Source organism: Methylobacterium sp. Leaf87, assembly GCF_001422775.1.
Lineage (GTDB): Bacteria > Pseudomonadota > Alphaproteobacteria > Rhizobiales > Beijerinckiaceae > Methylobacterium.
In genome coordinates, this window is the sequence record NZ_LMMI01000018.1 from 1 (window position 1) to 48749 (window position 48749).

35 protein-coding genes, 1 other RNA gene and 1 pseudogene are annotated in these 48749 nt (G+C 67.4%); 27 read left to right on the forward strand and 10 right to left on the reverse strand.

Annotated elements, in window-relative coordinates; translation table 11 throughout:
• The first annotated feature begins 224 nt into the window (after positions 1-224).
• The 3 genes from ASF22_RS11540 to ASF22_RS11550 are packed head-to-tail and all read left to right on the forward strand — an operon-like array spanning position 225 to position 5277.
• Entirely contained in the window at positions 225-923 is a 699-nt protein-coding gene (locus ASF22_RS11540) for a response regulator transcription factor (RefSeq protein ID WP_056264368.1), read from the forward strand.
• Positions 923-2380 carry a HAMP domain-containing sensor histidine kinase gene (locus ASF22_RS11545; protein WP_056264286.1) on the forward strand — a complete coding sequence of 486 codons (1458 nt, stop codon included), beginning with the start codon at positions 923-925 and terminating at the stop codon, positions 2378-2380. Before ASF22_RS11540 ends, ASF22_RS11545 begins: the two co-directional genes overlap by 1 nt.
• Positions 2377-5277: a bifunctional [glutamine synthetase] adenylyltransferase/[glutamine synthetase]-adenylyl-L-tyrosine phosphorylase gene (locus ASF22_RS11550; protein ID WP_056264289.1), complete on the forward strand. Its 2901-nt coding sequence runs from the start codon at positions 2377-2379 to the stop codon at positions 5275-5277. Before ASF22_RS11545 ends, ASF22_RS11550 begins: the two co-directional genes overlap by 4 nt.
• A 54-nt stretch (positions 5278-5331) precedes the next feature.
• On the opposite strand, the gene ASF22_RS11555 is transcribed toward ASF22_RS11550, so the two are convergent.
• Positions 5332-7707 (reverse strand): PAS domain-containing sensor histidine kinase, encoded by a 2376-nt coding sequence (locus ASF22_RS11555; RefSeq protein ID WP_056264291.1) that lies wholly within the window; start codon positions 7705-7707, stop codon positions 5332-5334.
• Positions 7708-7900: 193 nt separating this feature from the next.
• Entirely contained in the window at positions 7901-10534 is a 2634-nt protein-coding gene (gene pepN / locus ASF22_RS11560; RefSeq protein WP_056264294.1) for an aminopeptidase N, read from the reverse strand.
• Between the two features lie 165 nt (positions 10535-10699).
• On the opposite strand from pepN, the gene ASF22_RS11565 reads away from it, so the two are divergent.
• Entirely contained in the window at positions 10700-11140 is a 441-nt protein-coding gene (locus ASF22_RS11565; protein ID WP_056174190.1) for a VOC family protein, read from the forward strand.
• Positions 11141-11184: 44 nt separating this feature from the next.
• On the opposite strand, the gene ASF22_RS24525 is transcribed toward ASF22_RS11565, so the two are convergent.
• Positions 11185-11361 carry a hypothetical protein gene (locus tag ASF22_RS24525; RefSeq protein WP_200918899.1) on the reverse strand — a complete coding sequence of 59 codons (177 nt, stop codon included), beginning with the start codon at positions 11359-11361 and terminating at the stop codon, positions 11185-11187.
• Positions 11362-11546: 185 nt separating this feature from the next.
• Here ASF22_RS24525 and rnpB point away from each other — a divergent pair.
• The 15 genes from rnpB to ASF22_RS11640 all read left to right on the forward strand — a co-directional run bounded on the left by rnpB (position 11547) and on the right by ASF22_RS11640 (position 31390).
• Positions 11547-11949, forward strand: an RNA gene (gene rnpB, locus ASF22_RS11720) — RNase P RNA component class A.
• Positions 11950-12327: 378 nt separating this feature from the next.
• Positions 12328-13371 carry a 16S rRNA (cytosine(1402)-N(4))-methyltransferase RsmH gene (rsmH, locus tag ASF22_RS11575; protein ID WP_056264301.1) on the forward strand — a complete coding sequence of 348 codons (1044 nt, stop codon included), beginning with the start codon at positions 12328-12330 and terminating at the stop codon, positions 13369-13371.
• Positions 13368-13799: a hypothetical protein gene (locus ASF22_RS11580; RefSeq protein WP_056174196.1), complete on the forward strand. Its 432-nt coding sequence runs from the start codon at positions 13368-13370 to the stop codon at positions 13797-13799. Before rsmH ends, ASF22_RS11580 begins: the two co-directional genes overlap by 4 nt.
• Positions 13800-13852: 53 nt before the next feature.
• On the forward strand, positions 13853-15676 hold the full coding sequence (locus ASF22_RS11585) for a penicillin-binding protein 2 (RefSeq protein WP_244472939.1): 1824 nt from the start codon (positions 13853-13855) through the stop codon (positions 15674-15676).
• Positions 15673-17142, forward strand: a complete 1470-nt coding sequence (locus ASF22_RS11590; RefSeq protein ID WP_056264305.1) for a UDP-N-acetylmuramoyl-L-alanyl-D-glutamate--2,6-diaminopimelate ligase — start codon at positions 15673-15675, stop codon at positions 17140-17142. Before ASF22_RS11585 ends, ASF22_RS11590 begins: the two co-directional genes overlap by 4 nt.
• Positions 17143-17150: 8 nt before the next feature.
• Positions 17151-18611 carry a UDP-N-acetylmuramoylalanyl-D-glutamyl-2,6-diaminopimelate--D-alanyl-D-alanine ligase gene (locus ASF22_RS11595; protein WP_056264371.1) on the forward strand — a complete coding sequence of 487 codons (1461 nt, stop codon included), beginning with the start codon at positions 17151-17153 and terminating at the stop codon, positions 18609-18611.
• An 83-nt stretch (positions 18612-18694) separates the two neighbouring features.
• Positions 18695-19780, forward strand: coding sequence for a phospho-N-acetylmuramoyl-pentapeptide-transferase (mraY, locus tag ASF22_RS11600; protein WP_056094024.1), 1086 nt, complete (start codon positions 18695-18697; stop codon positions 19778-19780).
• The gene (gene murD, locus ASF22_RS11605; protein WP_056264307.1) at positions 19780-21141 is read left to right on the forward strand and encodes a UDP-N-acetylmuramoyl-L-alanine--D-glutamate ligase; all 1362 of its coding nucleotides are present in this window, start codon (positions 19780-19782) and stop codon (positions 21139-21141) included. The genes mraY and murD overlap by 1 nt, the downstream gene beginning before the upstream one ends.
• A gap of 107 nt (positions 21142-21248) precedes the next feature.
• A complete protein-coding gene (locus ASF22_RS11610) occupies positions 21249-22352 on the forward strand; it encodes an acyltransferase (RefSeq protein ID WP_056264310.1) in 1104 nt (367 codons plus the stop codon).
• 116 nt (positions 22353-22468) lie between these two features.
• Entirely contained in the window at positions 22469-23752 is a 1284-nt protein-coding gene (locus tag ASF22_RS11615) for an O-antigen ligase family protein (protein ID WP_082483653.1), read from the forward strand.
• Between the two features lie 334 nt (positions 23753-24086).
• The gene (locus ASF22_RS11620; protein WP_056174203.1) at positions 24087-26234 is read left to right on the forward strand and encodes a sodium-translocating pyrophosphatase; all 2148 of its coding nucleotides are present in this window, start codon (positions 24087-24089) and stop codon (positions 26232-26234) included.
• A 346-nt stretch (positions 26235-26580) separates the two neighbouring features.
• A complete protein-coding gene (locus tag ASF22_RS11625) occupies positions 26581-26910 on the forward strand; it encodes a CsbD family protein (RefSeq protein ID WP_056264314.1) in 330 nt (109 codons plus the stop codon).
• 42 nt (positions 26911-26952) lie between these two features.
• On the forward strand, positions 26953-27870 hold the full coding sequence (locus ASF22_RS11630) for a hypothetical protein (RefSeq protein ID WP_056264318.1): 918 nt from the start codon (positions 26953-26955) through the stop codon (positions 27868-27870).
• Between the two features lie 480 nt (positions 27871-28350).
• Complete coding sequence (locus ASF22_RS23010; RefSeq protein WP_348271142.1) at positions 28351-28680, forward strand: N-acetyltransferase; 330 nt, start codon at positions 28351-28353, stop codon at positions 28678-28680.
• Positions 28681-28960: 280 nt separating this feature from the next.
• Entirely contained in the window at positions 28961-31390 is a 2430-nt protein-coding gene (locus ASF22_RS11640; protein WP_056264325.1) for a hybrid sensor histidine kinase/response regulator, read from the forward strand.
• Between the two features lie 4 nt (positions 31391-31394).
• Here the strand turns inward: ASF22_RS11640 and ASF22_RS11645 are convergent, their stop codons facing one another.
• Both ASF22_RS11645 and ASF22_RS11650 read right to left on the reverse strand, forming a co-directional pair.
• Entirely contained in the window at positions 31395-32864 is a 1470-nt protein-coding gene (locus ASF22_RS11645) for a PAS domain-containing protein (RefSeq protein WP_056264332.1), read from the reverse strand.
• Between the two features lie 180 nt (positions 32865-33044).
• Positions 33045-33941, reverse strand: coding sequence for a type 1 glutamine amidotransferase (locus ASF22_RS11650; protein ID WP_056264334.1), 897 nt, complete (start codon positions 33939-33941; stop codon positions 33045-33047).
• A gap of 151 nt (positions 33942-34092) precedes the next feature.
• Here ASF22_RS11650 and ASF22_RS11655 point away from each other — a divergent pair, with 151 nt between their 5' ends.
• Positions 34093-35055, forward strand: coding sequence for a TIGR03885 family FMN-dependent LLM class oxidoreductase (locus ASF22_RS11655; RefSeq protein ID WP_056264337.1), 963 nt, complete (start codon positions 34093-34095; stop codon positions 35053-35055).
• A gap of 39 nt (positions 35056-35094) precedes the next feature.
• A complete protein-coding gene (locus tag ASF22_RS11660) occupies positions 35095-36897 on the forward strand; it encodes a glycoside hydrolase family 15 protein (protein ID WP_244474267.1) in 1803 nt (600 codons plus the stop codon).
• A 138-nt stretch (positions 36898-37035) separates the two neighbouring features.
• Here the strand turns inward: ASF22_RS11660 and ASF22_RS11665 are convergent, their stop codons facing one another.
• From ASF22_RS11665 to ASF22_RS11675, 3 genes are all read right to left on the reverse strand, one after another.
• Entirely contained in the window at positions 37036-37410 is a 375-nt protein-coding gene (locus ASF22_RS11665) for a response regulator (protein WP_056264343.1), read from the reverse strand.
• A 64-nt stretch (positions 37411-37474) separates the two neighbouring features.
• Positions 37475-40663: a PAS domain S-box protein gene (locus ASF22_RS11670; RefSeq protein ID WP_210166653.1), complete on the reverse strand. Its 3189-nt coding sequence runs from the start codon at positions 40661-40663 to the stop codon at positions 37475-37477.
• Between the two features lie 136 nt (positions 40664-40799).
• The gene (locus ASF22_RS11675; protein WP_056264349.1) at positions 40800-40997 is read right to left on the reverse strand and encodes a type II toxin-antitoxin system ParD family antitoxin; all 198 of its coding nucleotides are present in this window, start codon (positions 40995-40997) and stop codon (positions 40800-40802) included.
• Between the two features lie 211 nt (positions 40998-41208).
• Here ASF22_RS11675 and umuD point away from each other — a divergent pair, with 211 nt between their 5' ends.
• Positions 41209-41637 carry a translesion error-prone DNA polymerase V autoproteolytic subunit gene (gene umuD, locus ASF22_RS11680; protein ID WP_056264351.1) on the forward strand — a complete coding sequence of 143 codons (429 nt, stop codon included), beginning with the start codon at positions 41209-41211 and terminating at the stop codon, positions 41635-41637.
• Positions 41634-42923 (forward strand): Y-family DNA polymerase, encoded by a 1290-nt coding sequence (locus ASF22_RS11685; protein ID WP_056264378.1) that lies wholly within the window; start codon positions 41634-41636, stop codon positions 42921-42923. Before umuD ends, ASF22_RS11685 begins: the two co-directional genes overlap by 4 nt.
• Before the next feature lie 37 nt (positions 42924-42960).
• Here the strand turns inward: ASF22_RS11685 and ASF22_RS11690 are convergent, their stop codons facing one another.
• Positions 42961-43674 (reverse strand): DNA-binding protein, encoded by a 714-nt coding sequence (locus ASF22_RS11690; protein WP_162239547.1) that lies wholly within the window; start codon positions 43672-43674, stop codon positions 42961-42963.
• Positions 43675-44243: 569 nt separating this feature from the next.
• Here ASF22_RS11690 and ASF22_RS11695 point away from each other — a divergent pair.
• The 4 genes from ASF22_RS11695 to ASF22_RS11710 all read left to right on the forward strand — a co-directional run bounded on the left by ASF22_RS11695 (position 44244) and on the right by ASF22_RS11710 (position 48330).
• On the forward strand, positions 44244-45911 hold the full coding sequence (locus tag ASF22_RS11695; RefSeq protein WP_056264356.1) for an ATP-binding protein: 1668 nt from the start codon (positions 44244-44246) through the stop codon (positions 45909-45911).
• Between the two features lie 200 nt (positions 45912-46111).
• Positions 46112-46663, forward strand: coding sequence for a metallophosphoesterase (locus tag ASF22_RS11700; protein ID WP_056264359.1), 552 nt, complete (start codon positions 46112-46114; stop codon positions 46661-46663).
• Positions 46660-47469, forward strand: coding sequence for a metallophosphoesterase (locus ASF22_RS11705; RefSeq protein ID WP_056264362.1), 810 nt, complete (start codon positions 46660-46662; stop codon positions 47467-47469). The genes ASF22_RS11700 and ASF22_RS11705 overlap by 4 nt, the downstream gene beginning before the upstream one ends.
• Positions 47470-47712: 243 nt before the next feature.
• Entirely contained in the window at positions 47713-48330 is a 618-nt protein-coding gene (locus ASF22_RS11710; protein ID WP_056264364.1) for a toll/interleukin-1 receptor domain-containing protein, read from the forward strand.
• 67 nt (positions 48331-48397) lie between these two features.
• On the opposite strand, the pseudogene ASF22_RS11715 reads toward ASF22_RS11710, so the two are convergent.
• A pseudogene (locus tag ASF22_RS11715) lies at positions 48398-48749 on the reverse strand (hypothetical protein); the annotation flags it as partial.

Consider the following 48749-nt stretch of genomic DNA (forward strand, 5'->3'; position numbering starts at 1 on the left):
CGCCGCCAGACCTGCACAGCACATCACATCCCCTCCAGACGATCACACCGAACAGGCCGCCCCACAAAAGGGCGGCCTGTTCGCGTTCGCGGGGCGGTCGATGACCAACTCGTTATGCAGGCGCCAAAATCCGCTCATGGGTGCCATCCTCTCCTCAATCGAAGAGGGGAGGGGGCATGGGATACGCTTCACCGTCGCATCGCGAGACCGTATCGTTCGACGTCATGCGACTGCTCATCATCGAGGACGACCGCGAGGCAGCGTCCTATCTTGCCAAAGCCTTTCGGGAAGCCGGTCACATGCCGGATCTTGCCCATGACGGCCTTGACGGCTACGCCCTTGCCCGCGAGGGCGATTACGATATGCTCATCGTCGATCGGATGCTTCCAAAGCTCGACGGTCTGTCCCTGATCCGGTCCCTGCGCGAACAAGCCGTGACCACGCCGGTGCTGATTCTCTCGGCCCTCGGTCAGGTCGACGATCGGGTGAAGGGCCTGCGGGCCGGCGGCGACGATTACCTTCCCAAGCCCTACGCATTCTCCGAACTGCTCGCCCGCGCCGAGATCCTGGCACGTCGTCGATCGGCGCCGGCCGGAGCCGTCGAGGTCACTCATTACCGGGTCGGCGAACTCGAACTCGATCGCCTGTCGCATCGCGTCGCCCGCGCCGGTCAGGAAATTATCCTACAACCGCGTGAATTCCGGCTGCTCGAGTACCTCATGCGCCATGCCGGTCAGGTGGTGACCCGGACGATGCTGCTCGAACATGTCTGGGACTATCACTTCGATCCGCAGACCAACGTCATCGATGTTCACATCTCGCGCCTGCGCGCCAAAATCGACAAGGATTTCGACCGGCCCATCCTCCACACCGTACGCGGCGCCGGCTACGTCGTGCGTGCCGACGAGGCACGCGGCGCCTGATGGCGGATGACGTGGCACGGTCCGGGCGTTCGGCCGGGCGGCGCGACCATGGCCGGCTCCAGAACCTATTCCGGACCACGGCCTTCAAGCTGTCCTTCGCCTACCTGCTCATCTTCACCACTTTCGCCTTTCTGGCTCTCGGCTACGTCGCCTGGAACGCCAGCCGGGTTCTCGACGATCAGATGGTGTCGACCATCGAAGCCGAGATCAGCGGCCTTTCCGAGCAGTATAAGTCCGGTGGATTGCGGCGCTTGATCTCGGTGGTCGAGCGCCGCGCCGGCGAGCCGGGGGCTTCCCTCTACCTCGTGACGACGCCCGCCGGGGAGCATGTGGCCGGTAACGTCGGTGCCTTGCCGGCTGGTCTCCTCGCCGAACCCGGGCAGACCGAAGCGGCCTACGCCCGTGGTGGCTCATCCAGCCTCGATCACCGCGCGATCATGCGGATCTTCACCCTGCCGGGGGGCTTTCGCTTGGTCGTCGGTCGCGATGTCGAGGAGCGTGACCGCCTGCGCTCGGTCATCGGCGGCACCTTCGGAACCTCGCTTCTGCTGGTGATCCTTCTCGGTGTCGTCGGTGGCTGGTTCGTGGCGAGCCGCGTGCTGAAGCGCGTCGACGCCATGACGGAGACCACCCGGCGGATCATGGCCGGCGACCTCGGCGGTCGCTTGGCGGTGGCCGGCAACGGTGATGAACTCGACCGTCTGGCTCGCAACCTCAACGAAATGCTCGAGCGGATCGGCGAGCTGATGCGGGGCCTCCGCGAGGTCTCCGACAACATCGCCCACGATCTCAAGACGCCCTTGACCCGCCTACGCAACCGCGCCGACGAGGCGCTGCGTTCGCCCGCGAGCGCCGCGGACCTGCGTCTCGCCATGGAGGGCGTGATCGAGGACAGTGACGGCCTGATCAGGGTTTTCAACGCCCTGCTGATGATCGCCCGCCTCGAGGGCGTTTCCGCCCACGAACTCATGGCCGAGTTCGACGTCGGCACGACGGCCCGCGAAGTTGGGGAACTCTACGAGGCCGTGGCCGCCGAAGAGGGCCTGTCCCTCGACATCGTCACGACGGGGGACTTGCGGCTCATGGGCAGCCGCGAACTCATCGGGCAAGCCCTCGCGAATCTCATCGACAATGCGGTCAAGTATGGAGCGATGAAGGAATCGGTTCCGAACCGGGATGGCGGGTGCATCCGCATCTCCGCGGAGCGCATCGGCTGTGCGATTCGCGTTGTCGTCGCCGACCGAGGGCCAGGCATCCCGGCGGAGGCGCGCGGCCGCGTCCTCGATCGCTTCGTCCGCCTGGAGGATGCGCGGTCCCGGCCCGGATTCGGCCTCGGGCTCAGCCTCGTCGCTGCCATCGTGCGCCTGCATCAAGGGACGCTGGTGCTCAACGACAATGCCCCCGGCCTCGCCGTCGTGGTAACGCTTCCGGCCCTCGCCGTGGGAGACCCCGCATGACCGAGCCTGGCAGCCTCCATCATCGCTTGCGACGGGCGCCGCCCTTGATCGACCCGGAGGCCGCCGCCGGGCGCCTCGCCGATATCGAGGACGCGTTTCCGGCCGGATTCCTCGACGTGCCCCTGCGGGCCCTCGTCCTCGCGCTCGCCGAACAATCCCCGTTCCTGTGGCAGGCCGTGGCGCGTGACCCGATCCGGTTCGCCGATCTGGTGTCGCGGGCGCCCGAGGCCGCGAATGCCGATCTCGTCGCCCGCCAGCGCGCCGCCGGTGACGGCGGCGACCTCGCCGCCATCGCCCGCGCCCTGCGGGTGAACCGCACCGAGCACGCCCTCCTCGTGGCATTGGCCGATCTCGGCGGGCTCTGGCCCCTCGCCACGGTGACGGCGGCGTTGTCCGACTTCGCCGACGCGTCGGTCTTGGCCGCCACCGATGCGCTCCTCGCTGAGGCGGCGGCCGCCGGGCGCTTCCTGCCCATCGATCCGGGCGACCTCCAGGCCGGGTCCGGCCTCGTCATCCTGGCGCTCGGCAAGCACGGCGCGGGCGAGCTGAACTACTCGAGCGACATCGACCTCGTGGTGTTTTTCGATCCCGCCGTCGCCCCTCTCAAGGGAGGGCTCGCGCCGACGTCGTTCTTCACCAAGCTGGCACAGGGCATCGCCAAGCTCCTGCAGGAGCGCACGGCCGATGGCTATGTGCACCGCGTCGATTACCGCCTGCGCCCCGATCCGGGCTCGACGCCGACGGCCGTATCCCTCAACGCGGCGTACCTCTACTACGAGAACCTCGGTCAGAACTGGGAGCGGGCGGCCTACATCAAGGCCCGGCCCATTGCCGGCGACCTCGCCCTGGGCCAGCGCTTCCTCGACGACCTGCGCCCATTCGTATGGCGGAAATACTTCGACTTCGCCTCCATCGCCGACGTCCACGCCATGAAGCGGCAGATCCACGCCGTGCGCGGGTACGACACCCTCGCGGTGGCCGGGCACGACATCAAGCTCGGGCGGGGCGGCATCCGCGAGATCGAGTTCTTCGTCCAGACTCAGCAACTCGTCTTCGGCGGACGCCGGCCTGCCTTGCGCGGGCGGCGTACGGTAGAGATGCTTGCTACCCTCACCGACGAGGGCTGGATCGACGCCACCGCCCGCGACGAGCTCGCGGAGGCCTATGAGTTCCTGCGTACCGTCGAGCACCGCATCCAAATGGTGCGTGACGAGCAGACTCAACGCCTGCCGTCGGAGCCCGGCGAACTCGAAAGCTTCGCGCGCTTTGCCGGGTTCGCGACGCTCGCGGGCTTCGAAGCGTCGCTGCTGCATCATGCCCGCCGGGTCCAGGCCCATTACGCCTTGCTGTTCGAGGCCGAACCGGACCTGTCGTCGGCGGTGGGCGACCTCGTGTTCAGCGGAACGGGTGACGATCCCGCTACCCTCGCGACTCTGCGCGCCCTCGGGTTCCGCGAGCCCGAACGCGCCGTCGAAACCGTACGCGGCTGGCATTTCGGGCGGCGGCCGGCCGTGCGTACCGCCCGGGCCCGCGAAGTCCTGACCGAGCTCGTGCCGGCGCTGATGCAGGCGCTCGGTGGAACGACCGATCCGGATCTGGCCCTCGATACCCTGGACCGGGCCTTCGCCCGTATGCCTGCGGCGCTCGAACTCCTCACCATCCTACGCTCCAACGAACGCTTGCGCCTCCTGTTCGCCGATCTCCTCGGTACCGCACCGCGCTTGGCCGAGACCGTCTCGTTCAGTCCGCATGTGCTCGATGCCGTGCTGGAGCGGGATTTCTCGGCGCCACCGCCTGAGCCTGGCGGCATCGCCGCGCATTTTCGGACCTTGCTCGGGCAGCCGAGCGACCACGAGGATTTCCTCGATCGCAGCCGAGATGCGGCGCGGCACCTGCGCTTCCTCACCGGCGCGCGTCTCCTCTCCGGCATTCTCGCGCCGGTGGAGGCGGGACGGGCCTACACCGCCATCGCCGACACGGTGGTGGGGACTGCGTTCGACCGGGTGTCGCAAGCCTTCTTCGCCGAGCACGGGGCGGTACCAGGGGGACGCCTCGCCGTGTTGGGGCTTGGGCGCCTCGGGTCGTGTCAGCTCACGGCGGAATCCGACCTCGACCTCGTCGTGGTCTATGACTTCGACTCCGAGTCCCGCATGAGCGCCGGGCCGCGCCCCCTCGATGCGGCGGTCGCCTACAATCGGCTGACGCAACGCCTCGTCGCCGCGCTCACCGTGCCGACCCGGCGCGGACATCTCTACGAGGTCGACCTTCGTCTGCGGCCCGGTGGCGGGCAGGGGCCGGTGGCGGTGCAGCTGCGCAGCATCCGGGGCTACTACGATACCGAAGCTGAGCTTTGGGAGCACATGGCCCTGACCCGTGCCAGGATGATCGCGGGTGATGCCGAACTCGGCGCAGAGTTGATCGCGATGATCCGATCCATGGTGACACGGCCGCGGGATCCGTCCGAAGTCTTTGGCGACGTGCGATCCATGCGGCGGCTCGTGGCCGAGGAGAAAGGTGATGCGGGGCCCCTCGATCTCAAGCTCGCCCCGGGTGGCCTGCTCGACCTCGACTTCCTGGCCCAGGCCCTCGTCCTTGCGCACGGCAGCCGGTTTCCGGATCTCGCCGGCCCCGCTGCAGGCGATGTGCTGGCGCTGGCAGCGGGGCATGGCCTTCTAAAGCAGACCGAGGCCGAGCGCCTGCGGACCGCCTACCGCCAGTTCGACGATGTCCTGCATTGGCAGAGGCTGATGGTGGCGGGCGACCCGGCCCAGGGTTCCGGGGTCGCCCTGACGCGCCTGGCCGTGGCGCTGGGCATGCCGGACGCCGCTCATCTGAAGGTTCAGCTCGACGAGCGGCGCGCCGATGTGCGCAACCTCTTCGATCGGCTTCTCGCCTGACGCAGAGGCCCGAGGCGTAGCCGCGATCGTCGAACGACGCGCGCCCTCAATGGGTCAGCTCGCGGCCGGCTCCATCCAGCCCCGGCGCGGCGTCGCCCCCGCAGCGTCCCGCAAGGATGCGACCGTTTCCTGCGAAGCTTCGAAGGCCACATCGCGTAGGCGCTCGGGCGTCGGCATGGGCAGGCGCACGAACACGATGGTGCCGAGACCCTCCTGGGAGCGCAGGCGAAGGGAACCCCCGTGCAACTCGGCCATGGACCGGGCGATGGCGAGGCCGAGGCCCGAGCCCTTGTAGGTGCGGGTCAGGTTCGTCTCGACCTGCTGGAACGGAGCGCCGAGGCGGCGCAGGGCTGCCTTGGGGATGCCGATGCCCGTATCCTCGATGAAGATGTTCACGGCATCCCCCATCGGCCGGGCCTTCACGACGATCCGCCCATCGCCTTCCGGCGTGAACTTCACCGCGTTCTGAACGAGGTTGAGCAGGATCTGGTGCAGGGCGCGCTCGTCGGCCAGCACCGAGAGGCCCTCGACCAGGTCGACATGGATGCTGAGGGATTTCGCCCGCGCCGGCTCGGCCACGAGCTTCAGGGCCGCCTCGATGGCTCCCGGCAAGCCGATCTCGCGGCGTACCAGTTTCACCCGGTGCGATTCGATGCGCGACATGTTCAGGATGTCGTCGATGACCGACAGGAGGTAATCTCCACTCGCACGGATGTCCTGGCAGTAATCCGTGTAACGCGACGAGCCGAGGGCTCCGTACACCCCGGTTTCCATGAGTTCGGCGAAGCCCATGATCGCGTTGAGCGGTGTGCGAAGCTCGTGGCTCATATTGGCGAGGAACTCGGATTTCGCCTGGTTGGCCGTCTCGGCCTGGGCCTTTTGATCGAGGTAGCGCTCTGCGAGGTCGGCGAGTTGCTGAGTCTGGAGTTCGAGGGTGCGGCGCGACCGCTTGAGGTCCTTCACGGTCGCGATGAGTTCGCGCTCGGAGGCCACGAGTTGTTCCTGGTGGCGCTTCAGACTGGTGATGTCCGTACCGACGGAGACGTAGCCGCCATCCTTGGTGCGGCGTTCGCTGATCTGGAGCCAACGGCCGTCCGTGAGTTCGGCCTCGAAGGTACGGGCGGTTGCGCCCGAATGCTCGAGTTCGCGCATCTCGCGACGGATCGGCGGAAGCACACCGCGGCCCATGATCTCGGCGTAGCGCCGCCCCGGAACAGCATCCTCGTGACTCAGGGCATGGAGATCGCGGAACTTCGAATTGCACAGGACGAGACGGTTGCCGGTGTCCCAGAGGACGAACGCCTCGGAAATGGCCTCGACGGCGTCGCGCAGGCGCATATCCGCGGTGGCGTTCAGTTCGGCCAGGTTGCGTTGCTCGGTGACGTCGAGGGCGATGCCGACGAGATGGCGACCGCCGGCCACCGTGTCCGGTACGATCTCGGCCCGCATCCGCATCCAAGTCCAGACGCCCGAGGCGGACCGGATCCGGAACTCGTGGTCGACGGTGGACTGGCTCGCGGCGAGGTGGCGCGCCAAGCTGTACAGGTCACCGTCATCGGGATGGACCAGGGCGTTGACGTCGCCGAAGGACAGGAACTCGCGCTCGCGGCGATAACCCAGCAAGGCGTACATCGAGTCCGACCAGTAGATCCGCCCACGGGGGATGTCCCAGTCCCATAATCCGCACCGGCCGCGTCCGAGCGCCGTATCGAGGCGCTGCTTGATCTGCTCGCACACTCGATCGACCGCATAGGCCCGCCGAGTCTGCAGGACGTATGCAATACCGGTCCCGACGATGACCAGGGCCGCCGCCCCAAGCAGGATCACGTGGTTGCGCATCCTGGCGTTCCAGGCCGCGGTCACAGCTGCGATGGGTTGCAGGACGGCGACCTGACCGCGTCCGTTCGGCAGACTGCGAAGCGCAGCGAGGGCCGGGGCGCGGTCGGCGAGATCCAACGTCATCACCCCCGCCCGCTCCCCGAGGGTCGTGAGCGCCTGCATCTCTCCGAGGTGCTCCGTGAGAGTACGGCTTCCGGCCCAGGGGGGGGCGGACGCGACGATGCTGTCGTCGGTGCCGACGATGAGGATCTGTCGGCCGAGCGGCAGAAGATGCGGCGGCAGAAGTGCTGCGAGACGACCCTTCATCGCGGCCTCGTCCGTGTCGCCCTGGCCGAGGGACGCCGCGACAAGCCGGGTCAGTGCGTCGATCTCAGTGACCGCACGCCCGAGAGTATCCTGGCGCTGTGCATTGAGATGGAGGCATTCCACCGTCGCCAGGCAAGCGAGGAAAGCCGCCAGCAGGGCCGGAAGGGCGACACGCAGCCAGGTTTCCGCCCGCACGAACCGGATGTGCGTCGTGGTCTGTGGGCGATGGATGCCGAGGATCGTATCCGCACGCGCGGAGAGGGAAGCGGAATCCGCCTCCAGCATGATATGTCTCCGCAGCTATGGTGAAACGTCTGGGAAGCGTGACCGTGTCGCGCTTCGAATCGCATTCATAACACCATTTTCACGGCCGAGTTGTCCACGCTTTTTTATGCTTCTGTTAATCCTGACAGGAGACCCATCTGCGTGCAGAGAAGCTTGGTAAGTACTGGAATACCTGTTTCTCTACAACGGCTTGTCAGTTGTCAAGCATCCGCCCGACGATGTCGGAAACATCGCGGGACAGGTTGGCAAGTGAGCCGATTGCCGCAAGCGAGCGTTCCGCCTTGGCGTGGCGTTCCGGTTCCAGCATTCGCCAGGAGCCGAAGCCTGTGAGCAGCTTCGCCGCGATCTGCGGATTGGTCGCATCGAGGGTTTCGACCACCTCGGCCAGGAACGCATAGCCGGCCCCGTCCGGCCGGTTGAACTGGGTCGGATTGCCGACGCTGAAGCTGCCGACGAGGGAGCGCACCCGGTTGGGATTGGTCATGGCGAAAGCCGGGTGCGCCTGCAGGCGGCGGATCCGTTCCAGCGTGGTGTCCTCGGGGATCATCGCCTGGATCGCGAACCACTTGTCGAGCACCAGGGGCTCGTTCCGGTAGCGCTCGGCGAAAGCCGCGAATGCGGCCTCCCGAGCCGAGCCTGGGATCAGCGCCAGCACGGAGAGGGCGGCGAGGCGGTCGGTCATGGTCGTCGCGGCCTCGATCTGGGCCTGCGCGAGGCTGATTCCGGACTGCGGGTCGGCGACCGCGATGAGGTCGAGGGCGACGTTGCGCAGGGCCCGGCGTCCGGCTGAGACCGCATCCGGTGAGAACGGCGTACCGGCCGGGTCAGCGAGCGCGTCGCGCAGGCTTGTCAGGTGCGGGTACAGGCCCTGCCCGAGCTGCAGCCGCAGGGCCGTCCGCGCCCGGTGGATCGCATCCGGGTCGATGGCTTCGCCGATTGCGTTGGCGATGTCGCCCTCGCTCGGCACGGTGAGCACGAGGGCCGCATAGGCCGGATCGGTCAGGGCTTCCCCGTCGAGGAAGGCGGCGAGGGCCGCGACGAGACCATCCTGCTCCGGCGGCGGCACCGGGGAATCGGCCCGTGCGTCGGCGACGAGGCGAGCCATGGCGACATCCTGCGCCGCCTGCCACCGGTTGAACGGGTCGGTGTCGTGCGCGAGCAGAACGAGGCGGTCCGCATCGGTGATAGTCTGAACCACCCGCACGGGTGCGGAAAAGCCTCGGAACAGGGACGGAACCGGAGCCTCCGACACACCCGTGACGGTAAGACTGTCGTCGGCTCGCTCCAGGATGAAGACCCCGTTCTGGACGCGGTCGCAGGCCGCCGTGTTGAGGGGGCCGCCAGCTCCGACCAAGCCCAGCGCCACCGGAATGACGAGCGGTGGGCCCTCGCGGTCGCCGCGGAGTTCCTGCCGGAACCTTAGGGTGTAACTGCGGGCTGCCGCGTCGTAGGAGCCCTCGACGGTCACCACTGGGGTGCCGGGCCGATCGTACCAGCGCGCGAAGGCGCTGAGGTCGCGTCCAGAGACCGTCGCGAAGGCGCCGAGGAAATCTTCCACCGTCGCCGCGGTGCCGTCGCACGCCGCGAAGTAGTGATCCATCCCCTGGGCGAACGTATCCGTGCCAAGCAGCGTGCGCAGCATCCGCACGATCTCCGCACCCTTCTCGTAGACAGTGGCCGTGTAGAAGTTGTTGATCTCGGCGTAAGCTTGCGGGCGCACGGGGTGGGCGAGCGGTCCGGCATCCTCGGGAAACTGCCGAGCCCGCAGGGTACGGACCTCGCCGATGCGGTGCACCGCCCGCGAGCGCATGTCCGACGAGAATTCCTGATCACGGAAGACCGTCAGGCCCTCCTTGAGGCAGAGCTGGAACCAGTCCCGGCAGGTGATGCGGTTGCCCGACCAGTTATGGAAGTACTCGTGCGCGATGATCGCCTCGATGGCGGCGTAATCCGCGTCGGTGGCGGTCTCGGGGCTGGCGAGAACGTAGCGATCGTTGAAGATGTTGAGGCCCTTGTTCTCCATGGCGCCCATGTTGAAGTCCGACACGGCGACGACGTTGAACACATCGAGATCGTAGGCACGGCCGAACGCCGTCTCGTCCCAGGCCATGGAGCGGATGACGGCATCGAGGGCGTAGGCGGCGCGGTCCGCCTTGCCGGGCTCGACATAGATTCCGAGGTCGACGGTCCGGCCCTCGCTGGTCGTGAACCGGCCGCCGAGCCGGTCGAGGCGTCCGCCGACGAGGGCGAACAGGTAGGCGGGCTTGCGGTGGGGATCGTGCCAGACGGCGTAGTGCCGACCCGGTCCCGCTTCCCCGGCCTCGATGGGGTTGCCGTTGCCGAGCAGCACGGGCGCGTCGGCCCGGTCCGCTTCGATGCGGGTTGTGTAGACCGCCATCACGTCGGGGCGGTCGATGAAATAGGTGATCCGCCGGAAGCCGTCGGCTTCGCATTGCGTGCAGTAGACGCCGTTCGATCGATAGAGACCCATGAGCCGGGTGTTGGCGGTCGGATCGATCCGCGTGCGGATCGTCAGAGTGAAGGGTTCCTGCGGCGGCTGCGCCAGGATCAGGGCGGTTTCCGTTATCCGGTACGCGTCCGGCGCGAGGGCGACCCCGTCGAGATCGAGGGACAGCAGCGTCAGATCCTCGCCGTCGAGCACCAGTTCGGCCCCTGCTCGGCCGGCCGGGTTGGGCCGGAGCGCAAGGGTCGCCCGAACCTCCGTCGCGTGGGGGTGCAGGAGGATGTCGAGGCCGACCCGGTCGATGAGGTGATCGCTCGGCCTGTAGTCGGCGAGCCGGATCGGGATCGGGGTTTCGGTGCGCATGGAAGCCTCGCCTGTCGCAGGCCTCCCTCTTGAATCGCTTCCGTCCCGGGCGCAACGCGCGGTCGGTGCAAAGAACCGTTGCGCGAGAGACCAACGCAGATCCGTGGCGTTGACGGGACTCGCACGGCCACCACATAGGCCGCACCCTCAGGAGAATTCACGACGATGCGTTTTCTGCACACCATGGTCCGCGTGGCGGACCTCGACCAGGCGCTCGCCTTCTACGTCGATACGTTCGGCCTCACGGAGGTCCGCCGCGTGGACAACGAGAAGGGTCGTTTCACCCTCGTCTTCCTCGCAGCGCCCGGCGACGCGGCGACAGCCCGCGAGACCCAGGCGCCGGTGATCGAACTGACCCACAACTGGGACCCGGAGACCTATTCGGGGGGGCGCAACTTCGGCCACCTCGCCTACGAGGTCGACGACATCTACGCCTTCTGCACCAAGCTGCAGGAGGCGGGGATCACCATCAACCGGCCGCCGCGCGACGGCAACATGGCTTTCGTGAAGTCCCCCGATGGGATTTCCATCGAGCTGCTGCAGAAGGGTGACGCCAAGCCGCCGCAGGAGCCATGGGTCTCCATGGAGAACACCGGGTCCTGGTAGGTCCCGGAAGCCCGCGAGGCCGATGGCCTCGCGGCACCCCGATGTCAGTCGGCGCCTGCCTCGGGGGCGGGCGTAATACCGAGTTCGGCGAGTTTGGCCGACACGGTTTCGATGGGCCGCTTGAGCCTGAGGCTGATCACCGAGATCGGCACGCGTTCTCGGGCCAGACTCCGCAATTCCTGAACCTTCTCCAGTGTCCAGGCCGTCTCGTCGGTCGCCATGGTCACCTCCATCTGGTGAAGCCAAGTGGTCCGGGGCCGGCCGCGCGGAGGCGGCGAGCGCCTGTCTTTAGATTTAGCGCCCGCGTCCGGATGCGCAACCGCTCCCCGTAAATCCAAAGTCGGCGTTCCCGAATGCCGCCGGGCGCTTGACCTCATGACGGTCCGCGGCGCACATCCGCCTCGGATCAGTCGGCCGGGCGGCCGCTCCGGACCTCGCGTCCGGGGAGGAAAGTCCGGGCTCCATGGAGAGACGGTGCCGGATAACGTCCGGCGGGGGCGACCCCAGGGACAGTGCCACAGAGAGCAGACCGCCCTGTTTCACACAGGGTAAGGGTGAAAGGGTGCGGTAAGAGCGCACCGCGGACGCGGCAACGCGGACGGCATGGCAAACCCCACCGGGAGCAAGACCGAATAGGGGCGACACGATGGGCTTTGCGGCCCGTCAGGCTTCTCTCCAGGCCCGTCGCCCGGGTTGGTTGCTCGAGGCGCATCGGCAACGATCGTCCCAGAGGAATGGCCGCCACGTCAGGGGGACCCTCACGGGTCGTCCGGGCCCTACAGAACCCGGCTTAAAGGCCGACTGATCCACGCTGGTTCTGAGTTGTGGCACCCGGCAAAACACGAACACGCGGCAACGAAAAACTTACCGTCGGTTAACCTTGCTGAGGTCTGATCGGACAGGGCCAATGCGTTGCGGCCCCGTTCGTTGACGGCGCTCAGAGGCCCATGGTACCCCGATTCATCCCGTCAACGGCGATTTTCGGATCGACGGACGCAACCCGAGACTTTCGGGGCGGCGTCCCTGCAAGCGGTCGCGCTGCGCGCCGATCCGGCGATGTCCCGTCTCTCCGCGCCGCTTCACGGCGGCTCAGACTCTTGGAAGGGACGCATGCGCGGCCTCATCCCCGTCGCGTCTTCGACGCCCCCGTTTCCCGTGCTCCGCACGTTGGTCGAAGAGGCCGGGCGATGAAGCGCGTGCGCGAACCCAGACCTCCCAACGACGGGACGCCCCACGTCCCGGTGCTGCTCGCCGAAGTGCTCGCCGCCCTCGATCTGCCGGACCGGGCACTCGCGGTGGACGGCACCTTCGGGGCCGGCGGCTACACACGCGCCATGCTGGAGGCCGATCCGTCGGTTCACGTGCTCGCCATCGACCGCGATCCCGGCGCCATCGCGGACGGAGCGCCCCTGGTGGCTTCCTCGGAGGGGCGCCTCACCCTGGTGCCGGGCCGCTTCGGCACCCTCGATGGGAGTGTTCGTGATGCCGGTTGGGGGCAGGCCGATGCCGTCGTCCTCGATATCGGCGTCTCGTCCATGCAGATCGATCAGGCCGAGCGCGGCTTCTCGTTCCGCCACGACGGTCCCCTCGACATGCGGATGGAGCGCACCGGGCGCAGCGCCGCCGACATCGTCAACGACGCCGAGGAAGCCGATCTCGCCGACATCATCTACCATTACGGCGAGGAGCGCCGCTCCCGCGCCGTCGCCCGTGCCATCGTCGAAGCGCGTCGCAAGGGGCGGATCGAGACCACCGCGGCCCTGGCCGAAGTGGTCGCCAGCGTGGTCTGGGCCGATCCGGCGAGCGGCATCAATCCGGCGACGCGGACCTTTCAGGGCCTGCGCATCGCGGTGAACGACGAACTCGGCGAACTCGTCCAGGCCCTGCACGCCGCCGAGCGCATCCTGCGTCCCGGCGGGCGCCTCGCCGTGGTCACCTTCCATTCCCTTGAAGACCGCATCGTCAAGCAGTTCTTCTCCGCTCGGAGCGGTCGGACGGCACAAGGCTCGCGCCACCTGCCGAGCCTGGAGGTGCCGGCACCCCGCAGTTTCATGGCCGTGACCAAGGGCCCTGTGCTGCCTTCCGAATCCGAAATCCATGCCAACCCGCGCGCCCGTTCGGCCAAGCTGCGCGCGGTGGAACGCACGGACGCGCCCGCGCCCGCGCCCCTGGCCGCCATCGAGGCCCTCGCTTCCCTGCCGGAGCGGACAGTCAGGAGCGCACGCCGGTGATCCGTCTGCTGAACGTCATGGCGGTTCTCGGGCTCATCGGCTCGGCGATCTACGCCTACTCGATCAAGTACGACACCCTGTATCAGGCCGGGCAGGTCTCCAAGGCCCGCAGCCAGCTCCACCGCGAGCGTCAGGCCATCGCGGTCCTGCGGGCCGAGTGGCAGTTGCTGACCCGGCCCGACCGGCTTCAGGCGGCGGTGGCGCGCCATCTGGCGCTTGAGCCCATCGGCACGTCCCATCTTGGGCGCCTGTCGGACCTCCCGGCGCGTCCCGAGCGCGGCGACGAAATCGGTCGACTGCTCGCGGCGACCGCGACGCCGAAGGAAAAGCCCGGTCTGAACGAGCCGCGCACCACCGGCTCGATCACGACCCGCACCGTGACCACCCGCACGACGACGACCAGAACCCCGACAACGGCTTCGAGGTAGCACCCGTGTCGCAAGACGTTATTCCGGACGCCGCTCCGCCCGAGGCCGAGTCGATGCGAGAGCACGAGTCGCTGCCAGGGGCCCTGGTCGAAGTCCCCGTGGCGGAGCCGCCTCCTCCAGCGCCGCGCGGAAACCGCGTCGTCGCCCTGGCGCGGGCGATGTTCCATCTCGCCATCGAGCGGAGCTATGCCCGCGTCGGTCTCGTCGGCCTTGGCTTCGCCGCCGTGTTCGCGACCATCGGCGTGCGCCTGGTCTATCTCGCGGCGTTCCCGGAGACGGACAACTCGGACAAGCGCGTCGCCGCCTCCGCCACCACGGCGATCCGGCCCGATATCGTCGACCGCAACGGCGAGATCCTGGCCACCGATATCCGCACGGTGTCGGTCTTCGCCGAGCCGCGCAACATCGTCGACAAAGACGAGGCGGTGGAACTGCTCACCGCCGTCCTGCCCCAGCTCAACGCCAACGACCTGCGTACCAAGCTCTCGGCCCGCGTCGGATCGACCGGCAAGGAGAAGGGCTTCGTCTGGGTCAAGCGCGAGATCACCCCGAAGCAGCAGGCCGAAGTCCACCGCCTCGGCATCCCCGGCATCGGCTTCCTGCCCGACCACAAGCGTGTCTACCCCAACGGGGTCGCGGCGGCCCACATCATCGGCATCACCAACCTAGACAACCTCGGCATCGCGGGCATCGAGAAATACATCGATACGCAGGGCAACAAGGCGCTCAACGAGTTCGGCCTCGTGGCGAAACAGACCGACCTCAAGCCGGTGCAGCTCTCCATCGATCTGCGGGCGCAGTTTGCGCTCCGCGACGAGCTCGCCTGGGGTGTCGATCACTTCAAGGCCAAGGCTGCCGCCGGCATGATCCTCGACGTGACCACCGGCGAGGTGATCGCGCTGGCATCGCTCCCGGATTTCGACCCCAACGACCCGGCAGACGCCCTGTCGTCCGACCGCATCAACCGCATGAACGTCGGCGTCTACGAGATGGGGTCGACCTTCAAGGCGATGACCCTGGCCATGGCGCTCGATTCGGGCAAATACAACGTCAATTCGACCTTCGACACCCGGGGCGGCGTGCTGACCTGGGGCCGGCAGAAGATCCACGAATATCACGGCACCAACCGCACCATCACCATGCCGGAGGTGTTCACGCACTCGTCGAACATCGGCTCGGCCAAGATGGCCCTCGGCGTCGGCGTGCCCGGTCACAGGGCGTTCCTGAAGAAGATGGGTCTCACCGACCGTATGCGGACGGAACTGCCGGAGAGCGCCGAACCCATCGTTCCCCAGCGCTGGACCGAGATCAACACCATCACCATCGCGTTCGGCCACGGCCTCGCGGTGGCGCCGCTCCAGGCGGCCGCGGCGGTGGGTGCCATCACCAATGGCGGCAACCTCATCGTGCCGACCTTCCTCAAGACCACCGAAGCCGAGGCCCTGAAGAAGGCGACCCGGGTGCTCAAACCCGAGACCAGCGAGGCCATGCGCTTCATCATGCGCCTCAATGCCGTCGAAGGTTCGGCCAAGAAGGCCTCGATTCCGCTGTACTACGTCGGCGGCAAGACCGGCACCGCCGAGAAGGTCATCCACGGGCGCTACGTGAAGAACCGCCTGTTCACCACCTTCATGGCCGCCGCGCCCATGAACGCTCCGAAATACCTCTTCGTGACCATCATGGACGAGCCCCAGGGCCTCCCGGAATCGGGCGGCTACGCCACCGCCGCCTGGAACTCTGGCGTGGTCACGGGCCGCGTCATCGAGCGCGTTGCCCCGATCCTCGGCCTGCCGCCGCAATTCGATCCGCCGGTGAAGCCGTTCCCCCTGATGGTCAAGCTCGGCGCCTATCACGCCACCCAGGTGGACGGACGATGACCGGGGCCACCCTCGGCAGCCTGTTCCCCGAAGCGGCCGGCGATGCGACGCCGGTCTCCGGACTGACGGCGGATTCCCGCAAGGTCGAACCGGGCTTCGTGTTCGTGGCCGTGCCCGGCACGGTGGCCGATGGACGTCGCTTCGTCGCTGGCGCCGTCGCGGCGGGCGCCGTCGCGGTGGTGGGGGAGGGCGACCGCCCGGCCGGTCTCGACCTGGCCTGTCCTTACGTCGCCGTCGACGACGTGCGGCGGAGCCTGGCCCTTGCGGCGCGCAACTTCTCCGGCCGGCAGCCGACCCGCATCGTGGCCGTCACCGGCACCAGCGGCAAGAGTTCGGTCACGGACTTCGTCCGTCAGATCCTGTCGCGGCTCGGATGTGAATCGGCCAGCCTCGGCACGGTGGGCATCGTCACCAACCGGGGCGCCACCTACGGCTCCCTGACGACGCCGGACCCCGTGACCCTGCAGGCGACGCTGGCGCGGCTGGCGGCCGACGGCATCACGGACCTCGCCGTGGAGGCCTCCTCCCACGGCATCGAGCAGCGCCGCCTCGACGGCGTCGAACTCTCCGCCGTCGCGTTCACCAATCTCGGGCGCGACCATCTCGATTATCACGCCACCCTCGACGATTACCTCGCGGCCAAGCTGCGGCTGTTCACGACACTTGCCCAGCCCGGCATTCCGGCGGTGATCAACGCCGACGGCGCCTACGCCAAGGTGGTCATCGCGGCCGCCCTGGCGCGGGGCTTGAGCCTGCGCACGACCGGACGGGCCGGCGAATCCGTTCGGCTCCTCGCCGCGCGGACGGAGGGCTTCTGCCAGCACCTCGACGTGCTCGCTCCAGGCCTTGGCGGACAGACTCAGTATGCGGTGCGCCTTCCCCTTGTCGGAGGGTTTCAGGTCGAGAACGCCCTCCTCGCCGCCGGTCTCGCCCTGGCGACCCCGGCCGGCGAGGCCGATCCGGCCGGCGTGATCGCAGCGCTGGAACATCTCACGGGCGTGCCCGGCCGCATGGAGCGGATCGGCGAGGCGAACGGCGCCCTCTGCCTCGTCGACTACGCCCACAAGCCGGAAGCCCTCGAAGGCGTCCTCACGGCGTTGCGTCCGTTCGCGACGGGGCGCCTCGTCTGTGTGTTCGGCTGTGGCGGAGACCGCGACCGGGGCAAGCGCCCGATCATGGGCGCCATCGCGGCCAAGGGCGCCGACTGGGCGATCGTCACCGACGACAACCCGCGCTCCGAGGATCCGGCTGCGATCCGCGCCGAGATCCTGGCGGCTGCGTCCGACGCGACTGAGATCGGCGACCGCGCCGAGGCGATCCGTACGGCCGTCCGGGGTCTGTCGCCCGGCGACGTCCTCGTGGTGGCCGGCAAGGGCCATGAAACCGGCCAGATCGTCGGCACAACCGTCCTGCCGTTCTCGGACCACGACGTGCTCCGGGCGGCCATCGCGGAGCGTGCGGCATGAATTCCCCCCTGTCCGACGTGCCTCTCTGGACGGGGCAAGCCCTCGAGGCCGCCACCGGCGGGACCCTGCACGGTGACCCGAAGCCCATCACGGGCGCCTCCATCGACACGCGCAGCCTGCAGCCGGGCGACCTGTTCTTCGCCATTCGTGGGGAGGCCCGCGACGGCCACGACTTCGTGCGCGATGCCCTGTCGCGCGGGGCCGCCGCCGCCGTGGTCGCGGCCGATCGCGCGGCGGAATTCGGCGGAGCCGGTGCGGTGCTGGCCGTCTCGGGCGCGAGCGACGACCCCGTCCTCGACGCCATGCGGGCGCTCGGCCTCGCCGCCCGCGCCCGTACCAAAGCCGGTATCGTCGCGGTGACGGGGTCGGTGGGCAAGACCGGCACCAAGGAGGCCCTGCGCCACGTGCTGTCGGCGCAGGGGCGCACCCATGCCTCCATCGCGTCCTACAACAACCACTGGGGCGTGCCCCTGACGCTCACACGCATGCCGGCCGACGCCGATTACGGCGTGTTCGAGATCGGCATGAACCACCCCCGGGAGATCGTGCCGCTCGCCGCCATGGTCCGGCCGGACATCGCCCTGGTGACCACCGTGGAGCCCGTGCACATCGAGCACTTCGCCTCGCTGTCGGCCATCGCCGACGCCAAGGGCGAGATCTTTTCCGGGCTGCGCGCCGGCGGCACCGCGATCCTCAACCGCGACAACCCGAGCTTTTCGCGATTGCTGGCGCACGCGCAGGCGTCCGATGCCGGCCGGGTCGTCAGCTTCGGCGAGCACCCCGAGGCCGATGTCCGGGCGCTCCGCATCGTCCTGCGGCCCGACCTCTCCGTGGTCGACGCCGTGGTGATGGGGATTCCGGTGACCTACCAACTCGGCACCCCGGGACGGCACACGGCGATGAATTCGCTGGGCGTCATGGCGGTGGTCCACGCGCTCGGGGCCGACCTCGCCATGGCCGCCCTGTCGCTGGCGGCACTCCGGCCGCCCGTGGGGCGCGGCGAACGCACGGCCTTACGGATCGGGGAAGGCGAGGCCTTCCTTGTCGATGAGAGCTACAACGCCAATCCGGCCTCCATCCGGGCGGCTCTGGCCACCCTTTCGGCCATCGAGACCGGCCCGCGCGGACGCCGCATCGCCGTTCTGGGCGACATGCTGGAACTCGGGCCCGCCGGTGCGGACCATCACCGCGACCTCGCCGACGCCGTCGAGAAAGCGAACGTCGACCTCGTCTTCACCGCCGGCCCGCTCATGCGTCACCTGTTCGAGGCGCTTCCCTTGAGCCGACGCGGCACCTGCGCGGCGACCTCGGGCGAACTCCTCGATTCCGTGCTCGGCATCCTGCGGACCGGAGACGCCGTGATGGTGAAGGGATCCAACAGCATCCGCATGGGCCGGATTGTCGAAGCTCTCAAAGCCCGGTACGCGAACCCCGGACAAGCTGCGACGGCTCAGACGGTCGTTCGCTGAGACGCCCGCTCACGGCCGGGAGGGCGGGGTCCGCGGCCCCGCCTGTCCGGAATTGATCCTCGAAAACCGCGGCCAGGTGCTGGATGCTGTATCTTCTGTCGGACTTGAGCGGCACCCTGTCGCCGCTCAACGTCTTCCGCTACATCACCTTCCGCACCGGCGGCGCGCTGTTCACGGCGGGCCTGTTCGTGTTCTGGTTCGGGCCGCTCATCATCTCGCTCCTGCGCCTGCGCCAGGGCAAGGGCCAGCCCATCCGCGAGGATGGACCGCAATCGCACCTGCTGACGAAGCGCGGCACGCCCACCATGGGCGGTTTGATGATCCTGGCCGGCGCCATCGTGGCGATCCTGCTCTGGGCCAACCCGCGCAACCACTACGTCTGGGTGGTGCTGGCCGTGACCCTGGGGTTCGGCGCCATCGGCTTCTACGACGATTACCTCAAGGTGACGAAGCAGTCGCACAAGGGTTTCTCGGGCCGCTTCCGCCTGCTGCTGGAAGCGGCCATCGCGCTCGCCGCCTGCACGGTCATCGCGGTGTACTCGCCGGCCGCCCTGCAGAACCACCTCGCGTTTCCGGTGTTCAAGGACGCGCTGCTGAACCTCGGCTGGTTCTACGTGCTGTTCGCCGCCTTCGTCATCGTGGGCGCGGGCAATGCCGTGAACATGACCGACGGCCTCGACGGCCTCGCCATCGTGCCGGTGATGATCGCCTGCGGCACCTTCGGGGTCATCGCCTACCTCGTCGGCAACGTCTTCACCGCCGGATACCTCCAGGTGAACTACGTCCGCGACACCGGCGAACTCGCGGTGGTCTGCGGTGCGGTGATCGGGGCGGGCCTCGGCTTCCTGTGGTTCAACGCGCCGCCGGCCCAGATCTTCATGGGCGATACCGGCTCGCTGGCGCTCGGCGGTCTGCTCGGCACCGTGGCGGTGGCCACCAAGCACGAGATCGTCCTCGCCATCGTGGGCGGCCTGTTCGTCCTCGAGATGATGTCGGTGATCATCCAGGTCGCGTCGTTCAAGCTCACCGGTAAGCGGGTCTTCCGCATGGCGCCGATCCATCACCATTTCGAGCAGAAGGGCTGGAAGGAGCCGCAGGTCGTGATCCGGTTCTGGATCATCGCCGTGATCCTGGCACTCGCCGGTCTCGCCACCCTGAAGCTGCGCTGATGACGCCCGCCTCCTGCTTCGCCGGCCGCAAGGTCGCCCTGTTCGGCCTCGGTGGCTCCGGCCTCGCCACCCTGCGGGCCCTGCGGTCCGGCGGGGCCGATGTGCTGGCCTGGGACGACAGCCCGGAAAGTGCGGCGCGGGCTCGCGAACAGGGGTTCACCGTCTCGGACCTGCACGCGGCCGACTGGACGGAGTTCGCGGCCCTCATTCTCGCTCCCGGCGTACCCCTGACCCATCCGGTCCCGCACTGGACCGTGGACAAGGCGCAGGCCGCCGGCATCGAGATCATCGGCGACATCGAGCTGTTCTGCCGCGAGCGGGCCCGGATCGCACCCGCCGCCCCCTTCGTGGCCATCACGGGCACGAACGGCAAATCGACAACCACGGCTCTCATCGCGCACATCCTCGGCCGAGCCGGCCGGGACGTGCAGATGGGCGGCAACATCGGCACCGCCATCCTGTCCCTTGCGCCGCCCGCGCCGGACCGCATTCACGTCATCGAGCTGTCCTCGTTCCAGATCGACCTGACGCCGTCGCTGAATCCCGGCATCGGCGTGCTCCTCAACGTCACCCCCGACCACCTCGACCGCCACGGCACCCTGGAGCTCTACGCCGCCATCAAGGCACGCCTGATCGCCGGCTCGGCCCTCGCCGTCGTCGGCATCGACGACGCCCCGAGCCGGGCCATCGCCGATGGGGTCACGGGCGCCATCGTGCGGGTGCACGTGGGGGAGGGGATGCCGGAAGGAAGCCTCGCAGCCCGCGACGGATGCGTGTTCGGGGCGGACGGCACGGTCCTCGCCGATCTCGACGGGATCGGCACCCTGCGCGGCGCCCACAATTGGCAGAACGCCGCCGTGGCCATCGCCGTGGTCCAAGCCCTCGGCCTCGACGCCGAGGCCATCCTGGCTGGTTTGAAGACCTTCCCGGGCCTGCCCCACCGCATGGAGGAGGTCGGCCGCCGCGGTCGGGTGCTGTTCGTCAACGATTCCAAGGCGACCAACGCCGACTCGACGGAGAAGGCGCTCACCGCCTTTCACGACATTCACTGGATCCTCGGCGGCAAGGCCAAGGCGGGGGGCATCGAACCGCTCGTGCCGCTGTTCGGCCGGGTCGCCCACGCCTACCTCATCGGCGCGGCGAGCGACGCCTTCGCCGCCACCCTGGAGGGGCGGGTGCCCTACACCCGCTGCGGCACCCTCGACGTCGCCACCGAGAAGGCTGCGGACGCGGCAGCGGCGTCCGGGGCGGCCGAACCCGTGGTGCTGCTTTCCCCGGCCTGTGCTTCCTACGACCAGTTCAGGAGCTTCGAGGATCGGGGCGACCGGTTCCGGGATCTCGTGCGCCGCCTCACTCAGTAGACTGACGGCGTTCGACGCCTCGGCGATCGGTTTCATCGGGGCTTAACCGCCGCGGTCGCATGGTCCGTCTCCAGTCGGCATGCTGCCGCGTTCGAGACCGCGCCACGATGAAGCAGATCGTCTCCGTGCAGGTTCTACGGGGTCTCGCCGCCCTCATGGTCGTCTTCGGACACGCCCAGCACCACGCCTTCGTGCAGAGCGGGAAGCTCGGCGGATCCTTCGAGCGCGTGCACCTGCTCCCCTGGGGCGCGGGCGTCGACATCTTCTTCGTCATCTCCGGTTTCATCATGGTCTACGCCTCCGAGAAGCTGTTCGGACGGCAGGGGGCCGCGAGCGAGTTCCTCGGCCGGCGTGTGGCCAGGATCGTCCCGCTCTACTGGATCTTCACCGCCCTCTACGTGGCGGTTGTGAGCATCGGGCTTGCCGGCACCACCAAGGAGGCCGCCGGTCCCACCACCATCCTGGCGTCGTTCGGCTTCTGGCCGGCCTTCGCGCCCGGACAGTCCGTTCCGCTGCCGGTCTTGGAACTCGGATGGACCCTCAATTACGAGATGTTCTTCTACCTGCTGTTCGCCGTGTTCATCGGTCTGCGGCGCGAGCGGGCGGTGATGGCGGCCGCAGCCACTCTCGGCGCCCTCGTTGTCGTGGGGCTAATGATGCAGCCGAGCGCGGCGGCGCCGTTCTTCTGGACGCGCCCGATCATCCTCGAGTTCGGGTTCGGAATGGGCCTCGCCCTCCTGCTTCGCAACGGCGTCTTGCTTTCGGGCCTCGCCCGGAGCGTTCTCCTCGCCGGCGGCTTCGCGATCCTGTTCGTCGACCCCATCGACTCCGCCCATCAGGCCATGGGATGGACGACACCGAACGATATCGCGCGGGTGATCGGCTGGGGTCTCCCCGCCGCCCTCATCGTCGCCGCCGCCGTGCTCGGTCGCCAAGCCGGTCCGTCGCCGCTGGCGCGGCTCGGCCTTCTCCTCGGCGATGCCTCCTACGTGCTGTACCTCAGCCACCCCTTCGTGATCGTCGGAACCCGCAAGGCGGCGCAAGCGGCCGGCCTGGAACAGCCATCGACCCTTTGGCCCATCGTCGCCGTCACGCTCGTGGCGTCCTGCGTCGTCGCGGTGATGATCCATCGCTGGATCGAAAGGCCGGTGACCGGCTTCGTTCAAGGGCTCCTCGTCCGCCGAGGGGCGCCGACGCCACTCACCGCCTGAGGCACGGGACGATTATCGCGGAAAAATCCGGACGGGCGCGTCCTTAAGGCTTCGCTGACACGCCTGTTCCATACTGAGGGGCAGCCGCACGCCTCGCGGCGGATTGGACGAAGACGATGGCAGCGGGCTGGGCAGGGAGCACGTTCGATGGCGGCGCGGCGACGCCAGCGCGCCACGCCATATCGGCTCCCCTCGAGTCCCTCGGTTACCTCCTCTTCGCGCTGTTCATCTTCTTCACGTGCTTCACGTTCATGAAGCCGTCGCCCTATGATTTTCTTGCGCCGCCGACCATTCTGCTCTGGTTTCTGCTGGACATCAGGCTCTATCGCGCAACGATCATCATTGTTGCGCTGCTTCTGATCTATCTCGCCGCGATCCTCGTCTCGCTGATCCCCTATTTCGATGAAGTCCTTCCGGTCGAGTGGACCTATCAGACCGTCTATCTCGGGATCACGGGCATCTTCTTCGTGATGTTCTTCTCGGACGACACCGCCAAGCGCGTGACGTTCGGGCTCAAAGCGTATCTGGCTGGCTGCCTGTTCGCCGCGATCTGCGGCATCCTCAGCTATTTCGACATTGTCGGCGAAGCCATCCTGTACAAGATGGACGGTCGGGCCTCAGGCGTCTTCCAGGATCCCAACCTCCTGGGGTCGTTCCTCATCCTGTCGGCTCTGTATCTCATCCGCGGATTGCTAGTGGGAGAAACGCGACGGGTCTTCCTGTCCGTGGCGGCCCTGCTGGTCATTCTCGCCTGTGTCTTCCTTTCGTTCTCGCGCGGGTCCTGGGGCGCTTGTGTCATCGGCATCGCGCTGACCGTCGGGCTGACCTGGGCGACTACCCCGTCCCGGATCGTCCGTCGGCGCATCGCGCGCCTGTCGGCCCTGGCGATGGTCGTCGGCGCGCTGCTTATCGGGGGCCTCCTCTCCGTCGACAGCATTGCCGAACGCTTCACCGACCGGGCCCAGGTCACGAAGAGCTACGACGAAGGCGAGACCGGGCGGTTCGGCAATCAGCGCCGGGGCATCCCGATGCTCATCGATCGTCCCCTCGGTTTCGGGCCCTTGCGGTGGCGGCTGGTCTTCGATCTCGACCCGCACAACACCTATATCGGCGGGTTCGCCAACGGAGGCTGGATCGGCGGATTCGCCTTCCTGGGCATCGTGTTGACGACGACGTTCGTCGGGTTTCGCCTTTGCCTCCAGCCCTCGCCGTATCAGGGGCTGAGCCAGGTCGTGTTTCCGGCGCTCCTGATGTTCTTCCTCCAGGCGTTCCAGATCGACATCGAGAAGTGGCGCCACGTCTACATGATGCTCGGGATGGTGTGGGGCCTCGAAGCCGCCCGCCTGGCCTGGCGTGCCGGCCGCCACGACGCCGACGCGCAGCTTCCCGGAGTTTCATAAGTTTCATGCCCCGAACACAGCCCGCCCGGACCAGCGGCGAGGCTTGAAACCTGCCGAATGCAGGTGATCCTGCACGAAATCTTCGCGCGATGGTGCGGCGCACAAATATCCGTAGCTTAAAATCTGATCGGACGTTTGCGCTTCACGGCGAAGTTTGGCACTCAAGGAGAGCAATTCCGGGGAGGAATGCGATCACACCATCGGGCTTCACGTCCCATGCGCGCCAATCACGAGGCAAGCCAGGACGACGAACCAGGACCACACGGCAAGCCAAGCCCATAAACCGCGCCCGACGGCTGAGGGATCATCTCGCGATCACCCAAGGACGGTACGAATGACCGCATTGCTGCTGATCATCCTGGGCGGGCTCTGCGCCGTCGCCTACGGCATCGTCACGATCAACGACGTCCTGCGCCGAGACGCCGGCACCCAGCGCATGCAGGAGATCGCCGGTGCCATCGCGGAGGGCGCGCAGGCCTACCTGCGCCGGCAATACGCCACCATCGCCGCCGTCGGTCTCGTACTGTTCGTCGCCCTGGCTTTCTTCCTCGGCCTCAAGGTCGCGATCGGGTTCCTCATCGGCGCAGTTCTCTCGGGCGCCGCCGGCTTCATCGGCATGAACGTGTCCGTGCGCGCCAACGTCCGCACGGCCCAGGCCGCCTCGACCTCGCTCGGGGCGGGCCTCGACGTGGCGTTCAAGTCGGGCGCCGTCACCGGGATGTTCGTCGCCGGCCTCGCGCTCCTCGGGGTCGCCCTGTACTACGGCTACCTCACCCGCATCGCCGGACTGGCGCCCGCCAGCCGAGAGGTCATCGACGCCCTGGTGGCCCTCGGCTTCGGCGCCTCGCTCATCTCGATCTTCGCGCGCCTCGGCGGCGGCATCTTCACCAAAGGCGCCGACGTCGGCGGCGACCTCGTCGGCAAGGTCGAGGCCGGGATTCCGGAAGACGACCCGCGCAACCCCGCCACCATTGCCGACAACGTCGGGGACAATGTCGGCGATTGCGCCGGGATGGCCGCCGACCTGTTCGAGACCTACGCAGTGACCGTAGTCGCCACCATGGTGCTGGCGGCGATCTTCTTCGCCGGGCAGACCGACGTCGCCGGCCGCAACGTCCTGGAGGCGATGCTGCTCTATCCCCTGGCCATCGGCTCGGCCTGTATCCTCACCTCTATCGCGGGCACCTACGCGGTCCGGCTCGGCGCCAACCAGTCGATCATGGGCGCCCTCTACAAGGGCCTGATCACCGCCGGCGCCCTCTCCATCGGCGCCATCGCGCTCGTGAACTTAGCCCTGTTCGGCAGCTTCTCCACCACCTTCACCACCAATGCGGGGGTGAGCTTCACCTCCGGCGGCCTGCTCGGCTGCGCCGTCATCGGCCTCGTCATCACGGCGCTCATCGTGGTGATCACCGAGTACTACACCGGCACTAACTTCCGGCCGGTCAAATCCATCGCCGACGCCTCGGTGACGGGCCACGGCACCAACGTGATCCAGGGCCTGGCGGTCTCGCTCGAATCCACCGCCCTGCCGGCCCTCGTCATCGTGGCGGGCATCATCGGCACCTACTCGCTCGCGGGCCTGTTCGGCATCGCCATCGCGGTCACCGCCATGCTGGCGCTCGCCGGCTTCATCGTGGCCCTCGACGCCTTCGGACCCGTGACCGACAATGCCGGCGGCATCGCCGAGATGGCGGGCCTGCCCCCGGAGGTCAGGAAATCCACGGACGCCCTCGACGCGGTCGGCAACACCACCAAGGCGGTGACCAAGGGCTACGCCATCGGCTCGGCCGGTCTCGGCGCCCTGGTGCTGTTCGCCGCCTACACCTCGGACCTGAACTACTTCATCGCCAACGCGAGCCCGACCCAGTACCGCTTCTTCCAAGGCGTCACCGTCGATTTCTCGCTCTCAAACCCCTACGTCGTCGTCGGCCTGCTGCTCGGGGGCCTAATTCCGTTCCTGTTCAGCGGCATGGCGATGACGGCGGTGGGGCGTGCCGCCGGCGCCGTGGTGGAGGAGGTCCGCCGCCAGTTCCGCGAGAAGCCCGGCATCATGCTCGGGACCGACCGGCCGGATTACGGCCGGGCCGTCGATATGCTCACCCGGGCGGCGATCAAGGAGATGATCCTGCCCTCGCTCCTCCCGGTGCTGTCGCCCATCGTCCTGTTCTTCGCGATCCAGGCCATCGCCGGCAAGAGCCAGGCTTTCGCCACCGTTGGCGCCTCGCTCCTCGGCGTGATCCTCACGGGCCTTTACGTCGCCATCTCGATGACGTCGGGCGGCGGCGCCTGGGACAACGCCAAGAAGTACATCGAGGACGGGCACCACGGCGGCAAGGGTTCGGAGGCCCACAAGGCGGCCGTCACCGGCGATACCGTCGGCGATCCCTACAAGGACACCGCCGGCCCCGCCGTGAACCCGGCGATCAAGATCACCAACATCATCGCCCTCCTGCTCCTGGCTGTGCTGGCGCATTACTGACTGATGATAGCGGAACCAATGATCCGATTTCGGACACCAAAGTTCCCTACTTGAGCAACCTAGAGTATTGGGCCGCCCGGTGGAGATCGGGCGGCCCTTTTCGTCGCGCTGCAGATCTGGATAGGCTTGGAGGTGGGGGTACCGGCCCCCGGGATCGGCGTACCACCCTGATGTAGTAGTGCGTATATACCAGAAAGACCGAGCTTGGCCGGAACAAGATTGTGCACGATCAGTTCCTGATCCGCTGCCGACGCATCGCGATGCCGGGCCTGCAACCCGTCACGTCGCCCCCGCCGAGGATCTCGCGGGCCGTCGCAAACCCATTAGAACAAGCCGGAGAACTATCATGGTCGACACGCACCGCATCACGGGTGCCGCGAGGGATATCGCGGGCAAGGCCCAGGGCGCCATCGGCGATCTGGTCGGGTCGCGCGACGACTCGGTCAAGGGACGTCTCCGCGAGGCCCAGGGATCGGCCGAGAACCTCTACGGGCAGGTCAAGGACACAGCCCGGCACGTCGCCGATGAGGTCTCCGACTACGCCGAGGACGCCTACGACCAAGGCAAGCGCCAGCTGCATGAGGTCCACGAGCGCTCCACGGAATGGCCGCATGCGTCCCTCGTCGTCGCCGGCCTCGTCGGGTTCGGTCTCGGCCTCCTGGTGGCGAAGCTCTGAAATCCCCCCCCTCTCTCACCTTCTGACAATCCGGAGTTTCCAGTGACCGCCTCGCCCATCGTCCACCCGACCCCCGTCGCCGCCAGCGACACCCGCACCGTCCTGCTGAATCAGGTGTCGTGGGGTGCCATTTTCGCCGGCTCCGTCACCGCGCTCGTGGCCCAGGTCATCCTCAACATGGTCGGCGTCGGTGTCGGTCTCTCCAGCGTGAGCACCACCGCCGGCGACAACCCGGCCGCCTCGACCCTGTCTATGGGCGCCGGCATCTGGTTCGTCGGGTCCGGCATCGTCGCGGCTCTGGCTGGCGGCTTCCTCGCCGGCCGCCTCTCGGGCAAGCCCATCACCGGCACCGCCGGGCTGCATGGCCTCGTGTCGTGGGCGGTCACCACCCTCGTGGTGCTCTACCTGCTCACCTCCGCGGCCGGCGGCCTCATCGGCGGCGCCTTCTCGGGCGTAACCAGCGCGCTCGGCGGGGCCGGCTCGCTCGTCGGCGGTACCGTGCAGACGGCGGCCCAGGCCGCTGCCCCGTCGCTGTCGAAGATCTCGAACCCGCTCGACGGCATCGAGCAGTCGGTCCGCAACCAGGCCGCCGGCCAGGACCCGCAGGCCGCCAAGGATGCCGCCGTCGCCGCGATCCGCGCCGTGTTCACGAGTGACCCGGCCCAGAAGGCCCAGGCCGAGAACCGCGCCGCCGACGCGCTGGACAAGGCCAAGGGCATCCCGGCCGATCAGGCCAAGGCCCAGATCCAGGACTACAAGAAGCAGTACGAAGAGACCGTCGCCACGGCCAAGGTGAAGGCCGAGCAGGCCGCCGTCGCCGCCAAGTCCGCCGCCACCCAGGGCGCGTTCTACGGGGCCCTCGCCCTGATCCTCGGCGCACTCGCCGGCTTCCTCGGCGGCCGCATGGGCGCTGTCACCCCGGTCGGCCTCGCAGACCGCTACGAGACCCGCCGCGCCTGAAGCCGTAAGGGGTCGACCGTCCGGGTCGGCCCCGCCTCCGTCCAACCTCTCAGAGGACCTGTCATGATCCGCAAGCTTCTCACCGCCTTCCTTCTCCCGAAGGTCATCGCCTACGTCGGCCGTCGCTTCGGAGGTCGCGCCGCGACATCGTCGCGCCGTTCCTAAAGGCATCGTCGGTCCCAGGCGTGAGCGTTTAAGAAACCGCCTCGACGGCGATGTCGCCGTCCATTCGGATCAAGACCGGCAACAGGCTCCCGGGGATGCCGTCGAGGAACGGCTGACCCTGTGAGAACGGATGGGATATGGGTCCCGCATGATCATTCGGCCTGAAACCACATCGGACGACTGCGAAATCCGTGAGCTTGTATCGACCCCCTTCGCGACGCGCCGCACGCGAGCGGCACGGAGGCGAACATCGTTGACGCACTCCGGCAGGACGGTGCGCTGCGCCTCTCGCTCGTCGCGGTCGAGTCCGACCGAATCGTCGGACACGTCGCTTTTTCGACCGTGGAGGTCGAAGGCGGAATGAGAGACTGGTTCGGGCTCGGACCCGTGGCCGTCCATCTCCAACATCGTCGTCAGGGCATAGGCCAACGCTTGATCGATGCCGGGCTGGGCAACCTCCGGGAGCGTGGCGCCGGTGGGTGCGTGGTGTTGGGTGATCCTGCCTATTACCGACGCTTCGGCTTCCTTGCCGACCCGGCCCTCGTCCTCACCGGGGTGCCACCCGAATACTTCCAGGCCTTGGTCCTGGGCGGGAACCGCCCGAAGGGCGAGGTCCGGTATCATCCCGCCTTCGGCGTGGCCTGACCATCCTTGACTAACCCGGACCCGCCCCCAGGGCCGGGTGTCATGCCGGTGGAATTGTGGTATCCCGCCCACGGTCCCAATGAGCCGTCCCCCCATGGCCGATGTGGATCGTACCCTGGTGAAACCAGGCCCGGAGCAACCCCACCAACCTTGACCCCGGGTGATCCGTCCAATCATGACATTGGACGGCGACACGGGCGCCCAGGCGGGAGCTTCCATCGTCCTGAACCGTTTGCGGACTGGCATGGGATCGGGGACCGTGCCCCCGAAAGCGGACGGCATGGACGAAGAGATCGGTTGGTTACGCAGCGAGAACCGCAGGCTTGAGGCCGAGCTGGCGCGTGTGCGCGAAAAGAACACGCTCCACGTCCGCCTCCCCGAAAGCGGCCAGCAGACCTCGGGTGCGGACGTCGACCTGCTGCTCACGGCGGCGGAAAAGACCCGCATGCCGCAGATCGTCACCGACCCGAACCTGCCTGACAATCCCATTGTCTTCGCCAACCGGGCGTTCCAGGAACTGAGCGGCTACACGTCTCAGGAATTGGTCGGACGCAACTGCCGTTTCCTGCAGGGGCCGGGGACCGACCCGGTCGACATCGCCAAGGTGCGGGACGCCATCGCCGCACGGCGCGACGTCGTGGTCGAGATCCTGAACTACCGACGCGACGGCTCGACGTTTCGCAATGAGCTCTACGTCAGCCCGGTGTTCACTCCCGAGGGCGACCTCCGCTACTTCTTCGCAAGCCAGCTCGACGTCACCCGGTTCCGGACCGAGGAGGGCAGGCTCGCCGAGAGCGAGGCTCGTTACCGCACCCTGTTCAACGCCCTGGACGCCGGCTTCTGCGTGATCGAGCTCCGGTTCGACGCCGCGGGCCGGGCGGTCGACTACCGCTTCATCGAGGCCAACCCGGCCTTCTCGCGCCACACAGGCCTCGACGATGTGGTTGGTAAGTGGGTGAGCGAGGTGATCCCCGACCTCGAACACGCGTGGCTCGATACCTACGGCGAGGTCGCCATGACCGGGAAGGCCGTCCGGCTTGAAAGCGGGGTCGTGGCACTGGGCCGCCATTTTGAGGTTCAGGCCCTGCGAATCGGCGAGCCCGTCCAGCATCGGGTCGCCCTGCTGTTCAATGACGTCACCGACCGTCAAAAGGCTGAGATTGTCCTGAGGGACACTGCCCGAGAGCGGACCAACGAACGCGACCTCGTCTGGCGGGCCAGCCGCGACCTGCTCGTGGTCTGCGGCTTCGACGGCATCTATCGTTCGGTCAATCCGGCCTGGACAGAGATGCTCGGGTGGGCCGAGTTCGACCTCGTAAGGACCTCGTTCAGCGATTACGTCCACCCCGAGGACAAGGAAGCGGCGACTGCCGCGTTCGAGCGCCTGCGATCCGGTCAGGCACTGGACAGCCTCGACGTCCGCATGTCGACGGCGAACGGTGGATACCGATGGGTCTCCTGGAACGCCATCCCGCAGGATGACCACTTCTACGCTGCCGGCCGCGACGTAAACGAGCGCCGCGCCCTGGAGGAGCAACTCCGCCAGTCACAGAAGCTGGAAGCGGTCGGCCAGCTTACCGGCGGCGTCGCCCACGATTTCAACAACCTGCTGACCGTGATCCGGTCCTCGACCGACCTACTCAAGCGCCCGGACCTGCCGGAGGAGCGCAGGCAGCGCTACATCGGAGCGATCTCCGACACCGTCACCCGCGCCGCCAAGCTCACCGGCCAACTGCTCGCGTTCGCCCGGCGCCAGTCCCTGACCCCGGAGGTGTTCGACGTCGGCCGTAGCGTCGCGTCGGTCGCCGACATGGTCGGTACGCTCACCGGCGCCCGCATCCGGGTCGTCACCGACGTGGCCCCGAACAAGGACCGGCGGGGTGAGGAAATCCCCTATTTGATCGACGCGGACCCGAGCCAGTTCGATACCGCCCTCGTGAACATGGCCATCAACGCCCGGGACGCCATGGACGGAGAGGGCCGGTTGAACATCGAAGTCCGTCGGACATCCTCCATTCCGGCGGTGCGGGCACATCCTCGCATTCCCGGCGACTTCGTCGCCGTCTCGGTCCGTGATACCGGTACCGGCATCGCGGCCACCGACCTCGACCGGATCTTCGAGCCCTTCTACACCACCAAGGGCGTTGGACAGGGCACCGGCCTCGGCCTGTCACAGGTGTTCGGCTTCGCCAAGCAATCGGGCGGCGAGGTCCTGGTCGAGAGCGCTCTTGGCAAGGGAACCACCTTCACCCTCTACCTGCCGCGCGAGGTCGGACGATCAGCGGCAGCCGAGGACGACGGCGAGCCCGAGCCCCTCGCCGACGGGCACGGCACCCGCGTCCTCGTGGTCGAGGACAACGAGGAGGTCGGGGCCTTCGCAACCCAGGCGCTACGCGAGCTCGGCTACGAGACCGCCTGGGCGATGAACGCCGAGGAAGCCTTGGCCATCCTGGCATCCTCCCACCGGTTCGATGTCGTCTTCTCGGACGTGGTGATGCCGGGGATGAACGGCATCGACATGGCGCGGGAAGTCCGTCACCGGCATACCCGCCTGCCGGTGGTGCTGGCATCAGGCTACAGCCACGTTCTCGCCGAGCAGGGCTCCCACGGGTTCCCGCTCCTCAAGAAGCCGTACTCGGTGGAGGACCTGTCGCGCATCCTGCGGCGCACCGTGAACAAGGCCACCTCGGACGCCATCGTCGACGGGTGACGCCTCAGTCGCGCGTGATCTCCGGCAGCGGCGCCTCGGCGGTGAAGACGACGCCGCGAGGGCGGTAGTCGATCTCGGCCGTCCCGCCGATCTCCGTCGCCAGCGCCCGCTCGATCATGCGCGAACCGAAGCCGCTTCGGGTCGGACGCGACACCCGTGGACCGCCCACCTCTTGCCACTGGAACCACAAGCGGGTCGGGTCCGACCCATCCACGACATCCCAACTCACGATCACCCGGCCGTCGTCCCTGGAGAGCGATCCGTACTTGACCGAGTTGGTCGCGAGTTCGTGGATTGCCAGGGCGAATGCCAACGCGACACGAGGAGCCAACCGCAGGATCGGTCCACCGATCTTAAAGCGATGGTCTTGCTCGACGCCGAAGGGATGCAGCGCAGCGATGACCACCTCGGTCAACGTCGCCCAATCGCCGCTGCCACGCAGCAGCATCTCGGTCGCAGCCGAGAGTGATTTTAGGCGGGACTCCATCGCCTCCTGAGCTGCCTCCAGCGATGGAGCGTTGCGGAGCGTCTGGCGCGAAATCGATTGCACGGTGGCCAGGGTGTTCTGGATACGGTGGCTCAACTCCTTCGACAGAAGGTCCCGGTGCTCCTCCGCGAGCTTGCGGTCCGTGATGTCGAGGCTGATCCCGGCGATGCTCAGCGGCGCCCCGTCCGCCTTGTAGGATGCTTGTCCGCGAAGTTGGAGCCAGCGGGTCTTGCCCTGGGGCGTCAGGAGCCGGACCTCGATGTCGTAGTCGGAGTGCTCGGCAATGGCCGCATCCCTCGCGGCCAACTTCCTTTCCCTGTCGTCGGGATGGATCGCCGCCATCGTCTCCTCGTAAGTCATGGAATCGTGCGCCGAGCGACCGAAGTTCTCTTTGAAACCCTCGGACGCGATCAGGCGCATCGTGCTCAGGTCGAGTGACCATGTCCCGAGGCGTCCGGCCTTGAGGGTGAAGCGCAACCGCTCCTCGCTCTGCCGCAGGTCCTGCGAACGTTGCGCGGCCTCGGCCTCCAGGGCATCGCGATCCGCCTGGAGCCGGACGAAACGTTCCTTTTCCAAGGTGACGTCGAACTGCGAGGCGAAGAAGTACGTCAGGTCGCCATCCGCATCGAACACCGGCGACACGAGAAGGCGGTTCCAGAAGACGGTCCCGTCCTTGCGGTGGTTGCGGAGGTCGAGCTCGATGGCGGTGCGCCTCTCGATGGCATCACGGAGCCGTGTGACTTGTCCCTGATCCGTTTCGGCCCCCTGGAGGAACCGGCAGTTCCGCCCGAGGATCTCGTCACGCCGATAGCCCGTCAGCTTGCTGAAGGCGTCGTTGACGAAGACGATGGGATTGTCGGGCAGACGCGGGTCGGTGATCAGCATGGGCATGCGCGTCGCCCGGACCGCCCCCGCGAACGGGTCCGAGCCCGCTACGAGGCGGGTGATCTCCGCATCGATGCGGGCGTCTTCGGTACGATCCGACACTATTCTGGGAAACTCGCATTGGCCGAGCGTGGGCGGCTTGGGTCTCTACGTCGATACCCCGTTCCAACGACGTTGGAAGAGCGAAATCGCGCGAACCCCGAGACGTGACCATTCGGCCCAGGTAAAGGTTCCGCTGAGCGTTTCGGGAAGTCGCCTCGGCATCCGTTCTTTCTTGGGATGTCAGCGACGACGTTCACGGGATGGGATGACGAGCGCCTCAATGAAGTTGCGGAGCTCCGTTCGCCGAAGGTCCCCATCGGTGACCTGCTCGTCCAATCCGAGCCGCCACGCCAGGTCGCGTCGACCGGGCTCACGGTGCAGTCCCTCGACGAGATCGGCCTGTTCCTCGACTTCGCGCCGGCTACGCGCCAACCCGCTCTTGACGAGATCGTCCGCTTGCCGCCTGAGGGCTCCTGTGACCTCGTCGAGGCCGATCTCCGGGTGGTACTGGACGCCCCAGAACGTGCCTCCGTCGTGCCGGATCTCGGCGGCCTGAACGACGGTCGACCTGTTTAGCGCCAGCAGCGTCGCCCCGTCCGGTAGGGTCTCGACCTCATCCGTATGGATGCTCGGCGCGTCGAATGAGCCGGGCCGTCCCTTAAGTAGTGAATGAGACCGCCCGGCATCGGTGACGACGATGCGTCGGGCGAACCCCGCCTCGGGGCCGTTCTTGTTCTGACGGACCGTGCCGCCGGCTGCGACGGTCGCCATCTGCAGGCCGGCGCAGGAGCCGAAGGAAGGTGTCCCGGACGAGAACAGGGCATTCATGAATGCGAGGGAGCGCCTGACCTCCGGCGTGTCCTCGTAGAGAGATAGGGGCGAGCCCGAGAGGAAGACCGCATCGTATCCGCCCAGGCTCTCGCCCTCCGGGAAGGTACTGTCCGCGTCAGCGGGCATGACGCGATGGCAAACGGCCCCTGGCGCAAGGAGTGCTAGGATCTCGACGTAGGTCTCCCCAGACGAGCGCCCGACACTGTCTCGGCGCTTCTCACGGGCTGCCGTAGGCTCGCTTTCAGCGACGAGGAAACGAAGTCCTGATGTTGGTGCCTGCAAGGCCGTGGCGCTCCGGGGAGCCATTCCCCGGGGACCCGAACTGCTGGCAGAAACCGGCGTTCCGGGCCGGGCGGACCTGCCGCAGGTGATGAGGACGTGTCGAGTTGAAGCACTCAGATGCAGGAACGTCGGGTTCCAGCCGCCGTTCGCTTTTCGTTTGATCAGGACAACCAACTTGGCGCGCTTCGGCTATCACGCTTCCCACGAGCAATACGCGCCATCCACCCTTCTCTCACATGTCCAATCAGCCGAGCGTGCCGGCTTCGCCTGTGCGATGTCGTCTGAGCATTTCAAGCCATGGAGCAATGCCCAGGGCCACGCCGGTCATGCTTGGTCCTGGCTCGGCGCCGCGCTCGCGACCACGCGATTGCCGTTCGGCATCATCACGGCGCCGGGTTATCGCCACCACCCTGCTGTCCTCGCTCAGTCGGCCGCGACCCTGTCCGAAATGTTCCCGGAACGACTGTGGCTGGCCCTCGGAAGCGGCCAGCGGTTGAACGAGGACATCACAGGCATGCCGTGGCCGGAGAAGGCCGAGCGCACGGCCCGCCTGAGTGAGTGCGCCGCGGTGATCAGGGCCCTGTTCGACGGCGAGACCGTGACGCACCGGGGCCGGGTCACGGTGGTGGATGCCAAGCTGTATTCCCGCCCGGCCAAGGCACCACTCCTGCTGGCCGGCGCCGTCACTACTGAGACGGCCCGTAAGGTCGCAACATGGGCCGACGGTCTCGTCACGGTCGGCATAGAGCCGGGCAAGCTACGTCCCGTCGTCGATGCCTTCCGCGAGGGCGGGGGCGAAGGCAAGCCAGTCTTCCTCCAGACGAAGGTGTGCTGGGATACGGACGACGGGCGGGCCCTCTCCGAGGCCCACGGGCAATGGGCCGCCAACATGCTGGAGGGCGACGCCAACTGGGACCTGCGCACACCGGAGGACTTCGAGACCGCGTCGCGCTTCGTACGTCCCGAGGACGTTCACGGTTGCGTTCGAGTGTCCTCGGACCTCGGGCGTCAGGCAGCCTGGCTCGCCGACCTCGCGGAGATCGGCTTCGAGGAGATCATCGTCCATCAAGTTGGCCGCAACCAGGATGCCTTCATCGAGGCGTTCGGCGGCAGTGTCTTGCCCCAGCTTCGCGCCTAGTCGCCACGCACCTATCGCCATCCCTGGAGCCGTCGATTGTTGAAGCCGTTTCCCCGCACGGGCGGGCCTGTCAAACGCGAGGAGGGATATCTACCCCTCGAAGCCTATGCCGCCCTCGGTGAGGGCCGGTCCGTTGCCCTGTCCGGTGCCGACGGCTCAATCGATTGGTGGTGTTGCCCGAACCTCGATTCCCCACCGCTCTTCGACCGTCTGCTGTCCCCACATGAGGGGGGCTACTTCTCTGTCACGCCCGATGCCCCGTTTACCGCCGAGATCGGCTACCGCGACGGCAGCAACGTCCATGAGACCCTGTTCACGACGGCAACCGGAAAGGCGCGCCTGACCGAGAGCCTGAACAGCGGGCCGGCCGGGCGGTTGCCCTGGGCGGAGCTGGCACGTCGCATCGAGGGGATCGAGGGGCGTGTCCGCTTCCGGATCGAGCTCGTGTTCGGAACTCGGGGCGACACGGCCGGACCATTCCTCTCGTCGAACGCAAGTGGCACGGCCTTCCACGTCGCCGACCTTATGGGGCTATTCCGTTACAGCGAGGGCATCCGCATCGATGGCGAGGATGACCATGCGATCAAGGCCAGCGTCGAGGTGTCGGCGGGGCAGCGTGAGACGGTGGCCATCGTCGCCGGCGAGCACGAGCCACTCGTCGTCGCCCCGGTCGCGGACATCGACCGACGCATCGATGGATCCTGCGATGCCTGGCGCAACTGGACCGAACGCCTTGGCTACGCGGGGCGGTACCCGGAACAGGTTGGACGCAGCGCCCTCGCCCTCAAACTGTTGCTCTACTCCCCCACCGGCGCCATCGCCGCCGCTGCGACGACCTCGTTGCCAGAAGGTATCGGAGGTAAGAAGAACTACGATTACCGCTACGCCTGGGTTCGGGATGCCGGCTACGTCATCAAGGCGTTCCTCCGCCTCGGGGCCCATGCCGAGGCCAGCGCCGCACTGACTTGGCTCGTCCGCCACTTGGAGGAGCACGGCGCCCAGGTCCTCTTCACCCTGAACGGGGAGATGGTTTCGGAGGAGGAGGAACTCGACCTTCCAGGGTACCGGAACTCCCGCCCGGTCCGAACGGGCAACGCAGCAACTGGCCAGCACCAGCACGGCATCTACGGCGACATCTTCGAGACGGCGGAGCGCTTCGTTGCCGGGGGCGGCATGCTCGACCTGCGCAGCGGTGCGTTGCTGGCACGGCTGGCCGACGAATGCGCCGAGAAGTGGAAGATGAAGGATGCTGGGATCTGGGAGCTTCCAGAGCAGCAGCACTACACCGGCTCCAAGATCAGTTGTTGGCAGGCCCTGGCCCGGGCCGTCGAGATGGCCGAGAAGGGCTATCTGCCGGGCACCTGCAAGGACCGTTGGGTCCGGGCCCGCGACCGCGTAGCGGCCTGGATCGAGGAGCATTGCTGGTCGGAGGCGAAGCAGGCCTACGTGATGTATCCCGGCAGCGATAAGCTCGATGCCTCGATTACCCTCGCTGTCCGGTTCCGATATGGGAGCGCCGACCGGTTGCGGGCGACCTGCGAGGCCATCGACCGGGAGCTCGGTCGGGGTCCCTATCACTACCGCTACTCGGGCGTGGATGCCGAGGAAGGTTGCTTCCTCGCCTGCACCTTCTGGCTCTGCGAGGCGATGGCCCTTCTCGGGCAGAACGATCAGGCGTCAGAGAAATTCGAGGCGGTGGTCGCGGCATTGGACCGGAACTCCGGCACCTATGCGGAGATGGCCGATCCCCAAACAGGCGGGTTCCTCGGGAATTTGCCACAAGGATTGACCCACCTGGCCCTGATACAGGCGGCAGCGACCCTATCGGGACTGGACCTTTAGACTAACGGACCAAATGCCGGCTGGCGAGACCTTCGGCGCTTAACCGCGGCGGGCCTCGCCATCCGACGATGATGGATACGAGGTACTTTGCCATCACCCCAAAGAGAGGATGGCCAAACAGCGTTAGCTGGTCGTTGATCAGACCGCGTGCTGGATCGCTTTGATGACGTCCGAGGCGTCATATGGCTTGGGCACGAACAGCCCGTGGTCCGGAACCTCCTCGTCCGTAAACCGATGCCGTCCCGAAGTCAGAACCAGCCGGATGTCCGGCCAGTTTTCGTTCACCCGCTCGGCGAGGGTGACGCCGCACATGGTTCCCGGCATGTCGACGTCGGTGAACAGAACGCCGATGTCGGATCGCCGATGCAGGATGTCCCAAGCCTCGTCGGCATGACGGGCCGCAACCACCGTGAAGCCCGCATCCTCAAGCATGTCGACGGCATTCGAGCGTACGAAGTCGTAGTCCTCAACCACGAGAACGACCGATGCTTCGAGGGGGCGCTTCGTTGGCATGGGCGTTCAACAGACAGGCAACGCTTCGGTTGCAATCCCTGGGCGGTAGCTTTTCCGTTACCGCCTACCGTCCAGCGTCCCTCACCCGGCGCCGCCGCGTCGTGACCTTGCGCAGGATGCGCGAGAGCTGCTCGACCGAGTACGGCTTGTGCAGCAGGTCGAGGCCATCCGTACCGTTCTGGGCCAGAACGTGGCTGTAGCCTGACGCCAGGACCACCGGCAGGCCGACGTGCCGAAGCCCGATCTCCCGGGCCAGCTCGACGCCGTCCATGCCGGGCATGACCACGTCGGAGAACACGACGTCGAAACGGTCCGGCGCCTTCGCGAGTTCAGCCAGGGCCTGCCGTGCGTCCATCGCCCAGACCGTCTCGTAGCCGAGGTCGTGCAGCGTCTGGGTCGCGAAGTTGCCGACATCCCGGTTGTCCTCGACGAGAAGCACCCTGGTGCCGTGTCCGTCCATCAGGGGCGCCGGGTCCGCATCATCGACGACGGCCGGCGCATCCTTGGCGGCGCGGGGTAGGTAGAGCGTGAAGGTCGTCCCCTCGCCGATGGCGCTCACGACGCGGACCTCTCCGCCCGACTGCTTGGCGAAGCCGATCACCTGGGACAGGCCGAGGCCGGTGCCGTGCCCCACCTCCTTGGTGGTGAAGAACGGCTCGAAGATCCTGTCGAGGATGCCGGCGTCGATGCCCGTGCCGGTGTCCGAGATCGACAGGGCGACGAAGCGCCCGACGACCCTGGCATGGCTCCGGTCGCCGGGAATCGCAGCGACGTTCCGGACCGAGATGGTCAGCTTCCCCTCGCCGTCCATCGCGTCTCGGGCGTTCACGGCCATGTTGACGATGGCGGTCTCGAACTGGCTCGGGTCCGCGTCGATGAGGCAGGCTTCGTTGGGCAGGCGCGTCACGGTGCGGATGCGCGATCCCGTCAGGGTGCCGATCATCTCCTCGATGGTCTCGACGCTTCTGGCGGCGTCGAACACCGCAGGCTTGAGCGCCTGCCGCCGGGCGAACGCGAGGAGCTGTCCGGTCAGCTTGGCTGCCCGCGTCACCGTGTCGGAGATCGCACCGATGTATCGCTGACGCCGTTCCTCGGGGAGGTTCGGGCGCTTCAGCAGGTCGGTCGACGACATGATGACGGTGAGCAGGTTGTTGAAGTCGTGGGCGACCCCGCCGGTAAGCTGACCGACGGCCTCCATTTTCTGGGCCTGGCGAAGCGCGTCCTGGGCCCTGTTGAGCTCGGCTGTGGCGCGCACCCGCTCCGTGATGTCCTGGGCGTGGTGGAACGCGCCGAAAATCCGACCGTCACCGTCCCTAAGCGGGGTGTAGGAGACTTCCCAGTACGGCTTGACGATGCTTGGGTCGCCGAACTCCTCGACAACGGTGAACACCTCGCCGGCCAGGGCCCGCGCCATCAACGCCCGCATGACGGGCGCCTGGTCCTCCGTGAACAAGTCCGGGAAGACGTCCCCGAGCTTGACGCGATAGCCGAATATCCGATGGAATTCGTCGCTGTGCGCCTGGTTGAAGGCGATGAGGCGGAAGTCGTGGTCGAAGGCGCAGATCGGCGCCCTGTCGGTTTCGACGATGGTGGCGAACAGGTCGCGTTCGGCGGTGCGCGCGGCGAGCACCGCCTCCCGTTCCTTCTCGACCGTGACGTCCCGCCCGGTGCAGTAGACCAGCCCGTCCTCGGGCACGCCGATCCACGAGATCCAACGGTAGGACCCGTCCTTGCGGCGGTAGCGGTTGGCGCATCCGACCGCTGGCTGGCCGTCCTCGATCCGTTCGAGGCCGACCCGGGTGCGCTCGACGTCGTCGGGATGAAGGAGATCCCAGATCGGCATCCGCGCGATCTCCACATCCGACCATCCCAACAAGGTCTGCCAGGCCGGGTTCGAGGTCACCAGGTAGCCGCGCCGGTCCAGGGCGCACATCAAGTCGGGGGTTAACGTCCACGTCCGCCCCCGGGCCTGGGTGCGCTCGACGACCTGACGTTCCAGGTCCGCGTTGAGGGTACGCAGGTCGGCCTCGGCCTGCCTCAGCACGGTGACGTCGTGAAAGACGCCGATCATCCGCAGGTGCCCGCCCTCATCCTGTAGGGGCTCGCTGGAGCTCAGGATCGTGCGTGTCGTGCCATCAGGCCTGGTGACGCGATAGTCGGCCACGACCTCGTCGCCGTCGACGGCCGCCGCCTCGGTGAGGGCATGGGCTCGTTCGACGTCGACTTTCTCCAGGCGGGAAAACACCTCGTCCTGGTGCACCGGTCCCTCCGGCGCGAGCCCGAAGATCTCGCGGCTCCTGCCGTCCATCTCGACCGCGCCGGTGACCGTGTCCCACTCGAAGATGCCGAGGCGTGCGATGTTGACGGCCATCGACAGGCGGGCCTGGCCTTGGCGGGTGGCCGTCAGGGCGGTTTCGAGACGCCCGTGCCCGGCGGAGAGCGCCTCCTGTGCCCGTGTCCGACAGAAGGATGCGAAGATGCGGCCTGACACGTCGCGGACGAGGGACTCCTCCTCCTGGGTCCACCGTGCCGGCAAGGCCCGCTCGATGTGGACAATGGCGGCGAGGCCGTCTTCGATCATCACCGGCACGCACAGGGTGGTCTGGTCTGGTTTGCCCTGTCGGTATGGGCCGGGAACCACGGTTGCGGCGTCGACCCGCACGCTACGACCGGCCTGAAGTGCGTCCATGACGCCGGGTCCAGGATCAGTAACGCAAGGGATACGGTCATCTCCGCCCGGCCACGTGCCGGCCGTCTCGAACTCACCGGTTGCAACATCGTACTTGGCGAAGCCGCATCGGTCCGCCCCAAGGTGGCAACCGAGCCTCTCGCATCCTTCAGTGATGAGGCGACCGGAAGTGTCGCTCCCACGCAGGACGTCACTGAGTTCGAGGAGGAAACCGTTGCGTTGTCGCGCACGAACCCTTTCGGTCGTTTCCGTCGTGAGGCAGAGGACGCCCGAGACGTCGGAGCCGTCGTGGACGGGTGAGAAGGAGTACGACCACCATGTCGCCTCCTCGTCCCCGTGCCGTGCCATGGCGATGGGGTCGTCCACGAAACGCCCCGCCTCACCGGCGAAGGCGCGCTCCAACGCCGCCCGGACAGCGCCCCAGGCATCGGGCCAGACCATGGGAAGCGGCCGGCCGAGCGCTCCGTCGAGGCGTGTGCCGAGGATCGGACGGTAGGCGTCGTTGAAGAGGAACGTCCGCTCCGGTCCCCAGACGAGGTACATGCTCTCGGGTGAGTTCAGCATGTTGCTCAGGCTGACGCGGAACGCCGCCGGCCATTTATCAATGGGTCCAAGGGACGTCGATGACCAATCGTGGGAGCGGATGGCATCGCCCATGGCTCCGCCGCCGACCGGGAAACTGGAAGCGTGTCGCATGGTGTCAGCGGGCCTTGCGGTCGGCGGCGAGGAGGCGGGCCTGCTCCTTGAGCAGGAAGTCCGGCTCGCTTTGCTCCAGCATCCGGAGGGCCGCCCTCACCACCTCGCTGACGCTTCCGTAGCGACCGGAATTCACGCGCTCCCCGAGGAAGGCGTGCTGTTCGGGCGTGATGGAAACGGTGACGGTTTTACGGACGGCCATCTTCCACGGATACCACGTTCACACATCTGCTTACAGCTTGGCATTGCGTTTACGGCAAAGCTTGCGTCACGTTCGCGAGAGGCCTTGCACCCCATCGGCGGGTAGGCAGTGCATCGTCCCTCAATCAGCCTTTCGCCAAGCGTGACCGCTATACGGAACGCCACGAACGTGTTCATGTTTTGTTCGCGAGCGGGATTCGCGGAGGAGCATCATGCAGGTCAGCGGCGTCACCATCGGCTACCCCATGCCGGTGCCATTCCTTGTCAGGCCGGTCCGGGCCGGCTTCCCGAGCCCGGCCGACGACTTCATCGAGGAGGAGATCGACCTTCAGCGCCTGCTTATCGTCAATCGCCCGGCCACCTTCCTGGTCCGGGTCGCCGGCGACAGCATGCTGCTTGCCCGCCTGCACGACGGTGATCTCGCGGTCGTGGACCGGTCCCTGACCCCGCGCAACGGCGACATCGTCGTGGTCGACATCGACGGCGAGCGTTCGTTCAAGGTGTGGAAGCGCCAGGGCCACCGGGTGACCCTGCACTTCGCAAACCCCCGCTTCCCCAAGTTCCAGTTGTCCCCCGACGCCGTAATAGAGGTCTGGGGCGTCGTCTCCGGTTCCGTGTGCGCCCGGCGCCGCTGCGAATGAGCGCCCGGGCCTACGCCCTCTCCGACGGTAACAGCTTCTACTGCTCGTGCGAGCGGGTGTTCGATGCCCGCCTCGCGCGGCTGCCGGTCATCGTGCTGTCCAACAACGACGGCTGCGCGATTGCCCGGACCACCGAGGCCAAGGCCCTCGGCATCAGGATGGGCGAGCCCTGGTTCAAGATCCGCGACATGTGCCGAAGCCAAGGCGTACGGGTCTACTCCTCGAACTACGCCCTGTACGGGGACATGTCGGCCCGTGTGAACGCGGTCTACCGGGACTTCTCGCCCCGCATCGAGATCTACTCCATCGACGAGAGTTTTTTGGACATCTCGGACGTGCGCGAGCGTGACCGGGCGTCCCTGTGCCGGGACATGCGGGCTACCGTACGGGCGTGGACGGGCATCCCGACCTGCGTCGGCATCGGTTCGACCAAGACGCTGGCCAAGCTCGCCAACCACATCGCCAAGAAGGTGCCCGAGCTCGAAGGGGTTTGCGACCTCACCGACCCGGTCCAGTACGACCATTGGATGGTGCGGGTCGCCCCCGAGGATATCTGGGGCGTCGGGGCGGCCTCCGCCCGGCGGCTGGAGGCGCTTGGCTGCGAGAGCGTCGCCGACGTGCGCGACCTCGACCCCAGGATCGCCCGCAAGGCCCTGACGGTGGTAGGCGAGCGCCTCGTGCATGAACTCCGCGGAATGGCCTGCCTCGACCTTGAGACGGTGGCCGCGACCCGTAAGGGCTGCGCCGTGACCCGGTCGTTCTCCGAACGGGTCGAGGATCGCGCGACCATGGAGCAGGCGATGGCCACGCATGCGTCTAGTCTCGGCGAGAAGCTTCGGCGGGAGGGACTGGCGACGAACCACGTCGCTGTCTTCTTCCACACGAGTGAGCATGACCGTGACCGGCCCCAGCGCTTGATCTCGACCGTCGTCACCCTTCCGGAGGCGACCAACGACACCATGGTGCTGGTGAAGGCCGCCACACATGGCGTGCGCAAGACCTGGCGGGATGGGTACCGCTATTCCAAGGCCGGGGTGGTCACCACCGACCTGATGCCGTTGGCGGCCTCCCAGCGGGCAATGCCGGGTCTCGGCCAACTCGACCGCGAGATGGGTGCGGCCCTGATGGAGGCTCTCGACGCCTGCAATCGCCGCTTCGGCCGTGGGACGGTCGTGCCGGGCGCCGCCGGGTTCGCTCCGAAGCGGTCGTGGTCGACGAAGTTCGAGATGCGGTCGCCGCGGTACACCACCAGGCTCGACGAGGTGCCGATCGTCTCGGCAGCGTGAGGGGCCCGCGCCAGGGCGGGCCCATGCGCGACGGGCGTCATCCCGCGACCCCGCCGTCCTCCGCCCTGCGTTTGCGATAGCGGCCGCTGCCCTCGGTCACGAAGTAGCGGTTGCGGTACATCCGCTCGTCGATCGCACCCCTGACCGTCTCGACGCTCCAGACCTGCACGTGCTCGCCGGCCTCTTGGACAAGGTCGGCGCCGATCCTCTGGGTGATGTCGGCCACGTGCAGCGCCTCGCGCTCCGGCAGGATCTCCCGGATCTCCTGGATGACGCGAAGCCAGAAAGCCCGCGCCTTCACCGTCCGCAGGTGCTCCTTCTGTCGTTCGAGCTCGTCCACGAACCATGCGATCTCGCTGCGCTGGGCCTCGATCACGGCATCGCGCGCGTCCACCATCCCGAGGGCCTCCTGACGGAGTTCCCGCTCCGCCGCGACGGCCTCCTCCATCCGCAGGCGCAACCTTTCGTTGATCGCCGCCGCCTCGGCCTCCGCCGCCTTCCACAACGCCACCCCGGCCTTCGCCAGGCCAGTCTCGACCGCCTCCGGCAACCCAGCGAGCTCGATGATCGGGCTGTAGGCACGATCCCGGGTCCACTCCGCCAGGTGCTCGCCGACGCATTGGTTGTTGCCGGCGACCCCGGCGTTCAGCTTCACCCGAGCCCATACGGTCCGGAGCGAGACCCGCTCCTTGCCCTCCGCCCGGATCTGGTCGGCGGCGCGGAAAACCTCCCAGCGCCGGGGATCCTCCATCCGCGACCGATCCGCCTTCCCGCCCGCCATCGCCCGCCCTCTTCCAAGACCGACAGGAAAACGCGAACATGGTTAACGAATAAGCCGATTTCGTAGCGCGTAACGTGTCGCGCTACCCGCTACGCGCTAACCTCCGAGTCGCACACCGCCCCGTCCGGAAGTCGAGTTCGGCCAAGAAAGGGGGCGGCTCCGGATCGCATCGTTCCCCGTTTTTCACAGTCGGCACAGGCACATGGGAAACGATGACTTGCCAAGCAGCTCGTCCTGGAGCAGTCATCGGGCATGAGTGAGCACCCAAAACGGAGGGCGAATCGGACGGCCACGGCCCTCCCGACGAACGCCAATCCCGCCTCCCGGCGATAGCCTCGCGACCCCTCGCGACGCACGGGAAGCCTGCCCAAGGACCTCCCGATGACACCCGCACGCATCCCTCGAAAATCGGCTGCGCTCCCGGCCCGGATCATTCCCGGCCGCGATCCGTCACGGGCGCACACGCGTCCTCCCGACACCCCCCAGGGCTGACCCCGCCGCCATCGTGAGCGGCCGGCTGCCCCTGCGCGGAGGCAGCCATGACCAGAGCCCCCGGAACGATCGCCAGGAAGCTTGGCGCCCGGTTCGAAAAGGACGCGACCGCCGAGCCTTGCCCCGCAGCCACGCCCCACAGGACGGCCGCCGAGACCCTGGGCCGCCACCTGCTCGAAACGGTGATGACCACCGCGCAGGTCCGTCGCTTCCGGCATGAGCCGCGCCTACGCGTCGTGATCGAGGCGCCCACACCCGCCTGGGTCGAGCCCCTGCGCTCCGCCGCGGCGGCGATGGCCGCTTGGCAGGTCGCGGTGGGCATGGACGGCACCCCGATCCCGTCCCGGGAGACTTCCGCGGCCGAGGGGGCCATCGCGCAAGCGCTGGGTGCCGGGTGCCGCATCGTGGCCGTCAGCCACGCCCCGTGGCGCCACCTCCCGCCGTCGCTCGTCGCCGGGGCCGACATGATCATCCGCACCGGCCATCCGACGCCGGCTGTGATCCGCAAGGCCATCCGGGACGCCACCGGTGTCGCACCCGGGACCACCTCCGCGAGGCTAGGCGACCGCCTGGACTTCTTCGACCTCGCGAGTGCCATCCGGGCCGGCAGCGACCTCAGCACTTGCCTGCGAAAGCTCGGATCCGCCACCGCCAATCGCGCCGTGGCGGACCGTTTCCCCAGCGGTGCCGCGGACCTCGCGAGCCTGCACGGATACGGTGACGGTGCTACGTGGGCCCTGCGGCTCGTTGCGGACATTGACGCATGGCGACGGGGCGACGGGGCCGCATTCCCCGGGCCCGACCGACATGCGGTCCTCGCTGGCCCCAACGGCACGGGCAAGTCCAGCCTTGCCGCAGGCATCGCCGCATCCGCCGGCCTGCCCCTGGTCGCAACCAGCGTCACGAACTGGTTCGCGGGCGGGACGTCCTTCCCCGACGGGGTCCTGCGTCGGGCGCAAGCCGCCTTCGCCAGAGCGACGGATGCCGCCCCCGCGATCGTCCTCCTCGACGGCATCGACGCGATCCCGGAGGCCGGGCAGGTCGGGGCCCAAGACGCCGACGACCGGGAGGCCATCTTCTCGGCCGTCACCCGCTTCCTGGATGCGATCGCCTCCGGCGAACCATCCTCACCGAAGCTGGCCGTCATAGCCACCGCGAGCCTCGCCAATGCCCTGGATCCCGCGCTCGTTCGTCTCTGCCGGCTCACCCGGATCATCGAGATCACCATGCCCGACGATGAGGCGATCCCGGCCATTTTCCGCCAGCACCTGGGATCGGACCTAGACGGCATCGATCTCGGCGAGGTCACCGCCCTCTCGTCGGGTTCGACAGGGGCGACGATCGCGGGATGGGTGAGGGCCGCCCGTCGTCGGGCCAGGATCGCCCGTCGTGACATGACGGTCGGCGACCTCGTGGAAGAGGCGTCGGCACCCGAAAACCGCTCGCCGGGATCCCTGCTGCGGGCCGAGGTCCGTGAGACCTTCCGTGCCGTCGATGTTCGCGCCGACCACTCGACCCAGATCCGGCCCACCACGGTCCAGCCAGCCGTAGGCCCCGCGGAACGCCTGCGGATCCCCTCGCCGCCGGGCAAGGTCGCCCGGACCGGCATCGGGAGCAAGGCGAGGATCGTCTCCGTGCTGGCGGGACGCGCGCCCGGGACCACGACGGGTGCGAGGGAGCGAACCGGTGTCCACCGGCCCGGGAGGGGAAAGTAGCCGATCATGCCGCGTCCCCGCCCACGGCACACACATCTCGTGAGGTCCCGCATCCTTGCGCAGGCGCCGCGTCCAGGAAATAAGGAATCCCGATCCGAGGAGCTTTTCCGATGAAACGCATAGGCCGTCCTTCGCCCCCCTGAATTCCGGAGCGCAAGCGACCCATGCGTCGAGCCTCCGCACCCCCGCGCGAGGCTCGAATGTCATCCCGTACCCTCTTCTGTGCAGACACGCATTTCGGCCATCAGGCCGCGATCGGGCCCCGGCTCGGCCTGAACCGTCCCTTCGCGACGATCGAGGAGCACGACGAGGCCCTCATCGCGAATTGGAACGCCGTCGTCGGTCCACGGGACACGATCTGGCATCTGGGCGACTTCTGCTATCGCTGCCCCGAGGACCGTGCCCGGGCCATCTTTTCGCGACTTCGCGGACGGCGTTTCCTCGTGCGTGGGAACCACGACCGGATCGGAGCACGCCTGCCCTGGGATGGCCCTGTCGTCGACGTTGCCCACGTCGTGATCCAAAATTTTGACGGGTCGCCACAGGGACTGTTCCTCAGCCACTACGGACACCGTGTCTGGCCGCGGATGCACCGGGGCGACATCCACCTCTACGGCCATTCCCACGGCACCCTGCCGGGCACCGCCGCGAGCACGGACGTCGGCGTGGACTGTTTCAATTATCGTCCCGTGACCCTCGACGAGATCCGCGTGCGCCTCGCCGAGAACGCCGCCGCCGGAGGCCGGTCATGACCTTCCCGCCCGATCGCCTCTGGATCTTCAGCGACCTGCATCAGGAATGGCCCGAGAACGCATGGGACCTGGCCGCGCATGCGCCGGCATGCGGCTTCGACGTGGCCGTGGTCGCCGGCGACGTGCACATGCCGCTAACCCGGGCCCTCGCCTGGCTCGGCGAGCGCCTCCCCGGCGTGCCGACCGTCTACGTGCCCGGCAACCACGACTTCTGGTGGGACCGGGGAGAGGAGCGCTACACCGTCGCCGACCAGATGTCCCAGGGCCGGGACATCGCCGCACGCCTCGGCATCCACCTGCTGATGGACGACGCCGTCGTCATCGGCGGCACGCGCTTCGCCGGCGGCACCCTCTGGACCGATTTCCGCCTCGGCTCCTTCAGCCTGACCCACGCCATGCGCACCGCCCAGGGCCGCTTCGGCATGGTCGACTACCGCCGCATCCGCACCGGCCCGAGTTCCCGCCACCGCATCGAGCCGGGCGATGTCCTCAGCCTGCACCGCCGGACCCGGGCCTTTCTGGAGGCGACCCTCGCCGAGCCCCATCCGGGGCCGACCGTAGTCGTCACCCACCACGCCCCGCACCCCGACAGCCTGCCCGACCCGCATGCCGACCTGCGCTGGTGCTACGCCTCGGACCTGCGCGACCTCATCCACGCCCGGGGTCCCGACCTCTGGGTGCACGGGCACATCCATGCCGCGGCCGATTACGTCGTCGGGCCGACCCGGATCGTCTGCAATCCGCGTGGCCACCCCGAGGAAACGACCAAGTTCGACCCGCAAGGCGTCATCACGCCAGGCGCCTGAGTTAGCCCCTCGACCCAGCGCGCCGGAAGGCGCCTTCAAGAAAGCCTATCCTGTTGTGGATCCTATGGTTTTCCTGGAACAAATGGGCATCGCGAGGCCTATACCCAATCTTGGCCGTCAAGCTACGGAGGTCGCATGGCCGCCCGAACCCGAAACCGAGCCGCGAAGGCGCCTTCCGTCGCGAAGCCTACGACCGCTCGGGGATCGTCCGCCAAGGCGAGGCCATCGGACAAGGCCCCACGGGTGAAGTCGATCAAGCCCGAAGTACGGATCTTCGTCTCGTACTCGCGCGTGCATGAAGTGGCGCGGGAGAAGCTGGAAATCCATCTTGCACCGCTCACGCGGGATAACGTCGTCCCCTGGTACGATGGGGAGATGGAGGCCGGCGACAAGCTGACGACCAAGATTTCCAATGCGATACGGGATTCCCACATCTTCGTCGCATTGCTGAGCCCGGAGTATCTTCACAGCGACTGGTGCCAGAAGGAGTACCGACGCGCGATGAGCAGACGGGCGCGCGGACTTATGCGCGTCGTCGCGACGATCATCCGGCCATGTCTTTGGAAGGAAACCCCGGCTGCCGACCTCGTCGTCCTCCCCGACGGGGGACGGACCGTGATCGAGTGGCGCAGCGCCGATACGGCCTATCTCAACGTCGCCCAGGGCATCGGTCGTGTGGTGAAGTCCGTCCGTAAGGACATGTCAGTGGCCGGTGCGACTTCGGCGATACCTCCGAAGAGGGTCAAGCAGCCTACCGTCCGGAAGAGAACGCCCGCCTACGACGCACCGGGCAAGCCGGTCAAGACGAAGGTCGCTGCCAAGAAGACCGTGGCGAGGAAACCTCGTCCCGTCGTGCGCTGACTGATTATCCCAGGATGCGGGCCCGAGCCCCTGATCCAGGTCCGCAACCATCCACCCGGCAGCGAGACTAGATCATTCGTTTGGCGGCCAGGGAATATCGCTTATCCGCCTGATGGAACTGAAACGGGTTGCCCAACACCAGGTTCATCTGGCCTCCCCCTTGCTCCGCGATCCAGTCCAACAGCGGCTTGCACTGGTGATCGGTGAAAACGCGGTGGCCACGACCATTCCTGTAATTGATCGCCGTGAGCATGCGCGCGGGTACGGTAGGGGCGTTGATCCCGAAATACAGGAACCTCTCGGATATCAGGATGCGGTCGTGGTCCGCCCCCATTGAAGTGGTCCGCCCTTTGGTATGGCTTTTAAGCCTGGAGGACGGACAAGATGGCAAAGCACCCGAAGCCCGAGGAGATCGTTGC

Excerpts from the sequence above, each read along its gene's own strand:
- ASF22_RS11665 (WP_056264343.1), bottom strand. The coding sequence starts at position 37,410 with ATGCCAACGAAGCGCCCCCTCGAAGCATCGGTCGTTCTCGTGGTTGAG.
- ASF22_RS11615 (WP_082483653.1), top strand. The coding sequence starts at position 22,469 with ATGGCAGCGGGCTGGGCAGGGAGCACGTTCGATGGCGGCGCGGCGACG.
- ASF22_RS11550 (WP_056264289.1), top strand. The coding sequence starts at position 2,377 with ATGACCGAGCCTGGCAGCCTCCATCATCGCTTGCGACGGGCGCCGCCC.
- rsmH (WP_056264301.1), top strand. The coding sequence starts at position 12,328 with ATGAAGCGCGTGCGCGAACCCAGACCTCCCAACGACGGGACGCCCCAC.
- mraY (WP_056094024.1), top strand. The coding sequence starts at position 18,695 with ATGCTGTATCTTCTGTCGGACTTGAGCGGCACCCTGTCGCCGCTCAAC.
- ASF22_RS11695 (WP_056264356.1), top strand. The coding sequence starts at position 44,244 with ATGACCAGAGCCCCCGGAACGATCGCCAGGAAGCTTGGCGCCCGGTTC.
- ASF22_RS11585 (WP_244472939.1), top strand. The coding sequence starts at position 13,853 with ATGCGAGAGCACGAGTCGCTGCCAGGGGCCCTGGTCGAAGTCCCCGTG.
- ASF22_RS11675 (WP_056264349.1), bottom strand. The coding sequence starts at position 40,997 with ATGGCCGTCCGTAAAACCGTCACCGTTTCCATCACGCCCGAACAGCAC.
- ASF22_RS11670 (WP_210166653.1), bottom strand. The coding sequence starts at position 40,663 with ATGCTGAACTCACCCGAGAGCATGTACCTCGTCTGGGGACCGGAGCGG.
- murD (WP_056264307.1), top strand. The coding sequence starts at position 19,780 with ATGACGCCCGCCTCCTGCTTCGCCGGCCGCAAGGTCGCCCTGTTCGGC.
- ASF22_RS11705 (WP_056264362.1), top strand. The coding sequence starts at position 46,660 with ATGACCTTCCCGCCCGATCGCCTCTGGATCTTCAGCGACCTGCATCAG.
- ASF22_RS11610 (WP_056264310.1), top strand. The coding sequence starts at position 21,249 with ATGAAGCAGATCGTCTCCGTGCAGGTTCTACGGGGTCTCGCCGCCCTC.
- ASF22_RS11700 (WP_056264359.1), top strand. The coding sequence starts at position 46,112 with ATGTCATCCCGTACCCTCTTCTGTGCAGACACGCATTTCGGCCATCAG.
- ASF22_RS11565 (WP_056174190.1), top strand. The coding sequence starts at position 10,700 with ATGCGTTTTCTGCACACCATGGTCCGCGTGGCGGACCTCGACCAGGCG.
- ASF22_RS11690 (WP_162239547.1), bottom strand. The coding sequence starts at position 43,674 with ATGGAGGATCCCCGGCGCTGGGAGGTTTTCCGCGCCGCCGACCAGATC.
- ASF22_RS24525 (WP_200918899.1), bottom strand. The coding sequence starts at position 11,361 with ATGGCGACCGACGAGACGGCCTGGACACTGGAGAAGGTTCAGGAATTG.
- ASF22_RS11540 (WP_056264368.1), top strand. The coding sequence starts at position 225 with ATGCGACTGCTCATCATCGAGGACGACCGCGAGGCAGCGTCCTATCTT.
- pepN (WP_056264294.1), bottom strand. The coding sequence starts at position 10,534 with ATGCGCACCGAAACCCCGATCCCGATCCGGCTCGCCGACTACAGGCCG.
- umuD (WP_056264351.1), top strand. The coding sequence starts at position 41,209 with ATGCAGGTCAGCGGCGTCACCATCGGCTACCCCATGCCGGTGCCATTC.
- ASF22_RS11590 (WP_056264305.1), top strand. The coding sequence starts at position 15,673 with ATGACCGGGGCCACCCTCGGCAGCCTGTTCCCCGAAGCGGCCGGCGAT.
- ASF22_RS11555 (WP_056264291.1), bottom strand. The coding sequence starts at position 7,707 with ATGCTGGAGGCGGATTCCGCTTCCCTCTCCGCGCGTGCGGATACGATC.
- ASF22_RS11685 (WP_056264378.1), top strand. The coding sequence starts at position 41,634 with ATGAGCGCCCGGGCCTACGCCCTCTCCGACGGTAACAGCTTCTACTGC.
- ASF22_RS11545 (WP_056264286.1), top strand. The coding sequence starts at position 923 with ATGGCGGATGACGTGGCACGGTCCGGGCGTTCGGCCGGGCGGCGCGAC.
- ASF22_RS11620 (WP_056174203.1), top strand. The coding sequence starts at position 24,087 with ATGACCGCATTGCTGCTGATCATCCTGGGCGGGCTCTGCGCCGTCGCC.
- ASF22_RS11650 (WP_056264334.1), bottom strand. The coding sequence starts at position 33,941 with ATGGCTCCCCGGAGCGCCACGGCCTTGCAGGCACCAACATCAGGACTT.
- ASF22_RS11640 (WP_056264325.1), top strand. The coding sequence starts at position 28,961 with ATGGACGAAGAGATCGGTTGGTTACGCAGCGAGAACCGCAGGCTTGAG.
- ASF22_RS11625 (WP_056264314.1), top strand. The coding sequence starts at position 26,581 with ATGGTCGACACGCACCGCATCACGGGTGCCGCGAGGGATATCGCGGGC.